The organism is Chitinophaga silvatica (assembly GCF_003419895.1).
GTDB lineage: Bacteria > Bacteroidota > Bacteroidia > Chitinophagales > Chitinophagaceae > Chitinophaga > Chitinophaga silvatica.
The window spans coordinates 115,344-173,014 of sequence record NZ_QPMM01000010.1; the positions used below are offsets into that span (position 1 = coordinate 115,344).

Below are 57,671 nucleotides of genomic sequence, written 5' to 3' on the forward strand. Positions count from 1 at the left end.
CGATAACAGGACAAGGGGTAGACGATTGGAGGATGGGTATCAATGCCCGCTCCCAATGGTGGGGGGAGGCAATTAAACCTTATTATACACTTACCACCTCTCTTGAAAAAAGTATTGTTGTTGGCAACAATAATCTTGGGCTGGGGGGCAGTGTACTAAGCGATCAATCGAATGGAGGTATTTTAAAGAACAACTATTTTTCCTTCTCTACCGCTTATCATCTAAAGCTCGATAATTTAGACCGACATACTCTGAGTGCCGGTCTGATGGGTACTTATGCCAATCGTATCTTAGATGCAACCAAATTCCTATATCAATCACAGCTGGGCAGTATGGGGTTTCAACGCGACCTGCCCCCAAACGATGCAGTTAATATCCAGAAGAACAGATACCTGGATGTGAGTGGAGGACTATACTATAATTATAACCGCGACAATTACGGAATATCTGCCGGAGCTGCCATATTTCATGCTGCCAGGCCCAGTGAAGGAGCTTACAATAACAGTGAATACAAGATCCCACGTAAACTAAGTCTGCAAGCCGGTGGATGGATTAACTCCGGTACCGCTAATTCCTTCCACTTAAGTACGATTGCAGATTTTCAGGGAGGTAATAGTATTTACACGGTAGGTGGTATTTATAAAATCGGGATGGATGATGGCTTGTTACACAGCATCAATGTGGGTCTTTGGGAACGCTTTGGAGATGCCTTATACCCTTACTTTGGTGTAGAAACAAGCCGCTGGATTGCTGGTCTCACATATGATTATGTACAATCCGACTTAAAAAACTTTCAATCAGTACAAAGTATGGAGTTATCATTTGTCTGGCAGTTTGGAAAGAAACGTTCTTCCCCGACGGCCGGTTCCAGTGTATTTAAATACTAGCCCAATAAAAAGATTTCATTCCTATCATAGCGATAATCAATCAGATGAAAAAATATTTACTCTCAATAATACTTTCCTGCATCACACTACTCCAGGCATTTGCACAATCACCAGATCCAAATGGAATAGTATATGTTAAAAAAGGTAGTACAGGAAACGGTAATAGTTGGGCTACTGCCACAGGTGAACTGGCAGACGCATTAAAGGCAGCAGCCACCAATCCAACCATCAAACAAATCTGGGTTGCTGGCGGCACGTATAAACCCAAATATGATCCTGTTTACTTCACAGATGGAGGTACCAACAATACTTTTAGATTGGTATATAATGTAAGAATCTTTGGAGGCTTTGCTGGTACGGAAAACTCACTGGCGCAAAGAGACTTGCAGAAAAGATATAACAAAAGTATTTTAAGTGGTGACATCGGGGTGCTAAACACCGCTACAGATAATGCAGCGCATGTGGTACTTGGCGCCGGAAATTTAGGAACAGCATTACTGGATGGTTTTACGATTTCAGATGGCTATAATAATAATTCGGCAAGTATCAACGTAAATAGCACGCAAATACCTTTCAACTTTGGCGCAGGAATTTATATAGCAGGAGGTTCTCCCCAACTATCTAACCTGACTATTATTAACAATATTGGTATTAATGGTGGTGGAGGGATGTATATTGAAAACAGTTCAGCTGTAATGTTCAGTCTTATAGTTAGTGGTAATTCAACAACCGGAGCGTTTGGAAAAGGAGGAGGAATATACTTTGGTGCAAACGCAAATGTAACCCTCACCACAGCACTTATTTCTGGTAATAGAACAATATACGGTGGTGCAGGTATTAATAATACAGCGTTTCCAACTATATCCAATGCTACAATTAGTGCCAATTATTCCAATAGTACCGGTAGTGGAATTGATTTAGCTGCCGGAACTTTAACTCTCTTTAATAGTATTGTAACCGGCAATTCGAATTCTGGTACGGAAATATCTGGTTCTGGTATCCTATCTACCAATAATATAGTTTCAGGTTCAGCCTCTTTTGTGAATTTACCTTCTTTTGCCATTGCTCCTACTATTGCAGGTAATTTCCGGTTATTACCCTATAGTCAGGCAATCGATGTTGGTGAGAGTATGGATTACCCTGGTTTCAATTTCAATACAAAAGACCTGGCAGGAAATCCACGCGAAAATGGGATACTCGATTTGGGGGCGTATGAATATTACTCACGAACCAATCAGACTATCAATGGAGTTGGTAACTTATCAAAAACATACGGAGATGCCCCATTTGAACCCGGATGTACTACAAACTCTGGTTTAACTGTCAGCTATGTAAGCAGCGATAGTGAAATAGCAGAAGCATTTCAGGATGCAACTGATGGCAATAAATGGAAAATAAGGATTAAAGGTGCTGGCAAAGTAACAATCACTGCCATGCAGGAAGGAAATGCAACATATAATGCAGCAGAAGATGTCAATTTTACCTTAACAATTGCAAAAGCTTCTTTAAACATTAAAGTTAATGATCAGGTAAAAGTTTATGACGGGATTTCTTATTCAGGAAATAACGGTTATACCTATACGGGTTTTTTGTATGGGGATAATGAATCTGGTTTATCTGGAAATGTAATTTATTCTGGTACTTCAACTGGTGCCATTAACCCGGGATATTATGTAATGTCGGCATATGGACATACCTCCACAAATTATAACATTTCATACACCTCTGGAAAACTAACAATCCTACCACCGGAAACACCAGACATCAACGGAATTTTATATGTAAAAAAAGGAAGTACCGGCAAAGGTAATAGTTGGGCTAATGCAGCAGGAGAGGTTTCGGATGCTCTAAGAGCCGCCGACATGATCAATGCAATTACGCCTGGTACCATTAAACAAATATGGGTAAGCGGTGGAAAATACACCCCTAAATATCTACCGGGAACAACTACTTCCTCAGGAGCCACTTCCCGGGATTTCGCATTTCCAATAATCAAAGATGTAAAAGTATATGGAGGCTTTGCAGGAAATGAAACTTCATTATCTCAAAGAGATCTTCGTATAACCAGCAATTCCAGTATACTCAGTGGAGATTTAGGCGTAATTGGTGATTACAGCGATAATGCCTATCACGTTGTTACATCTTTGGGAGATGTTGGATCGGCAACCCTGGATGGATTTGCAATTGTAGGAGGAAATGCTAACGCCGCAGCTTCATTTAATCTTGCAAATAATAATCCCTTTAGCGGAAGTACTTCAAAAAATACCGGGGCCGGATTTCTTTGCATGAGCTCTTCCCCATTATTACAAAATCTTAATATCAGGAGTAATCAGGCAACCAATTATGGAACAGCGATCTACAATAATGCCTCCAGCCCTACTCTTGTGAATGTAGTAATAAGTGGTAATTCAGGAACACTTGACGGGGTTGGAATATTTAATTTCGCCAATTCCGGTTCAACCAGTACACCAACTCTGATAAATACTACCATATGCAACAATTTTTCATCAAGTTCAGGATTTACCATTGCCGTTACCAGTAATTGTAATATTATTATTCGTAACAGTATTATCTATGGTAACTTGTATGGAACTACCAAAAACGCCATTAAAAACACTTCCGGCAATACACTAGATATCAGGTCGAGTTTAATACAAACAATGGCCGCAGATGCGTCAAGAAATATCCTGGATGGGAATTTAGACCCCCAATTTGTTGGAACTATTACCCCTAGCATTATTTCTACTCTTAGTACTGGTGGTATATACTATCTGAAATCTAATAGTCCGGCTATCAACGCTGGTGAAAATGTTGCCTTTCCAGGCCTGGGTGCATCAGCTACCGATCTGGGTGGTAATACCCGGTTGGCTGAAGGCACAATAGATCTTGGAGCATATGAATATCAGCCTGCCGTAGCACCAAGAGTGCTGTATGTTAAAAAGAATGGAATAGGAGATGGCAGTAGCTGGAATAATGCAATGGGCGAAGTTGCGACAGCCTTGCGTGCCGCCAATATTAACCAGCAAACAGAGGAAATTTGGGTAGCTGGTGGTACATATTCCCCTCAGTATGGCGCCACTGACCTTGAAAGTTTTTCAATTGATCCACGCGATCGTGCATTCTCGGTATTGAGAAATATTAAAATCTATGGTGGCTTTGCAGGATATGAAACTTCATTGGCAGCACGTGATTTAAAAATAACAGCCAACAATAGTATACTGGAAGGTGATCTCGGCAGTAATAATAAGGTATTTCATGTATTAACCATATTAAATGCCGGAAATACAGAAATTGATGGTTTCACTGTAACTAATGGTAACGCTAGCCTTAATACGAATACCAATTTAAATGGCTTCACCTTACCAAGATATTTTGGAGCGGGCATCTGTCATTTTTCCGGACAGTTGACTTTATCCAATATGGATATAAACCAGAACCAAACACTTACTGTTTTTACGGCGCGTGGTGGCGGAATTTATAGTGAAGCAACTAATTTGACTGTTAACAATTCAAGAATTTATAACAATACCGGAGGTACTGGTGGAGGTATATTTGCCCTTGGCAGTACCCTTTTACTTTCCAATGTTAGCTTGCAAGGAAATACTGCAACAAATGGAGGAGGCGTGATGCAAACAAATGGTATTGCTACCTTCAACAATGTACTTAGTACAGGAAATACTGTTACAGGACTTGGCAGTGCAATACAAACAAGCAATGCAACAATTACAATCAATAATAATACAGTCAGTGGTAATAAAGGAACAGGAGCCGCAGTTTATATAGATGGCACTTCTTCGAATAATACCCAAATAAACAATAGTATCATCTATAATAACGCTGTTGAATTATTTACAGGTAATACTACCTTAAACATGAAAAACAACCTGGTGAAAGGTCGTGCAGCCGATGCTAATAATAGTCTTGACGGTACAACTGTTATTCCCGATTTTGTTTCACCTCTTGCAACTACAGATGCTCCTTCTATTGGAGGAGATTATCAGCTAAAAGCCGGAAGTGCTGCCATTGATGCAGGAGATAATACATTGTTTCCTAACCTTGATGCCAACACAAAAGACCTGGCAGGAAATTTAAGAGTAACTAATTTCTCAAATGGTGGTAAAATAGATCTGGGTGTTTATGAATTTACACCTAATTCTCAATCTATCAGTACTATCAACCCTGTAACTAAAGTATATGGTGATATTCCTTTTGAACCAGGAGCCACCGCTACTTCCAATCTGACAGTGGAATATGCCTCTTCAGATGACGACATTGCTACTGCTATTCAGGATGCGAACGATGGCAACAAGTGGAAAATTAAAGTGCTGAAAGTAGGAACTGTAACTATTACTGCCACACAACCAGGTAACGCCGCTTATGCTGCTGCAACACCTGTAGACTTCTCATTGACAATTTCCAAGGCTCCACTAACCATTACTGCCAATGATGCAAGTAAGACCTATAATGGCTTAGCTTATTCCGGTGGTAATGGTGTTTCTTATTCAGGATTTGTGAATAATGAAACATCTTCAGTTGTTACAGGAACTGTTTCTTATAACGGGAACTCTCAATCTGCCATTAACACTGGTACTTTCGCAATCACACCAGCCGGATTAACAGCATCTAATTATGATATCACCTACGCAGACGGTACGTTAACTATCAATCCGGCTACCCTAACTGCTACAGCTAATGCAGCCAGCAAGACTTATGACGGTAATACTTACAGTGGTAGTTATGGAGTTACTATAACTGGTTTTGTGAATAATGAAACCAATGCTATCGTTACTGGTACTCCTAATTATAGTGGTAGTGCTTTATCCGCTACATTAGCTGGTACATATACAATCACACCAGCAGGATTAACAGCACCAAACTATACAATCATATATACAGATGGTACATTAACAATTAATCCAGCTACGTTGACAGCTACAGCCAATGCAGCAAGTAAGACTTATGATGGGCTCACCTACAGTGGTAGTAATAGCTATACTATTACTGGTTTCGTAAATAATGAAACTGATGCTATTGTTACCGGCACCGCTACTTATAGTGGCAATTATCAATCTGCCACTAACGTTGGTACATACACGATCACACCGGCCGGATTAACTGCACCTAACTATACAATCAATTATGCTGATGGTACGTTAACTATCAATTCTGCTACGCTGACTGCTACAGCTAATGCCGCCAGCAAGACCTATGATGGTATTACTTACAACGGCGGTAACGGGGTTACGGTAACTGGATTCGTAAATAACGAAACTTCTGCTATTGTTACTGGAACCGTTACTTATAGTGGTAATTCTCAAACTGCCAAAAACGTTGGTACTTATACCATCACACCAGCAGGGTTAACCGCTCCAAACTATACAATCAATTATACAGATGGTACGTTAACTATCAACCCAGCTTCTCTAACTGCTACTGCTAATGCTGCCAGCAAGACCTATGATGGGCTCACCTACAGTGGTGGTAACGGGGTTACGGTAACTGGATTCGTAAATAACGAAACAGATGCTATTGTTACTGGTACCGCAACTTACAGTGGTAATTCTCAAACTGCCAAAAACGTTGGTACATACACTATCACACCAGTAGGGTTAACTGCTCCAAACTATAACATCACCTATACAGATGGAACGTTAACAATAAACCCAGCTACATTGACGGCTACAGCGAATGCTGCCAACAAGACTTATGATGGGCTCACCTACAGTGGTGGTAACGGGGTTACAGTAACAGGATTCCTGAATAACGAAACTTCTGCTATTGTTACCGGTACCGCTACTTATAGTGGTAATTCTCAAACTGCGAAAAACGTTGGTACATATACCATCACACCAGCAGGATTATCTGCACCTAACTATACAATCAATTATGCTGACGGTACATTAACTATCAATTCTGCAACGCTAACTGCTAATGCTAATGCTGCCAGCAAGACTTATGATGGTATTACTTACAACGGCGGTAACGGGGTTACGGTAACTGGATTCGTAAATAACGAAACAGATGCTATTGTTACTGGAACCGTTACTTATAGTGGTAATTCACAAACTGCCAAAAACGTTGGTACATATATTATCACACCTACTGGGTTAACTGCTCCGAACTACACTATCAACTATATAGACGGTGCGTTAACTATCAACCCAGCTTCTCTAACTGCTACAGCTAATGCTGCCAGCAAGACTTACGATGGTATTGTTTACAACGGTGGTAACGGGGTTACAGTAACAGGATTCGTGAATAACGAAACTGAGGTTCTTGTTACAGGAACTGCTACTTATAGTGGTAATTCTCAATCGGCCAAAAACGTTGGTACATACACTATCACACCGGCCGGGTTAACTGCTCCGAACTATACAATCAACTATACAGATGGTACATTAACTATCAACCCTGCTTCTCTAACTGCTACTGCTAATGCCGCCAGCAAGACTTATGATGGTGTTGCTTACAACGGTGGTAACGGGGTTACAGTAACAGGATTCGTGAATAACGAGACTGACGCTATTGTTACTGGAACCGCTACTTATAGTGGTAATTCTCAAACTGCCAAAAACGTTGGTGCATACACGATCACACCGGCCGGGTTAACGGCTCCAAACTATACAATCAACTATGCAGATGGTACGTTAACAATCAATCCAGCTACGCTGACTGCTACAGCTAATGCTGCTAGCAAGACTTATGATGGTGTTGCTTACAACGGTGGTAACGGGGTTACAGTAACAGGATTTGTAAATAACGAATCTTCTGCAATTGTTACAGGTACCGCAACTTATAGTGGCAATTCTCAATCTGCCACTAACGTTGGTACATACACTATCACACCAGTAGGGTTAACTGCTCCAAACTATAACATCACCTATACAGATGGAACGTTAACGATAAACCCAGCTACATTGACGGCTACAGCTAATGCTGCCAGCAAAACTTATGACGGGCTCACCTACAGTGGTGGTAACGGGGTTACGGTAACAGGATTCGTGAATAACGAAACTAACGCTATTGTTACGGGTACCGCTACTTACAGTGGTAATTCTCAATTGGCTACTAACGTTGGTACATATACGATCACACCGGCCGGGTTAACTGCTCCGAACTATACAATCAACTATACAGATGGTACGTTAACTATCAATCCTGCCACGCTAACTGCTACAGCTAATGCAGTCAGCAAGACTTATGATGGTGTTGCTTACAACGGTGGTAACGGGGTTACAGTAACAGGATTCGTGAATAATGAGACTGAAGCTATTGTTACAGGAACCGTTACTTATAGTGGTAATTCTCAAACTGCCAAAAACGTTGGTACATATACCATCACACCTACTGGGTTAACTGCTCCGAACTATACAATCAACTATGCAGATGGTGCTTTAACAATCAATCCGGCTACCTTAACCGCTAAAGCAAATGCTGCCAGCAAGACCTATGATGGTATTACTTATAACGGCGGTAACGGGGTTACAGTAACTGGATTCGTAAATAACGAAACTTCTACTATTGTTACGGGTACCGCTACTTATAGTGGTAATTCTCAAACTGCCAAAAACGTTGGTACATATACCATCACACCTGCAGGATTAACTGCTCCGAACTATACGATCAATTATACAGACGGGGCGTTAACAATTAATCCGGCTACGTTGACTGCAAAAGCCAATGCTGCCAGCAAGACCTATGATGGTATTACTTACAACGGTGGTAACGGGATTATGGTAACAGGATTCGTGAATAACGAAAATGACGCTATTGTTACGGGTACTGCTACTTATAGTGGTAATTCTCAATCTGCCAAAAACGTTGGTACATATACCATCACACCAGCAGGATTAACAGCTCCGAACTATACAATCAACTATACAGATGGTACGTTAACTATCAACCCAGCTTCTCTAACTGCTACTGCTAATGCCGCCAGCAAGACTTATGATGGTGTTGCTTACAACGGTGGTAACGGGGTTACTTACACTGGATTCGTGAATAACGAAACTTCTGCTATTGTTGCTGGTACTATTACATATAGTGGCAATTCTCAATCGGCTAAAAACGTTGGTACATACACCATCACACCAGCAGGATTAATTGCACCAAACTATACGATCACGTATACAGACGGTGTATTAACTATCAATCCGGCTACCTTAACAGTAAAGGCTAATACAGCTGGTAAGACCTACGATGGTATTATATACAACGGTGGTAACGGTGTTACTTACACTGGATTCGTAAATAACGAAACTTCTACTGTTGTTACCGGTACTATTACGTATAGCGGTACTTCTCAAACCGCGAAAAACGTTGGTACATATGTTATCACACCAGCCGGAGTAACCGCGCCAAACTATACTATTAATTATACCGATGGTACCCTGACTATCAATCCGGCTACTCTCACTATTACTGCTAATGACCAGAACTATTGCTTTGGAGGAACTAAACCTTCATTTACAACCAGCTATCTCGGTTGGGTAAATGGTGAAACTGTTGTTGCACTTAGTCAGCAACCTGTTGTTCAAAGTACCGCTAATACTCAGTCTCCGGCTGGTATATATGATCTTATACCAACTGGCGCTTCCGCATTAAACTATACATTCAACTATGTAAACGGAACATTAAAGATTAATGCACTGCCGGTAAGTGACATCACTACTCCACAAGGAAGTATCCTTTGCGGAAGTGGTGCTTCTCTCAACCTGCAAGCTACTGGTAACTATTATTTCAGGTGGAAACTGAATAACAATGATATCCCAGGTGCCAATTTGAATACACTCTCTGCTACTACAACCGGAAGCTATTCTGCGATAGCTACTGATGCAAACGGATGTTCTGCGCCTGCCACCGGAAATGTGGTTATTACACAGCTCTCTGCTCCTTCTGCCGCCTTTACGTATGATCTGTATTGCGTTGATAAAAAAATAACTTTTACCAACCAATCTGATGTTCGCAATAGTGGAAATGTAAATTACAGCTGGAACAATGGAGATGGAACAACCAGTAATACTGTTTCTCCTCAATTTATTTATAAAGCTGCCGGAGATTACAATGTTACATTAACGGCTACTTCGGTTGCCTGCCCTACTTTAACTGCCACAATTAGCAAAACCATTAAAGTAGAAGCAGCGCTTGCGGATATGGAATTAACCCCGGTTACCATAGATGCAGGTATGCCTGCAGTATTAACAGGCAGAAACCTTAATGAAGCAACCTACAGATGGTCTGCGGCAAATGGATTGTCGAACCCTGGTGTGTACAATCCAGTCGCTACGCTTGATCAAAGTCAACGCTTTAATATTGAGATGACTTTCCCTTCAGGATGTACTACTACTGATCATTTGCAGGTAACAGTAAATCAAGGGAATGCAATACTTATTCCGAATGTATTCAGCCCGAATGGCGACGGACAAAATGATATTTTGTATCCTAACCTGAAAGGAATAAAGAAGTTACATTACTTCAAGATTTTTAATCGCTGGGGCAAATTGATGTTTGAAACCAGTGACGAGAAGAAAGGATGGAATGGATACTATAACGGAGAACTTCAACCTTTGGCTACATATGTTTGGACTGTAGAAGGTGTTGATATCAATGGTGCAATTTATCGTTCACAAGGAACTGTAACTTTGCTGAGATAAACAGTATTAACATCAACATAAAAAACACCGCCATCTGTATAATTCAGATGGCGGTGTTTTTTTATGTTGATAAGAAATATACTCCTTCCTATCTTTTATGAGCAATTACCGTTTTAATATAATCTACAAATTCTGCTTTCTGGCTTGCATTTATTTTAAACCCTGATTTAGGTGCCCCTTTAATGTACAATTGAACAATCTTGTCAACTTCCATCTTTTCTTCAAAATACAACCTGGTTATTTCTTCAATAAAATTATCCATAGTCTCTGCAAACATCTCCCCTCTTTTAATCGCATCAAGATCACCGTTTATTAATTTTTTTCTCTCAATTGAAGATATAGTAGTTGTCAGGTATGCTTCGTCTACAGCGACTTTATCTAACATTTCTGCTTCAACTTTACCTGTTCCTGTACAGTAGGCACAACGACCTGGGCGCCATCTTAGCTCATTGCCAAGTCTTTTTATATCATCCTGATCTACCTGGCCTTTTCCCAGGCATCTGGGGCATTCGATCAGGTTTTTGCTTTCACTATCAAATAGGTTTTTAAAGAAACTCATGGTATAGGATGGGATTTTATCTCAAGGTGGGGATTTTTATATTGAAATGCAATAGGAGATTTTTTTTCTATATAACGTGAAGTACTAAACGTTCATAGGTATCTTGTAGGATTTCATTACACCAGATGGTAAAAAGTGAAGGCATAAAAAAAGCCTGCATCACTGCAAGCTTTTTCTAGTGTCCCGGATTGGATTCGAACCAATGACCTACTGCTTAGAAGGCAGTTGCTCTATCCAGCTGAGCTACCGAGACTTATGTATCTTTGTTTCCCGCTATTCTGAAATAAATCGTTATATTTATCTCGTTTTGGGAGTGCAAATGTATGCAATTTCTTCTCAATAAATCAAATTTAATTTTATTTTTCTTTAAATATTTTTAGAACACCATGAATGTACAAATTGAATCGAGCTGGAAGGACGTGTTAAATGACGAGTTTAAGAAATCGTATTTCGAACAGGTGGCCATGTTTCTTAAACATGAAAAAGCATTGAATAAAGTGATATACCCCGCAGGAAACCTTATTTTCAATGCTTTTGATAAAACCCCATTCGATAAAGTAAAAGTGGTGATCCTGGGGCAGGATCCTTATCATGGCCCGGGGCAGGCTCATGGTTTAAGCTTTTCCGTACCTGATGGCGTAAAACCGCCCCCATCTCTGGTAAATATTTATAAGGAAATGAAAAATGATCTCGGCCTGGAAATACCTACAAGTGGAAATCTTTCTAAGTGGGCAGAACATGGTGTGCTGCTACTAAACGCTTTCCTAACTGTTAGAGCTAATGAACCCGCTTCCCATAGTAAAATCGGATGGGGCGACTTTACAGATGCCGTTATCAAAAAAATCTCTGATAACAAGGAGAATGTAGTTTTCCTGCTTTGGGGCCGCTTTGCTCAGGACAAACAATATCTGATAGACGCGACCAAACATCATATACTACAAGCTGCCCACCCATCGCCGTTTAGTGCAGATAAAGGTTTTTTTGGGTGCAAGCATTTTTCCAGAACCAATGAAATTCTTAGTAAAGCCGGCATAGAACCTGTGGATTGGCGATTATAAAAGATTAATAAAATGTTGAAGAAATTTTTAGGAAAATTATTCGCATTGTACGCCTTGCTATTGTTTGTACTTACAATGCTGATCGTTTTTATCCCGATCTGGATTCTATCCTTCTTCCCGGACCCCACTAAATCTGCCGGGTTCCTGGCAATTGGGAGATGGTGGATGAAAGTATATCTACCCCTTATCGGATGCCCTGCTTCCAGAAAAGGACTGAATAATTTTGCGCCGGGTGAAACCTATGTGATCGTATGTAATCACAATTCACTCATTGATGTTCCGGTAACTACTTCAGGGATTCCCGGACTCAATAAAACCCTGGCTAAAGCCAGCATGGGCAAAATTCCTTTGTTTGGGGTCATGTATAAAATAGGTGGAATAATGGTAGATAGAAAGAACGAAGCAAGCAGAAAGCAAAGCGTGGTAGAAATGAAAAATGCTTTAAACATGCATTTTAATATGCTGCTCTACCCGGAAGGAACACGGAACAGAACTCCCGATCCGCTAAAATCATTCTATGATGGTGCCTTTGCTTTAGCTATCGATGCTCAGAAACCTTTAATGCCTTCTATATTGTTAAATACAAAAAAAATATTTCCACCAGATAAAGGCTTCTTTGCATGGCCTCATAAAATCGAATATCATTTCCTGGAGCCTATACCAACTGTAGGTATGACCAAAGATGATATTCCGGCTCTAAAAGAAAAAGTATTTAAAATAATGTGGGATTATTATGTGACCCACGAATAAAAAAAGCGAGTGTTTTACAACACTCGCTTTTTTGTTATTTATGCTAAGCTAGAAATCCATGAACTGCCGCGATCGATTTATTCGCAGATCCCGCAGAATTCCTGCCTTAGGATTAATAGTAATACTAAACTGTCTGAATGTTCCAAATGGTATCAGGTTGATCGACATCTGCCAGCAATGCAAATCCCTTGAAATATACATATTCGTATAAGCTATCTGCATATTCGTAAAATCAAAACCACTGTTCATCCCTATCTTCCACTTAGGTGTCAGACTGAAATCTCCGTTGAAACTAACGTATTGGGTTATACGTTTTACATATCCTCCCGAATCCGGTAATATAGTATTGGTATATGAAAGGCTATAGGAAAGATCCAAACGCCATGGAATATCGAAATCCACATACTCTCCGGGATTGTTACGCACCATTTGCAGTTGCCGTTGCTGCGCCTGATAAGCCGCATCGGTTGTTTGCGCGTTTTCAATCGAATCTATACGCTGTTCTTTAGCCTTGGCCTTCTTATCTTTTGATTGGAAGGAAGTACTTAATGAAAGACTGGCATTCGTTAATCTACCTAAACTGATCTTACCCTGCTGCCATACAAATTTATCGATACGACGACCACGGCTATCAACCTGGTAAGGATCAATATTACCACTGGCCGAAATATTTACTTTTTCAAACAAATTGGTTCTGGCATACCAGCTGAATGGAGATAACTTAAATGAATCTGCCAACAGGTTGTAGTTGGTATTTAACCCGAAACCATCCAATAACTTTATCTTCTTCTCATGGTTACCTGAGGTATCCTTGGATGAAAACACCTTCATCTCCAGGTTATTATCCAAACCAAAACTAATACCGCCAAATGCTCCAGGGGCAGGCGGACTAATAATAGCTCCATCAAAATCTGAGAACAAGGCCTTATCTCCGGCCGAATTATATTGCACTAAATGATAATATCCGCCAGAAAGGTCAGGGCTAAAGCTCGCACTCACAGTTGGTCTCATTACATGCCTGATAGCCTTTACCTTTGAATTCTTATTGAATCCATACATCCCGTATAAAGCTGTAGACAACGACATACCCGTGCTTACACTACGTGCTGCATAAAAACCAGGTACATAGCTGGTATCAAGCGCTCCATTCGTTTGAGTGAAGGTATTATACTTCTTAGGATTATAGCTTCTGATAAACTTCTTGGTAAACCACGACTCAGTATAGTTGATACTTGGCGATAATGTCATGGTTTTCAGGACTGGGATAGAGAAGGAAATCGGAATGTTGTGCTGCATACCCGATTGCATTGCATCCCACATTTGTTGTTTCCCAAACAGAGAATCCTTAAAGTTTGTCTGGTTTCTCAGCACTGTATTGTAGGAAATTCCTATTTTCTGGTACCATTTCGGCACTCCAACCAGTTCTTTAGGCTGGAACGGGAAAATGGTGTTTACTGTAAATGTCGCATCCGGGAAAGAGATAGAAACATCTCTGGTACTTAAGTTCTGGGAGTGGTTTAAGCCAACACTCAGGTTATAAGGTTTTCCCTGCCAGCTTTTCGAGAAAGTGATGGAGGAACCGATGTTATTATTGACACGTGTACTGTAATCATATACATTATATCGGTTATAACTGGAGGTTCCAAAGTTAACCGCTGCCCCAAAATTGACCCCGGGACGGGCTTTACTATCCATACTATGGTTCCAGGTTACCCTAAAGTCTTTAGAGGTACTAAATTCAGATTTAACGGCAGGATCTCCGAATCTGGTATTGGCAAAACTGAGGTTTAACCCTCCGCTGTACCGATATCTCTTACGATAGGTAGGACTGGCCGTCAAACTCCAGCTACCATAAGAGTATACATCTCCGCGCATGGTAAGGTCAAAATGCTCCCCCAGCCCAATATAATATCCTCCATTCTCGAGTCCCATACCTTTTTGCTGGTTTACGACATATTGGGGAGGTAAAATACCGGAACGCTGGCCCTGTGTAATAGGGAAAATGGCAAATGGAATAAATAAAGGGGTAGGAATACCTTCAATTTCCAGGTTTGCGGGGCCTGAGATTACCAATTTATCAGGAATTACCTTAATTTTCTTGGCACGGAAGCTAAAGTGCGGAGTATCCAGATTACAGGTAGTATAACCGTTTCTGAACCCAAAAATGGTATTATCAGCCGCTTTTTTGGTTTGTTCACTGTGAATGTAGCCTTCTCCGTACTGGGAGCGGGTATGATAAATTTTCGCTTTTTGAGAGCTGAAATTATATTTGAGGGTATCAGATTCGAAACTCTGGCCTCCATCATTCATCACAGGTCCTCCAAACAGCTTCCCGGCAGTATCTTTGGCATTAGTAGCTTCGAGAACACCGGTTTCCTGGTCGAAATTCATTTTTTCGGCCGACAAATCAATTGTCTTATATTTGGTAGTAGCCGCACCATATAGATAAAAGCGTTTATCTGGCACCATTAAGACTATTGAATCCTTTGCCTTGTAAGTTACAGGAGCATCGAGGGTATCTTTTGACAATTTAGGGATATAGAGTGTATCTACCCCTGAAGAATCAGTACTTGCAATAAGCTGTGTACTGTCGTTTAGCTTAGTTGTATCGTGTTTGACAGAGCGAATTGTATCCTTTTTAGCTATAGGCGTAGTCGTATCTGCCAAACTTTTGTTAAAAAGTATTTTTCCCTGTGGCCTGGAGGCTGCAACTGCATCTATAATAAATGGGAAAGCAAAGAACATACCTGCAAAAACCAGGTATGTCTGTCTTAGAAACTTTTTATAATTATTTTTGTAGCTAGCGTTCATGTGTTATGGCGGCCACAAACCTACAAGATTTTGTACAATTTATTACAAAAGGTAAATTGTATTCTAAAAATATCTGCAGGAAATGAGGTACTGGAAACGTACATGGAGCAAGCAGATTATCAGTTTAAGAGAAAAACTTAATTTTTTTATTATTTGTGAAAAACAGCACCCATTAAAATGAGAATCATGCGCTGGAACCGATTTTGGATTTTAGGACTGGGGACTTTATTTACCTGTACCTTTTTTATTCAGGCCAAAAACAATCCCGATTCGCCTAAACAGGATAGACCTATTAAAACTATTGTAATTGATGCCGGACATGGGGGCGAAGATCCCGGTGCCAGGGGAAGCTACTCAACTGAGAAACAGGTTACCCTGGATGTTGCACTCAAACTTGGCAAAATACTCGAAGAGAATATGCCGGATGTAAAGGTAGTGTATACACGAAAGTCCGACAGATTTGATGATGTTCGTAGAAAAGCTCAGATAGCTAACGATAATAAAGGCGAGCTATTTGTTTCAATCCACTGTAATTCTACCAGTAAAATCCGTAAAGTAACCGGATATAAAACCGTATACCACAAAAAAGGTAAAAAGAAGGTGGCTGTAAAACAACCTATCTACGCTTATTATCCAAGTAATGCAAAAGGTACCGAAACTTATATCTGGGCTACCAGTAAGAATAATGCAAAGATGGAATCACTGAAACAAAACTCCGTGATCGTACTCGATGCCAATTCAGAAGAAACAAAGCAACTGATGGATGATACTGATCCTGAAACCTTTATCTTACTGAATACGCTGAGAAATGCTTATTTTGATCAAAGCCTCCGCCTTTCTACCCTCATCGAAGATGAATTTACCAAAGTAGGAAGAATCAGCCGGGGTGCCAGACAAAGAAATGAAAAAGGTATATGGGTATTATCCGCTACCGCTATGCCAAGTGTACTGGTGGAATTAGGATTTATCAGCAACCCGGAAGAAGAAGATTATCTCAACTCCGATAACGGTCAACAGGAACTCGCCAATTGTATCTATAAAGCTATTAAACGCTATAGAGAAGAACTGGATAGGTTTACCAACAACCGCAATACTCCTCCTTCTACCACAAAAATCAGTACATCAAAACAACATAAAAACACCACTGCAATTGCGAAAACTACCAAAACCCGCGATGGCAAATCAGGTACTCCGCAAAATGATACCTATTGCGTGCAATTATTGATTTCTGACAAATTATATAAACCAGGAGCTCCCATTTTCAGGGAGCTCCATGGGGCTATTAACCGAACACCAATTGTCATGAACAAAAAAAAGTTACATAAATATATATGGGGCCACTTTAAAACCGATGAACAAGCCTCTTCTGCCCTCCGAAAAGCCCGAAAGCTTGGATTTAAAGATGCCTTCGTTACCGCCTGCTAATTTCCCCCTCCCCCCAATTCACTCCTTTTCTCCCCCAATTTTATCCTTTTATTTATCAAGTTTTTCCCCCGACTACTTCCCGTGCATGCTTTTTGATTATTTTTGCGTGAACGTATACGAATCACATGCTCAAATTATCTAATGAAACCAAAGTAGGGATATTGACAGTTGTGGGTATTACCCTCCTGGTGCTGGGTTTTAATCTATTGAAAGGAAAAAGCCTGTTCTCACATAATAGGACTATTTACGCAGTTTATAAAAATGTAAACGGCTTAATGCCTGCGAATGCTGTACAGGTGAATGGTTTGGCTGTAGGTAACGTAGCTAACCTGGAAGTAATGGATAATGATGCTACCAGAATTCTGGTAACCCTTACCATCACCAAAAAAATTGAAATCCCTCGTAACTCTGTAGCACGCATCAGCAGCGACTTACTTGGTACCAAAACCGTACAATTAGACCTTGGCAACGCAGCCGAATATCTGAAAAGCGGCGATACCGTTTATGCAGCCACAGATGGTAGCATGACAGACGCTCTCAAGGAACAATTAAACCCTTTGGTTAAAAAACTGCAAGGCACGCTCTCAAATATCGATTCTGTGCTCTTGTCTGTTAATGCCATTCTTGATACCACTGCTAAAGGTAATTTGCAGGATGCTATCCGCAACCTCAACTATACCATGCATAACTTTACCAATACTTCGGCCTCTCTGAACAGAATGCTGGACCCTCAGTCAGGAAATATCCAGCAAACCTTCGATAACCTGGCCGCTGTAACTGGTAACCTGAAAGATAATAACTCAAAAATCACCGGGATACTCGACAATGCAGAAAAAGCAACTGGAGCCCTGGCTAATGGAAATATTGACAAAACTTTGCAGCAATTACAACAAACTGCCAATAACCTGAGCCAGACAATTGCTAAACTCAATACTACCGATGGTACTGCCGGTATGCTGCTGAACGATAAAAAGGTTTATAACAACCTCCAATATTCACTGGGCAATCTGAACAAACTCCTGGAAGACCTTCGCGTCAATCCAAAAAGATATGTTCACTTCTCCCTGTTCGGCAAAAAAGAGAAAACAAAACCATTACCTTCAGATACAGCAGCAGTACAATAATAAAAATCAATGCATCGATACATAAAATCAGGGATATTCCTGGCCGTTATATGCCTCTTCGCTGTTTCGGCCAGTGCCCAGTTTCCAACTCAGCCTCGTCCTAAATCAGGTTCCGTTATTGAAATTATTCATGCGGACTCTCTGATCATGTTCGAACGCGACTCCATTAGTTTAACCCGATTCATTGGTAATGCCGTCTTTAAACAAGGTACCACTCTCTTTAATTGCGATAGCGCAGTTAAAAACAATAAATCCAATGTTATTGATGCATACGGTAATATTCATATAAACCAGGCAGATAGTATCCATATTTATGGCAATTTCCTCAACTACGATGCTAATACCAGAATCGCCATCCTTAGAGAAAATGCCAAATTAACCGATGGTAAAGTAACTATTACAGCCCCTGAACTCCAGTATGATATGAATGCCAAAATTGGCTCCTATCAGAACGGCGGCCGGTTGGTAAATGGTAAAAGCGTGCTCACAAGCCAGGAAGGATACTACTATACCGAAACCAAGGAAATGCACTTCATCCAGAACGTATTGCTGGTAGATCCTGAATACACCCTCAGTACTTCTGAATTACTCTATAACACCGGTACCAAAATGGCCACCATCGTTGCTCCCACCACTATCAACAACAATGATAAAAGTGTGATGTATACCACCAGCGGCTATTACGATACTGATAAAGGATATGGTAACTTTGGTAACAGACCTACCATAGAAGATAGTACCAGCAGCATCACCGCCGATAATATCGAAATGGATAGAGTTAGCGGAATGGCCTATGCTACCGGCAATATGGTATATCGCGATACCACCAGAAAAATGTCGCTCCTCGCCAATAAAGGTATTGTAAACCAATTCCAGAAAACAGTACTGGCCACTCAAAAGCCCTTGCTAATCATGGAAAAAAGTAAAGATACCCTGTACATGGCTGCCGATACCCTGTTTTCCGGTGTAATCAGAGGCAACGACAGTATTTCTATCCCATCCGTAGCCGGACTGAAAAAGGTTCCTGAATCCCCTACCAAAAACCTGAAAAGTGTTAAAAACATCAGGCCTCCGGAAAAATTCACTGCTCCCATTAAAATTCCTGTTATAAGAAAAGATTCCTTATCCAATAAGGAATTGGACGACCTACATGGTAAAACAATAATGGTGGTTCCGGATTCGGCTCTTAATCTGACCAAACAAAAACTGGATCCAAACTTATTTAAAAACATAAAAATCGCTCCTGAAACAAAAATAGAACCGCCTCTCGACTCCGCTGCTGCAGCACTTAGTAAAAAAACTAAAGTGCAGCCAGTAGAAGACACTACAGAATATCGTTATATTTTGGCATACCATAATGTCAGGATGTTCTCCGACTCGTTACAGGGGGTAGCAGACAGCGTTTACTACAGCTCCAGGGATTCTATTTTCCGCTTCTTCAAAAACCCTGTATTATGGTCTAACAACACCACTCAGCTAAGCGGTGATACAATTCTGTTGTTTACCAAAAATCAAACTGCAGATAAAATGTTGCTCAAAAGCAATGGCCTCATTGTGAATGAAGCAGCACCTGGAATGTATAACCAAATTAAAGGAATTACCATTACAGGATTTGTTAATAACGAAGCCCTTGATTGGATGCGTGTGGAAGGGAACTCAGAAACTATCAACTTTATAAAGGATAAGGAAAATGCCTTTATGAGCGTTAATAAAACACAATCAGCGATTATTGATATCTACTTTAAAAATAGTGAAGTCTATAAAATAGTATTCATCAAGGATGGAGAAGGAACGATGTATCCTTTTACCCAACGTCCGTTAGATCAGTTAAAGCTGGAAAACTTCAAATGGGAAATAAAACGAAAACCCAAAAGCAAGTTTGAATTAATGCAATAATTTATTCTTAATAAAGTGCCGCGTTATTTCAGCTTAAACCCCTGGAATAACGCGTTTCTTTTAAAACTAAAAACCCGGGCTATGATACCTAATGCAGTAAAAATAATCAACAAAACAATCTGGTCACCTATTTATAACTTTTTAAAAGATAGCAGAGCTGTTGGTATTATCCTGTTATTATGCACTATCATATCTATGGTTTTAGCAAACACCGGGTGGAAAGAAGAATACATTACATTCTGGAACAGATTATTTGATCCGGCTGGCGGTCATCATTATCACTATTATTCACTGATCCTTCCCAATTCATGGCTCTTATGGATCAATGATGGATTAATGGTTTTGTTTTTCTTTCTGGTGGGGATGGAAATAAAAAGAGAGCTCACTATTGGAGAACTCTCCTCTGTTCGCAAAGCTATTTTACCGGTATTCGGTGCATTAGGTGGTATGATCTTTCCGGCACTGATATTTTCCATTATCAATAAAGGTTCCGTATATGCTCATGGATGGGGAATTCCAATGGCTACCGACATTGCATTTTCTTTAGGAATCCTTTCTTTGCTTACCAAACGTGTTCCTGTAGCCCTAAAGATCTTCCTGATGGCCTTAGCTATTATCGACGACCTGGGAGCCATTCTTACCATTGCAATCTTCTATACTCCACATCTCGATGTAAAATTTTTACTGATTGGAGGAATCGTATATCTGATACCGTTATTACTTAACTTTTTGAAAGTTAAACGCCTCATTCTTTACCTTATACCCGGAGTAGTACTGTGGTACTGCCTTTTTAATTCAGGCATTCATGCTACTATCTCAGGAGTTTTATTAGCATTCTGCATTCCACAGGATAAGATTAGCGAATTGGTTCATGGGCTTCATGATCCTGTAAACTTTATTATCATGCCTGTTTTTGCACTTGCCAACACTGCGATTCTGTTACCGGCAGACATTATTGGCTCACTGCAGAATACAATCAGTTATGGTATCATGGCGGGATTGGTGATAGGCAAACCTTTAGGAATTTTCATTTTCTCATACCTGGCAGTAAAATTTAAGCTGGCTAACCTTCCATCAAAAAGCTCATGGCTACAGCTTTTAGGGATTGGGATGATTGCCGGAATTGGCTTTACCATGTCTATTTTCATTTCTTCATTAGCCTATGAAGAAAGAGATTTTCAAATCATTGCGATTATCTCAGTTATAGCTGCTTCTCTGATTGCCGGCTTAGCAGGATTTATATTTCTTCGTATACTCCGTCCAGTTGGCACTGTTATTGTAAAGCAACCGTGAATTAAGATTTATCGGCAAATAATACTTTATAGAAAAGCCAATTTTAAGTTTTCTCAAATTTTAATCTATGAAAAAAGTCGCGTTACTTTTTAGCCTGGTAGCTATAGTCGCAATTCAAGCCAACGCTCAAAAAAAGAGTTCTCGCAACAGTGGCTCTGAAGCTTCAAATTACAATTCTGCTGTTGGTGTTCGCCTGAACCCATGGGTAGTAGGTTTTACCATTAAACATTTTATTACCGGACCTCATGCTGTTGAAGGATTAGTTACTACTAACCACTCACACAAAAACAATGTAACTTTTACTGCTTTATATGAATACAACTGGGGAATTGGTGTTCCAAACCTCAATATGTATGCAGGTGGTGGTGCTCACGTAGGAATTTATGATCGCCGTGATTACGATTGGGATCGTTATATCGATAAAGGAAAAGGTTCTTATGTAACTCCGGGTTTGGATGGTATTATCGGTGTCGAATATACGTTTAAGAAGATACCTTTAAATGTGAGCGCAGACTTGAAACCTTACTTCCAGTTTGTTGGACCTACCAATTATTTAGGTGAAGAAATTGGTGGTGTTTCTGCCAGATTTACTTTCTAAGGTTGGCAAACCACTTTATTCAATCGGGTCATGAGGCAAGCCGTGACCCGTTTTTTATTTTATAAAGCCTCATTTTAAGATCGAAATTGCTGATTTTGAAGTATTTTTATTCTCCAATACCCCTGAGAATATGAAAATCTTCTCCGCAGAACAGATCAGGGAGGCTGATCAATTTACCATTCAACATACCCCTATAAGCAGCTCCGACCTGATGGAAAGGGCAGCCGGGAAATGTGTGTCGTGGTATGAAGATCATTTTACTCCAGATCACCCCGTTTATATTTTTTGTGGAAAAGGAAATAATGGCGGAGATGGACTGGTAATGGCCAGATTGCTTCAACAACATGGTTATACCGTGAATACCTTTATCCTCCAGCATTCCAATAACCCCAGTAAAGACCATACTTTAAAGCTTCAACAACTCACAGATCATTATCCTTCATCGATACATTCAATAGGCGATTTATCAGATTTTCCTGAATTACCTGCAAATGCAGTTATTATTGATGCAATTTTTGGTACAGGTATGAGTCGTCCGGTTGAAGGTTGGCTGGCTGGTATCATTCATCGGATTAATGATCATCGCCTGCAACATACTATTGTGTCTGTTGATCTTCCTTCCGGAATGATTGCTGATGAAAGCTCCGTACATTTCCCTGTAATTCAGGCGCATTATACACTTAGCTTTGAGTTTTATAAGTTAGCATTTCTGCTACCTGAAAATGCGATGTTGACAGGCGAAGTACACATATTACCCATTGGATTATCACCGGAATATATTTCCAATACCCCTACACGTTATCATTTAACCGACAGCACAATTATCAAAACTATTTACAGACCCCGTACTCCATTTGCCAATAAAGGTACTTACGGGCATGCGTTACTGATAGCCGGAAGTTATGGTAAAATAGGAGCTGCTGTATTAAGTGCCAAATCCTGTCTCCGTTCGGGAGTAGGCCTTCTATCCTGCTACGTACCCCAATGCGGATATGATATAATGCAGATCAGTGAGCCTTGTGCAATGTGTATCGTAGATGAAAACACACATTATAACACACATTTTCACCAGGGGATGGAAAGTGCGCGGTATAAAGCAATTGGAATAGGCCCCGGATTGGATACACAAACAGCTACTGCCAAGTCGCTGGAACGACTGCTTGCTGTCTGGAAATCTCCTATGGTAATTGATGCAGATGCGTTGAATTTATTATCGATTTATCCATCCTTATTGCAGGAAGTTCCAAAAAACTCTATCTTAACCCCTCATCCCAAAGAATTTGAGCGGTTGTTTGGTTCATCGCAAAATGACATAGACCGGTTAGAACTATTATCAAGAGAAGCGGTATCCAGACATTTATATATTTTGTTGAAAGGGAGGTATACTGCGATGGCATGTCCTGACGGCAGTATTTATTTTAATCCCACTGGCAATCCAGGTATGGCAACAGGAGGAAGCGGAGATGTACTTACGGGTATTCTCACAGGATTGTTGGCGCAGGGATATTCATCGAAAGAAGCATTATTATTTGGCGTTTGGATTCACGGGTATGCGGGAGATCTGGCAGCAGCCGAGCATTCCCAGGAAGCTATGACGGCGGCCGACATTATAAATGGGTTAGGTAAAGCCTTTCAGGAAGGTATCTGATCTTTTTTTTGATGGAAATGCCGACTACTGGCCTATGTGTACATTATTTTTCCGATTAATCTGCGCAATTAATAATTTATGTTTTATATTCATTTGAATATTTAGTTTGAATCCTATTTCTTAATAAAACTTTTTGTCAACCACGGATTTATAAATTTCACATACATGAATATCGTTTACCTCGTTCCATGTTTTGGATTATTGGCTTTGTTATTTACCGCCGTCAAGAGTGCCTGGGTTACTAAACAGGATGCCGGCAATGAGAAAATGAAAGAGATAGCTCAGCACATTGCTGAAGGCGCTATGGCTTTTCTGAAATCAGAATATAAAGTCCTTATTTACTTCGTAATTATTGCAGCCCTGTTACTAGGTTACATGGGTGCTACACATGACAATTCACACTGGACTATTGCACTGGCCTTTGTAATTGGAGCCGTGTTTTCTGCAACAGCAGGATTCATTGGAATGAAAATAGCCACTAAAGCCAATGTACGTACTGCTCAGGCAGCGCGCACCAGCCTTGCCAAAGCCTTACAGGTGTCATTCACCGGAGGTTCTGTAATGGGTATGGGTGTTGCCGGTCTTGCAGTATTAGGATTAGGTGCATTATTCATCATACTGAAATCATGCTTCGTAGCGGAAGCAAATACAGCCGAAATGATTAAAACAATTGAAGTACTTACAGGCTTCTCGTTAGGAGCAGAAAGTATTGCATTGTTTGCCCGTGTTGGTGGTGGTATCTACACAAAAGCTGCCGATGTGGGTGCCGACCTGGTTGGTAAAGTAGAAGCAGGTATTCCTGAAGATGATCCTCGTAACCCTGCCACCATTGCAGATAACGTAGGTGATAACGTGGGAGACGTAGCCGGTATGGGAGCCGACTTATTCGGATCTTATGTAGCAACCGTACTTGCAACCATGGTATTAGGTTCAGAAACAGTATCGCACGACTTGTTTGGAGGTATTGCTCCGATTCTTTTACCAATGATGATTGCTGCTGTAGGTATTTTACTTTCTATAATCGCAACTTTCTTTGTAAAAATCAGTGATTCGGCTGGCCTGAACACCAGTGTGGTACAAAGGGCACTGAATATGGGTAACTGGGGATCTATTATCTTAACAGCTGCAGCGTCCTGGTTCCTGGTATACTGGATTCTTCCTGATTCAGAAATGACATTACGTGGTCATTCCTTTAACCGCGATCAGGTGTTTGGAGCGATTATAGTAGGTTTATTGGTTGGAACCCTGATCAGTATTATTACTGAGTATTATACTGCAATGGGTAAACGTCCTGTAAAATCTATTATCAAACAATCCGCTACTGGTGCTGCAACTAATATTATTGGTGGTTTATCTGTAGGAATGGAATCTACTATGCTTCCAATTCTTGTATTGGCGGCGGGTATTGCCGGCTCCTTTACGTTAGCAGGGTTATATGGTGTGGCAATTGCTGCCGCTGGCATGATGGCAACAACTGCGATGCAATTGGCTATCGATGCATTTGGTCCTATCGCCGATAATGCCGGAGGTATCGCTGAAATGAGTGAATTACCTAAAGATGTAAGAGAAAAAACTGATATCCTGGATGCTGTCGGTAATACAACAGCAGCAACGGGGAAGGGATTTGCAATTGCTTCTGCAGCATTAACTGCTTTAGCATTGTTTGCAGCCTTTGTTGGAGTTGCTGGTATTCAGGGTATTGATATTTATAAAGCGAATGTATTAGCCGGTTTATTCATTGGCGGTATGATTCCATTCATCTTCTCGTCACTGGCTATTGCTGCTGTGGGCCGCGCTGCTATGGCGATGGTGCAGGAAGTTCGTCGTCAGTTCCGTGAGATTCCTGGTATCATGGATGGTACAGGAAAGCCAGAATACGATAAATGTGTTGCTATCTCTACTCAGGCTTCTATCCGTGAAATGATGCTGCCAGGTGCTATTGCGCTGATTTCTCCATTACTGGTAGGATTCCTTGCGGGTCCTGAAGTTTTGGGCGGTTTCCTTGCCGGAGCTACAGTAAGTGGTGTATTGATGGGGATCTTCCAGAATAATGCCGGTGGTGCCTGGGATAACGCCAAGAAATCATTCGAAAAAGGTGTTGAGATCAATGGAGAAATGTATTACAAGAAATCAGAGCCACATAAAGCATCTGTAACTGGTGATACCGTTGGAGATCCATTTAAAGATACTTCTGGTCCGTCTATGAACATCCTCATTAAATTAATGTCGATCGTTTCACTGGTAATTGCACCTACATTAGGAGAATTATATCATACTAAACCTACTCCGGAAACTGTAAAAACAGCTCCTGTTCCTGCTCCTAAGGCAACTCAACATAAAACTGTTGCTTTGCTGGATCAGCATAAATAATTATTGTATTCTTCTTTATGGGCAGGGGTATTCTCCTGCCCTATTTTTTTTCTCGTCGTCGACCTCTGTTTTTTAACTTACTTTCTTACATGAAAATGCTTCATTTCTATCTAAATCATTGATTACTAATGGTCGTCGATCTCCCGGTAAAAACCGGTTATTAGACATCGACGACTTTTTGTGTTTATTTTGATGATTGAGGTGGTTGATGGGAGTGGGTTTGAAGGAGGAGAAATGACGGGGTTTAATCGGACTATGATGGTATTGAAAGGATATTGAAGATGTAGAAGAAAACGCCTTCATACATTGGTTTAATCGGACTATGATGGTATTGAAAGCTAATCTAAAACAGCCTGCCTATGATGGTAGGTTGTTGGTTTAATCGGACTATGATGGTATTGAAAGTTCTGCAACCGGGAATTATTCATCCAGGACCAAGGCGGTTTAATCGGACTATGATGGTATTGAAAGTGATTTTGTAGCTAACAAAACCAGTAACATGGAACAGGGTTTAATCGGACTATGATGGTATTGAAAGGTGTAGCGGCTGTTACGGGTTTTGCGGGAAGTAGTGGGTTTAATCGGACTATGATGGTATTGAAAGGTTTATTTGTAAACGTTCAGGGAATATAAAAAAATGGGTTTAATCGGACTATGATGGTATTGAAAGAGTTATTACTATTCATCAATTTCAGTCACTATAAAAAGTTTAATCGGACTATGATGGTATTGAAAGAGAGGAAAGCTGAAGCAAAGCTACGTGCTGTTAATGGGTTTAATCGGACTATGATGGTATTGAAAGATAACATCCGAGCATCGACTTACCTCCCCCGCTCCGGTTTAATCGGACTATGATGGTATTGAAAGTCAGCTGTTGCTTCAATGATAGATCAGGTATTAGAGGGTTTAATCGGACTATGATGGTATTGAAAGATATTCTCAACGCACTATCACGAACAGCAGGGTGAGGTTTAATCGGACTATGATGGTATTGAAAGGAAAGTGTAATTATATTTCCGTTGATTGCTGTGACGAGGTTTAATCGGACTATGATGGTATTGAAAGACGATACCTACAGCTGCATTAATTATGTCCGCATCGGGTTTAATCGGACTATGATGGTATTGAAAGAAATATACCAGGCCCGAAACCTATATGCCCAAAGGGTTTAATCGGACTATGGTGGTATTGAAAGGATGATATGCAGAGGGAAGTATCATTTTGTAAGGTTAGTTTAATCGGACCAAGAGTGGGATTGAAATCTTTGCAAAGAACTTGTAGATGTAGGTCGCGGAATCGTATTAATCGGACCAAGAGTGGGATTGAAACGACCCTGAACAGATTAACATGAATCTGAGAAAAGCAGTATTAATCGGACCAAAAGTGGGATTGAAACGGTTCTAATGCAGAAAAGTGGACCAAGTTAATAGCAAGTATTAATCGGACCAGAAGTGGGAATGAAATGTAATCTAAAAAAGGTTACAAGCATATATAATAATTGGTATTAATCGGACCCGGAAGGAATTGAAACATGAATCGCTTAGGTATCTGGATAGATTCGGATTGGCGTTAATCGGACTAGAAGTGGAATTGAAATATGATAGTCAGAGCGTCTTTTCAAAACTGCGACTAAGATTTTATCAGAAAACAGATCAAAATAATCTTTCTCAAACCATTTTTCTTCCCTCCCCCACCACGAACTCCCCTAAAAATTTTTTTCTTGGATAATTCCCAAACTTCTTTACTTTTGTACTGTAATAAATTTAATTACAGTTTTGTTTTAAACTGTAACAATTTTTATAACAATTAAAACAATCGGCCATGCAGGCCTGTATTTAAATAACATTTAAAAGGTAAAATCATGAAAGTAGCCATTATCGGAGCATCAGGTTTCATCGGCTCAGCTTTGCTGGATGAAGCACTCAACAGAGGGCATGAAGTAACTGCTATAGTGCGTCATCCTGAAAAAATCAAGCTCGATAACCCGAATCTTACTGTAAAAAAGGGTGATATTACTAATGAAGCTGAGCTTGCTGAAGTGCTGAAAGGCAACGATGCTGTAATCTGCTCCTATAAAACAGATAATAAGGTAGACGCTGCCAAATCTACTTACGCATTAATCAATGCCTGTAAGAAAGATGGCATAAAAAGATTATTACTGGTAAATGGTGCCGCCAGCCTGGAAGTTGCGCCTGGCAAGCTGCTGATTGATACGCCGGAATTCCCGGATGCCTGGAAAAATCTAGCTCTTGCTACCAAAGAAGCCTTAGATATCCTCAGAGGCGTAAATGACCTGGATTGGACTGCCTTAAGCCCTGCTGCAATGATTGAACCGGGCCCTCGCACCGGCAAATTCCGCTTAGGTAAAGAACAACTCGTAATTAACGACAAAGGAGAAAGCAAAATTACAAATGCCGATTATGCCGTTGCTATGATCGATGAATTAGAAAACCCTCAACATATTAAGCAACGTTTCACATTGGCTTATTAAGTATAAATCCAATCCGGATAAGGATTTACTTCCTTATCTGGATTGGACTAACTCCATATTTCTTCTTAAATGCAGTACTGAAGTGCTGGGGAGATGAATATCCGGCTGTTTCTGCTATTTCTGACATATTATATTTACCTACCAAAATCATTTCTCTGGCAGTTTCCAACCTATGATCATTCAAATAACCATAAACTGTATTATTGAAAACAGCTTTGAAGCCCGATTTCAACTTAAATTCATTTAATCCCACCTTACGTGATAGCTGAGCAAGGGTAAATGGCTCCTGCATATTCATAATCATCAGATCGCGGGCATGATACAATTTTTCGAGATCCTGAGCCGAAAGCTTGCCAACAGGCACTTCTTCCATCAAAACATTATTCTCCAGCTGATCACATTGTAGTGCCAAAAGCTCCAGAGCTTTGGATTGCAGGAAAAGCTTCTTGATAGGTCCTTTGAATGGACACCTCTTTATATCTGCAATTACCCGCTGCATTTGAATAGTCATCGGCAGATTGAACTTCTCGTTTAAGCTCACAGGCTTATTTCCCGCTACCCTATTAGCCAATTTATCCAGTACCCTCCCGTTATTGTCTGCCAACTCCAGAAAACGGTCGGTAGAAAAACTCAATCCAAAAAAATTAATATCCCTTTGCTTCTTTACCGCTGCAGATTCAAATTCGTGTGGACTAAAGAGCAGATTATGCTCCAATGAAGAAAAAGAGTGTTTCTTGCAAACACCTTCAACGGAAGTAACTATATGGCCTTGTTCCATAAATAACATGCCTACCCTGGGCTCAATCTGGTCGGCAAGGATATGTATATTCTCGTATGTATCGGCGTTACAGCAAACAAGACTGATTCCATCAAAATGATATACCTGCATCCTGGCTACTCCAAATGCATTTTCATATGCATGCGATTCTTCCACAATGGTGGGCGAATGCATCATCTTCTTGTAGTAGTCGGCCGATAAATCTTCGGTTAACAGTACGTCTCTATCATCGTTCGTAATCACAACACCCATAGAAAATCCGTTTAGTATAAAAGTTTATCCTTTTTGTGTAACAGTTATATGGGATAACGGTAGCAAATTTGCATAAAAATATTCCGATTAATCAAATTTTTCAATACATGTTGGGAATATTCAAGACCAATATTAATACAAATCAGGATAAGAACACTGTTATTAATGCCATTTCAACCCAAATTCAGGTTAAAGCCTGCACAATTGATCTGGAAGACTGCGACAAGGTCCTGCGCATCGATAGCCCTATGCCTTTTACTACTCAATCTATTATTAATGTTGTAACTCGCTTAGGATTCAATTGCGAAATTTTAAAATAATCATTTTCTACATTTTCACTATTATCAAAAAAATTAATTTAATACGTAGGGGTATGATATTTTTGCCACGTCTTATCTACATGCAATAAATATTTGCACCTAGATCAAAAATATCAAACGGACCTACATATTATGAATAACAAGATTAGTCTCTTGTTGCTATTGGCGCTGTTTTTGGTAACAGGAAACATAGCAATTGCCCAGCAACAACGGTATACCATCAGTGGTTATATCAAAGACAAACAAAATGGAGAAAGTCTCCCTGGTATTTCTATCGGAAAACCAGGAACCACTCTTGGCACTATTAGTAATCAGTACGGATTTTATTCCCTTACATTACCAGCCGGAGAACATGAATTACTTTTCTCCTTCCTGGGATACACAACATTCAAAACTGTTGTTACCCTCAACAAAAACATTACCCTGGATGTAAACCTCGAATCCAGCAGCAGTCAACTGAATGAAGTAGTGGTAAATGGCCAGAAACAGGAAAAAATGGTCAATACCATCAACACCAGCATCAACAAACTCGATATTCAACAAATGAAGAAAATGCCCACTTTCATGGGTGAAGTGGATGTTTTAAAAGCAATTCAGACACTTCCAGGAGTGAATACAGTTGGTGAAGGTGCCTCAGGATTTAATGTAAGAGGCGGAAACAGCGATGAAAACCTTATCCTGCTAGATGAAGCCCCTGTATATAATTCTACCCACATGCTTGGCTTTTTCTCTGTATTCAACCCTGATGCTGTGAAAAGTCTAAATCTGATCAAGGGCGGATTTCCTGCCGAATACGGTGGTAGAACCTCCTCTGTATTAGATATCAGAATGAAAGACGGAAACAACCAGAGTTTTAACGTAAACGGTGGTATCGGAAATATTTTCAGCAGACTATCTGTGGAAGGTCCATTAGTAAAAGATAAATCATCTTTTATTGTTGCTGCCAGAAGATCGTATATCGACCTACTAATGAAACCTTTCGTATCAGGAGATATGAAGGATACCAAACTAAATTTCTACGACATTACAGCAAAAGCCAATTATAAATTCGATAAAAACAACTCCTTGTTTGTAAGTGGCTATTTTGGTAGAGATGTCTTTGGTTTTGGTAAAGATGTAAATATGAACTGGGGTAACCAAACGGCCACCATCCGCTGGAATCACGTATTTACAAACCGCTTGTTCCTGAATCTCACAACCTACTACAGTAAGTACGACTACAGTCTTCATTTCAGTAACGATTCAAAGAAAAAAGAAAATGAAGCATCACAAGGATATGACTGGACATCCAACATTATCAACTATGGTCTGAAACCTTCATTTACTTACTACATCAATTCCTCCAATAGCCTTCATTTCGGTGTACAGGGCGTATATTATACCTTCAAGCCGGGAACTGGTGTAGGGGTGGAAGGAGATGACGTAAGAGTAAAAGAGCTGGCAGATAAACATGCATTGGAATCTGCCGTATACCTGGATCACGAATACAAACCTTCCAAACATTTTGGAATCCAGTACGGAGCACGCTTCTCTGCCTACCAATTATTAGGGAGAGGTATTGCTTACTACTACAATGATACAACTCCGGGAATCCGTAAAACATTGGTAAGCTCTAAAGAATATGGTGCTAATGAATTAATTAAGGGATATTACTATTTCGAACCACGATTAAGTGCAAGATATGCCTTTACTGATCAGCATGCCGTAAAAGTTGCCTATAGCAGAACTACCCAGTTTATGCACCAGCTTTCTAATACAGCTTCCCCTACTCCATTGGATATCTGGACGCCTAGCTCCAATAACATCGAACCAATGTTGTCGGATCAGTATACCGTCGGATACTTCTATAATGCCCCTAATGATTCATATGAATTATCAGCAGAAGTATTCTATAAAACAACCGATCACCAATTAGATTATATCGATAACGCAAACCTACAACTGAATCCATTAATTGAGGCTGATTTGTTACCGTCACAAACCAGGGCTTATGGCTTGGAATTATATGCAAAGAAAGACATAGGAAAAACAACAGGTTGGGTAAGCTATACACTATCACGCAGTGAAAGAAAAACACCTGGTATCAGCCTCAATGAATGGTTTTTGAATCGATATGACCGTACGCATAACCTGAACATCGTTGTATCACATACACTGAATAAGAAAACATCCTTTTCTGCCAACTGGGTGTTTGCATCAGGTACACCTGCTACATTTGCTGATAACAGATTAGAATTCCAGGATTGGGATATTCCATATAACAGCACAGAGAAACGTAATAATTATCGTTTACCGGCTTATCACCGCTTAGATCTTTCCTGCACCTTAAAAGGCAGACAAGACAGACGTTGGAAAGGTGAATGGGTGTTCTCCCTGTATAATGTTTATGCTCGTAGAAATGCCTATACGATCTATTTCAAACAGAATGATGATGATCCTACCAAACGTGAATCCGTTCGGTTATCGATCATCGGATCAATCATTCCGGGTATCACCTACAACTTTAAATTCTAAATCAACAGAAGATGAAAAGATTGCATTATATAATACTGCTGGTTGCTGGCATCAGCTTAGCTTCCTGTGAAGATAAAATCAACCTTGATATCGCCAAAGGTACCTCGTATCCTGTACTGGATGCCTGGATCACAAACGAACAAGGCCCACAAACTATCAAATTTACAATGTCGGTGCCGTATACCGATGAGAATCCGGCTCCAATAATTAATGATGCCAAGATTACATTATTAGACCTGACTTCAGGTAATAGTTATCCATTTACTTTTGGAGATGGAAAATATACATACGATGCTTCTCAAAAGCCTATTGGGATTATAAATCATGCTTATAAGCTGCATATCGAGTATAAAGGAGAGATCTTTGAAGCTTTTGACAGTATTAAGAGAGTTCCACCTATCGACTCTGTTACCTATGAGTTTAAAACCAAGGAGCAATCCATAAGTGGGAAAGAAGGATTTTATGCAAAATTTCATGCAAAGGATATCGCCGGAGATGTAGATTACTACTGGATCAGATCTTACCGTAATGATACGCTACATCGGGTGGAGGATAATTTTTCTGTAGATGGTAGCTATGATGAGGGTATCTCAGACGGAGCAGTATTTATACTTCCGATTGCAGAAGGGATTACAAATTATAGCAAGCCATTCCTGGCAAATGAAAAAGTAATAGTTAAGCTCTTCTCTGTTACTCATCCGAGCCACGATTTCCTAACCCAGGTGTACAACCAGGTGAATGCAGGTGGATTGTTTGCTAAAGTGCTGGAAAACGTTAAAAGTAATGTGCAAAACACAACAACCAACGGAAAAATAAAAATATTAGGAAGATTTGGAACCTCTGCGGTCAGCCGGGCTGAGAAAAGTTTCAAATAAGAAGATTTTCAATGATAAGAAAAAGGCCGAAGCATTAAATGCTTCGGCCTTTTTCTTATCAAGTACTTTGCGGGAAACTTCGTAACTTAAGGAAAGATAACTTACCTTATGCCGCCAGATATTATTACATATGCGATTCCAGGATTTGTGTTGTTGATGTTGTTGGAGATCATAGTCACTATTTATGAGAAAAAAGATCTCTACGAACCAAAAGACGCAGTCAGTAGTATTTCAATGGGCCTGGGAAATGTATTCATTGGCCTGTTCACCAAAACGATTATCCTTGGCATCTATTACGCTGTTTATCAATTCAGGTTATTCACATTAGGTTATGCATGGTGGGTTTGGGTATTATGCCTGTTTGCAGATGATTTCACATATTATTGGTTTCATCGCAGCAGCCATACAATCCGGTTTTTCTGGGCTTCCCATGTTATTCATCATTCCTCCGAAAAATATAATCTGGCAACCGCCCTCCGCCAGAACTGGACCGGAAACCTAACCGGAACCTTCCTCTTCTGGTTGTGGATGCCTCTTATGGGTTTCCACCCAATAATGGTGATGAGCATGCAGGCTATCAGCCTGTTATACCAGTTTTGGATTCATACAGAATTAATACATCGTTTACCGGCTCCTATCGAATTCATTTTCAACACCCCTTCTCATCATAGGGTACATCATGGATCTGATATTGATTATTTAGATAGAAATCATGGTGGAATCCTGATAATCTGGGATAGGTTGTTTGGAACCTTCACACAGGAGAAATACCGGCCGGTATACGGACTTACCACCAATATTAAGACTTTTAATCCCTTACGAATAGCATCTCACGAATGGATAGCCATCTGGAATGATGTAAGGACAGCAGGCTCTATACGCAATGCCTTACATTATATCTTTGACTCACCTGGCTGGAGCAGCGATGGAAGTCGTAAAACCACGCGCCAGTTAAGGAAAGAGCAACTATTGAATACTTCCGGAGAAAAATAATTTAAAAAATATTTGGCATTTACGAAAACTGTCGTACATTCGTTTACGAAGATATTCGTAGAACAATAATCACCCTAAAAAATATCGTGTTTTGAAAACTATACGTCCGACAGACAGCGAATTAGAAATCTTAAGTGTGCTCTGGGAAAAAGGGCCTAGTACAGTTCGTGAGGTACATGACGTCTTATCTCAGACGAAGGATGCTGGCTATACCACCACACTTAAATTAATGCAGATAATGCATGAAAAATCGCTGCTGCAAAGGGATGCCAGTAGTAAAACACATATTTACACAGCTGCGGTTTCACAGGAAAAAACGCAGCAGCAGTTGTTGGAAAAAATGATAGATACTGTTTTTGGAGGTTCTGCATCTCAATTGGTAATGCAGGCATTAGGACAGCATTCATCAGATAAAGAAGAATTAAATAAGATTAAAGCTTACCTGGCTGATATAGAAAAACAAGAAAAAAACAACCGGAAGTAAGTAGCTTAAAGGCTCTTGCTGGAAAATCTGATATTATATGAACACATTGATCCTTTCAAGTGATATTGTTCGTGCTTTAGGATGGGCTATCCTGCATTCATTATGGCAAGCATTTCTGATTTATACATGCCTACGGGTAGTATTGAAGTTATGGCCGGAAGCAGGTGCCAGAATCAGGCATAATTTATCATTGCTTTCCCTTACTGGTATATTTATATGGTTTCTTGCCACCTTTTACATTCAGTTAGATCGCATAATAGAAGCGAGAAGCCTGCTCTTAATAAGTAGTGCAACAGTTCCGCTTCAAAACTTTGATATCATAACGCCAGTAGTATATCCCAGTCAACATTCCCTACTCTATTTAATTCCTAACCTGGAGCATTTTTTTCCATATCTGGTAGGGGTTTATATACTTGGAATGGGGATGATGATTATAAAACTAGGCTCTGATCTGTTTCAGTTACAGCGTATTCGAACACTGAATACTGAACCTATTGGAGATGCCTGGCAGAAATATGTTCAAAAACTGGCAGCACAGCTGCAAATACCAAAGAAAGTTTCTTTACTCATCTCTCATCAGGTAACAGTTCCTGTAATGCTAGGCTTTTTTAAGCCTTTAATTCTGGTACCAATAGCGATGGTAAACAATCTTACTGAAGTACAGCTGGAAGCAGTACTGCTCCATGAACTGGCGCACATCAAACGAAATGATTATCTGTTGAATATCTTCCAATCCATTGTAGAAACCATTCTTTTCTTCAATCCTTTTATCTGGATGATTTCAAAAGTTATCCGGATCGAAAGAGAGCATTGCTGCGATGATCTGGTTATCGCAAATACCGCTCAGCCAATCCAATATGCACATGCACTTGTAGCATTAGCTGAGCATAAGTTAAATGCAAACCGGCTTACCATGGCAGCTGCAAACAGCAAACAACACCTGTTTCACCGCATTAAACGAATCATGGAAATGAAAACAAGACATCTTAATTATACACAGAAGTTTTTAGCAGTTCTAATCATCGCATCCAGTTTGGTTTCTATAGCCTGGCTAAACCCAGCCAAAGGGAAAAATAGTGAATCAAATCAACCTAAAAACAAGCAACAGCATTCTGATTCAGATACCACCAAAGTATCAAACAAGCAATTTACCTATCAAACAATAGTAACAGCAGTAGATACCTTAAACCCGGGCGATCAATCTGGTTCAATCGCTCCAAAATCAACGGCCAAATCCACTGTTATTTACCAGGTTGTTGATACTTCCGGTGATCATATACGTTTTCCTCCGCCACCACCAGCAGCTCCATCTGCACCTAAAAAACCTTCTACACCACCATCACAAAATGGAGTAAGGTTCCCTCCACCACCGCCACCTGCTGCGCCTCCAACACCACCGACACCTCCTAAATATTCAGCTTCAAATGTCGCTGTAAGTTCAAACAGAAACGGCGGTCATTATTATAGCTATAATACAAACTATGTGTACACAGACACATTGATTGATAAAGAAGATATTAAAAGGCAAATTCAGCTTGCACAAAAAAATGTGCAAGTAGCAATGCAGCAGTTGAAGCAGGTAGATATGAAAAAACTACAAGCAGATGTTCAGGCTGCTACTGCAAATATCAATACTACAGAACTCTCTGAAAATGTAAAGAAAGCCTATGCAGAAAGCCTGGCAGCACTGAAAAATATAAATTGGGATGAAATAAGTAATGCGCAGAAAGAAGCCGCACTGGCTCTTAAAAACATAAACTTAGACTCCCTGAATACCACTATCTCATTAGCCATGAATTCTCTCAACCTTTCTAACCTGAAAGTGGAACTCGATAATGCAATGGCTAGTGCAAATTTAGCAGCCAGAGATATGGCGCACAGAAATAGTGAAGGAGCAGAATCGGCCAGGAAAAAGGCAGAATCAGCCAGAGAAAGAGCAGAAATCATCAGAGATAAGGCAGAATCAGCCAGGCATGAAGCGATGTATAAAGCTGATGAAGCCAAACGAGAAGCTAAAGCCGCTAATGCAAATAGTCAACAATTAAAAAATCTGGTTAAAAAACTGGAAGCAGATAACCTTTTGGATACTAAAAGTAACTACTCCATTGAAAGAAAAGGGGAAGACTTACTTATCAATGGTGTAAAACAATCCAACAATGTATTAGATAAATATCGTTCTTATTTTCCCTCTAAAAATGTAACCATTAAAGGAGGAAACGATACCTTCAATATTTATATCCAGAACTAATCAAATTACTTTTTTTTAAAAGCCATTACCGTTCATAACAGTAATGGCTTTTTTTCTTGATAACTTCATTTAACTTAGCCTGTATAATAGAATTGTATGAAGTATGGAATAATGCTGGCAATGTTGACAGCAACCACTGTTGCACTACAGGCACAGGATAAAAACGTTACAATAAATAACCTGACCAAAGAGAAAATAAACGCCGCAACCCCTGTCAAAAATCAAGGCCATACAGGAACCTGTTGGTCATTTTCCACTACTTCGCTGGTAGAATCGGAAAGCCTGAAAAAGGGTACTCCTGAATTAGACCTCTCTGAAATGTTCACCGCCCGCAATATCTATATCGAAAAGGCAAAAAACTACGTGCGCAGACAAGGGGCAGCCAAGTTTGATGAAGGTGGCCTCGGCCATGATGCCATCCGAGCAATGGCTACCTATGGAATTATTCCTGAGAGTCAATATAGTGGCCTGGTAAATGGACAAACAAGCTACGATCACCAAGAAATGATCAAGGAACTGAAAAGTTATCTTGATACCCTAATTGCACATACCCCAATTGCTGAAAACTGGATAGCCGGGTTTACAGCAATTCTTGATAAATTCATGGGGCAACCTCCGGCAACTTTCCAATACAATGGAAAAACATATACTCCGCAATCTTACGCTAAGGAAGTAGTTAAATTTGATCCTAATGACTATGTATATCTAACATCTTTTACTCATCATCCTTTCAACAAAGCATTTATTGTTGAAGTGCCTGATAACTTCTCAAACGGAGCATATTACAATGTTCCATTAGAAGAGCTAACATCCATCACCACCAATGCCCTCCAAAAAGGATATACTATACTTTGGGATGCAGATGTAAGTAATAAGGGATTCTCCAGAAAAAAAGGACTGGGAATATTTCCACAAGACACTTCATTAAAAAAAGATAACATAGATTTACAAACGAAAGAAGCTCCTTATTCGCAGGATTTACGTCAACGCCTTTACGAGGAACTTATTACACAGGACGATCATCTGATGCATATTACCGGAGTTGAAACAACAACAGATGGCAGAACCTTTTATCGCGTTAAAAACAGCTGGGGTGAAGCTGCTGGTCCATATGCCGGATACTGGCAAGTTTCACAGGCATATTTCGCAATAAACACCATCACGATTATTGTACCTAAAGCAGCATTAGATAAAGCATTTGAGAAGAAGTATAATCTATATCTAAACTAAGATATTTGCCAATTCACATACAAACCGCGTAATTTGAATAAAAGTCGCCTTCCTGGCGACTTTTATCGTTTATGATATATGGTAGTAGACCCCAATAAATTGAAAGTCAATAAGTTTACCTGGCTAAATTTATAGTATAAACCGCGAGGTAAACGTGAGTAATCTTAGCACCAAACTTAGTATTAATCGGATTTAAGGTGAGATTGAAAGTAAATGGTAATTAGGCCAAATTCAACGATCTACGGTATTAATCGGAATAGGAATAGAATTCTAACTTGAATTTCACACGAACAGGGTCACAGGTATTTTTAGTTTTAATCAGACCAGAGGGGAATTGAAAGTAAATTTGCGTTTTCTCAGGATTATTAGCTCAAACGGTTTTAATCGGCCTAGAAGTAGAATTGAAGTCTTAAAGCAGAAAGCTACGAAACTCTATAAGGTATTAATCATTATTGTAATGAGAAATACAATTATTAAACAGAGATTGAAATGCATCAATTTTCAGAATTGCATATTCATCGTGCAAAAGCAAGTTTAACAACCTTCTCTTCGAACTGGAACGACCATGCGCAAAGAAATTCTAGTGGCTTTGTGTATTACTTTGTTACCACTTAATTTCTTTGCGCACCTGGTGAGGCCTGGGTTTACTCTCTCCTGGCATAGGAAATAAGCACCTGCGATCCGGGACCTACTTTATGAATAAAGGATAGTAAAGCCTTGTATATGCTGTACTTCCCCATCTGTTATGTCAACTTCTTTAACTACGGCCATTGCAGGACCAGACTTACACCAGGATACAAAATCTTCCATGATGTCTGGGGTTGCTTCTGCCATAATCCATACATTGCCGTCCAGCAAGTTTTTGACTTGCCCCTGTACATGCATCGAATCTGCCACTCGTTTGGCATTGATCCTAAACCCAACACCCTGTACACGGCCTTTAATTACGATTTCTTTGTGAATGATTGATTGAGCGGTCATAAAATAACTATTAACACATAAATGCTCACGCACCTTCTATGAAAAGATTCGACTACATATTTTTACCCGAAATCCTTTCATCGAAAATTAACCGCAAAGATACAAACAACCTTCGTTCCATTCACAACAGAACGATAATTAAATCCTTAAGTATAATAAAATAGTAACAATGGAGAATACTGTATCAGAAGTATTAGGTAACAAGCTAAGCCAATGCCATTCAATTAATCTTGACCCTTTAGGGATGGGCAACAAATCCGAGAGAAATTGATATACCAACTAAAAACCGCAGCCTTTTGCCACTATTTTAAGTAGTAATAATTCAAACAATGTATTAAATAATAAAGTCCATTTCTCCACAAATTCTAAATACGCTAAAATTCAATCCTATTCTTATAAACCAATAAGTCTAATTCTACAATCTACTTTCACTCCTGTGACCTAGGTACATTAGTACATAATAATACCTGCACACTTTGTCTGATATTAATAAACCCACATTATATAGTAATAAACAGATCTTTCCTCCATTTAAAACTATCATCAACTCAAATTCATTCAACTTTAATATCAACAAAACTTCTAAAAACTAACCTGAACCAGGATTACCAGATGAATACCCGCAACATCGCATGATTAACTGGCATGCAAAACGACTATAACTACTATTTGTAATCAACAGCTCCCAATACATGCTAAATGAAAACACTGATTACAACAACAATAGTATGAAAGGATGGTTAACAGAGGGAAACAAACATCGGCGAAAATTGATACAAGGGGATAACAAAGCATTCATAATCGTTCAATTTTCATCGATCTTGCAAATCTACCATCCGGTAATTCCCGAATCAAGAAGCTAAATGCAGCTAAGCTGCATAGTTATTTATAAATAATGAACCCGGTAAATGTTCAACATCTCCAAATCCAAAATCCTTCACTCTCTCATATTTTCCCCCTTCCGCTGGCCTTCTCATTAATGTGAAACAATGACAATTAAAACTCCGAACAAACATCTGCTGTGATAAAGTAGCCATCAATTGCTCCGATACCTCATTCCCCAACCCTCTCGCCAGCAAAATATGTGGCTTAAACTGTTGCGGCTTCAATTCAAAAGTTTGTAAAATTGCCCGATGCAAATCAATTAGTGGTTTGGGATTCGCAATATTCACAAATACACTGTTATGCCCTTCAGCATGCCTATGTGCATCCATCTTTGCAGTATAAACCACAAAACCCGATTGTTGCTTCGCCGTCTCCTCCAACATCAACTCAAAATCTGATTGAAAACGCTCCGGAAATGCAGACCTGAACAAGGCAATATGTACCGGTGCAGATACCAAAGCAGTATCTCCCGTCATTGCTGCTACGTACTCTCGTATATGCGACACATCCTGTGCAACTAATACATCCGGATTAATGACTATTAAATAATCATAAATAGTATCTGACATTTCAAAATTCGTATTCATAACCGATAATTTAATTCGTTCTGTTAGAATGACACTACAAATATACGAACACTTTTCAGAAATACTAATTTTTTTAGCATTTTTTACTAAAAAAAATAGGCATCAAATACTAAAAAGCGCGGCATCAGTGATTTACACCAATGCCGCGCTAAAAATTATTATATAATTATGCTAACTTCTGGATAATTGACACAAAATCTGCCGCTACCAATGATGCACCTCCAATCAATCCACCATCCACATCCGGGCAGGCAAACAATTCAGCCGCATTTCCTGGTTTTGCACTTCCACCATATAAAATACTAGTATGCAGCGCAATTTCATTACCATACTTTGCCGCTACCTGTGAGCGGATAAATGCATGCATATCCTGCGCCTGAGCCGAACTTGCTGTTAAGCCTGTTCCAATTGCCCAAATTGGCTCATATGCAATTACTATCTTCTTAAATTCCTCTGCACTCAAGTGAAAAATGCTCTCTTCCAATTGCTTTGCTACATATTCATTTTGTGTACCCGCTTCTCTGATTGCCAAAGGCTCTCCGCAGCAGAAAATTGGCTTTACGCCAAATGCTAATGCCTGGTCTACTTTCTTTGCCAGAATTGCATTGGTTTCATTGAAATACTCTCTTCTTTCCGAATGGCCCAGAATTACATAGTCAACACCAATTGACTGCAACATTTCTGCAGAAACTTCACCGGTATAAGCACCCGACTTCTCACTGGCTGAGTTTTGTGCTGCTACATAAAAACCAGGATAGTTTTTCAACATAGCCTTAGCTTTTGTCAGATATGGAAAAGGGGTGGCTACTACTACTTCTTGTCCTTCTGCCAACTTAAGCCCGGCCTGCAGTATATCATTGATCAACTGCTCGCCTTGCGCCAGCGTAAGATTCATTTTCCAGTTGCCCGCAACAATTTTCTTTCTCATAGTTTTCTTTGATATTAAGTTTTAAGGTCTTTGCGCTATTGTATTCTCAAACAGCTCTGTCAATATCTGTTTATCCGCCTCCGTTAGATGCCTGCCTTTCAGCCGCATCCAATTATCTGCGTCTCTTATTGCTTCCGCTAACCTATACCCCTGCTGATCTCCCCAACTAAACGAAGGCAAGTATTTTGGTGGTAAATGAGCCCCGTATACATTGCAGGAAACCCCCACCACTGTGCCTGTATTCAACATTGTATTAATGCCACAGCGACTGTAATCACCCATTAATACTCCACACTTCAAACCTGCAATCATCCATTCGTTCTGCCCTTCCATCCATATTTTTACCGGCGATACGTTATTCTTCAGGTTAGAGCAGGTTGTATTTGCTCCGAGATTACACCATTCTCCTATAACTGCATCCCCCAGGTATCCGTCATGTGCCTTGTTGGAATAGCCGAACAACACACTGTTCTTTATCTCTCCTCCTCCTACACAATGTGGGCCTAATGTAGTTGCCCCATATATTTTAGTTCCCAGTTTCATTACTGCCTTTTCCCCCATTGCAAATGCTCCACGAATCAGGCAACCTTCCATTATTACGGCGTCCTTTCCTACATAAATTGGCCCTGTACTGGCATTAAGCACACTACACTCTACTGAAGCTCCAGGCTCCAAAAATATATCCGCAGGATTGATAAGTTGATTGGTGGATGATATCGTTGCTGATGTTCTACCAGCTGTTATTAACTGAAAATCTGTTTTCAGTGCTGCTTCATTGACCGCAAAGATATCCCAAGGCTTATAAATTCCTAGTACCTCGTTCTGATAATTTTTCCGATCCCCTCCTGTTAATTCAGGAACCCCTGAACTGGTAAGAGATTTAGCCAACAGAAGGTTATCCTTATATAACTCTTCTTCCGGGCCCAGGGCCAGAATAGCTGCTACTAACGATGCATCTGGTAAAAGATGCCCGTTGATCATGATATTAATACAGTCGGCCGACTGATGTAAAGGAAATTTAGCTTGTAAAGGAGGAACAGTAAAGTGGCTGACTGGCTTATTCAACCATCGTTCCCATTTTTCCTGTATGGTAAGTATGCCCACTCTGCAAGCCGCAACGGGCCTGGTATGTGTGAAGGGGTACAACTGCTCACGTAAGGGCGTGTCAAATAATATATAATTACGCTCCATAGCGCTAAAAATAAAAAATCCCATCGACAAGCCGATGGGATTTCCCTAAAAAATATTTTACCAGCAAACTAAGCTTTCTTAGCGTAACGTTTGTTGAATTTGTCAATACGTCCTGCAGTATCCACCAATACATTCTTACCAGTATAGAAAGGGTGAGAGGTATTGGAAATTTCCAACTTGATCAAAGGGTACTCGTTACCGTCTTCCCATTTAATAGTTTCTTTGGAAGGAGCAGTAGAGCGGCTTAAAAAGCTAATACCGTTTGACATATCTTTAAATACCACAAATCTGTAACTTTCTGGATGGATTCCCTGTTTCATATCAAAATTATTGTAATAGAGGTGCAAAATTAATCAAATTAATTGAACCCCCAAAGATTATTATTAAAAAATTAGGATTTCATATTGATATACTGTAAAGGAATACCCAAATTAGCTTCCTTCATCACTTGTATAACTTCCTGTAAATCATCGATTTTCTTGCCTGTTACCCTAACGATATCATCCATAATAGCAGCCTGAACCTTTAATCCCGAATCTTTAATAAGTTTTACTACTTTCTTCGCATCTTCCTGCTTAATTCCATTTCTAACCGGCACTTCTTTCTTATAAACCTTACCGCTCTGGTATGGTTCCTTACTTAAATCATAAATTGTCGCATCCAAACCCTGACGCATTGATCTGCTCACTAATACATCAAGTAATTGAGTCAACTTCATATCGCTCTCAACCTCAATATTTAATACAAACTCCTTCTTATTAAGCTCAATCTCTACATGCGAACCTTTAAAATCATACCTGTTGGTGATCTCTTTCTTTACCGTATTAACGGCATTATCCAATGTTTGTAAATCTACCTTGCTAACAATATCAAAGGACGGCATATCTATATCATTTTAAATGAACGACAAAGATAAAACTTTCATACAAAGGCACAAAGATGCGCCAAATACAAAAGCAGGTAGAGAACTACCTGCTATCATATTATACTCTAAATCTAACTTGTATTATATTTTTTTGATACTTCCAGCTCCGGATACTGAAGGATTTACTGTTGCATCTCCTTTGTATCTTACATGACCGGCTCCGGAAACACCTGCTTTCAGACGTTTGTTCACACTCAAATTCACCTGTCCGCTTCCGCTTACTCCTACTTCTGCTTCTTCAATAGCCAGGTCCAGCGCTCTGATTTCTCCCGCTCCTGACACCCCAAAATTCGCGGTAGTGGCACTTCCACTTAATTGAATATGTGCGGCTCCGGATAATCCTACTTTTAGTTGCTGTACTTTCAAATCAAGGTCTATATTACTTGCTCCGCTAACTCCTATTTTCACGCGATCTGATTTTAAGCTGCCTTTACTGGTAAAAGAACATACTCCACTTCCGGATAATGACTCCAGTTCTTTCATCGTAACATAGACTGTCATAGCTTTGCTAGGGTTTAAATCATACCCCTTTCTGCTTGAGATTTCGAGCGTATTATTCTGAAAAGTAGTTTCTACATAGGGCAGAAGGTTTGCATCTGTTTCAACTCTTACAGAAAATTTATCACCCTGCTCAATCACTACTTTATAAATTCCTGAGGTAGCAATACTGGTAAATGGACTAGCCGTTCTGCTCTCTTCTTTTATTTCTCCGTTTCCTCTTACTTTTTCATTGAACCAATTAAAAGACATGAGGCTGGCTGTTACTGCAACTAATGCTGCAGCAAAACAAATTGATAAAACCTTTTTCATAGCGGTGATTAGTTTTTTAGTTAAGGATTTAGAATGGCGTTCTAATATTAGTAGGATGATAATTTTAAATCTGAATTCACTCCACGGACTTTCAACAATGGTGAATTATCGTTCCCCCCGGCTGCAAATCCTGTATAGTTTAGTGATGTAGCTTTTTTCTCATAGTAAACATTTTTCATTTCCAGATCTCCCAGGCTTAAATCTCCGTAAGTAAGATTTGCCTGTATTTTTAATGGCTGTCTGCGGGATAAAGAGAGTTTCACATCAGAATAACTTAAAGATAAATCTGCTCCTTTGAAAGAGGTGCTTACTTTCTGTACTTTAAGATCGCTATAGGTGAGTTTTAAATTTACATCTACCTGTAATTCCTGCAATTTCAAATCCGAATAGGTGGCAGTTCCATCAATACGGTCGGCCGATTGAATCTTATAATCTGAATAGGTTGTAACCAGTTTTAAGTTTTTAACTTTATCCATATAATAGTTGCTGTAGTTGCTGCTGGCATCTAGCTGCTCTATATTTTCAGCATTAATAGTCGAATAATTTGCTACAATTCTGGCATCTTTAACACTTCCCAATTTTCCTTTATCACAGTAGTTCAGTGTCATTGTTAAACTCTCTGCATCTCTGATATCGAAGGTGCAGTAGCTCAACTGCAAGTTTGCCGGATAGGTGAATTTGTCGGCAATTACATCTCCAAACTGATTTTCTACAGTTACTTTTCCTAAACTTTGTGGAACATAAATATCATAATCGATATTTACATAACCTTTAGAATCGCTGTTACCGCCCCACGAAAACCATCCTTTGCCCCCTCCTTTAGCTCCACCATTAACGGTACGGAGTACAACGGCAGAACTGGAACTTTTCTCGGTATTAACATCAACAGATTCAGCGTTTGCCTGAGCCTGTGAGTCGCTTTTTCCAAAACCGGTTACAGTAATAGTGGCTTTGATCTCGTTTTTATTCCAGGTATGGAAAACAATTTTCCCATATTTGTTGGCAACACTGAAATTGGCGTTATTATCTACAGTAAAATTTTTTGAGATAATTTTCTTGTATGCTGTTCTAGGCTCCGATGCTAACGCACAAAGTGGCAACAAGAGGAATAGGAGACATTTAAATTTCAGCTTCATAATGCTTTTTGGTTTGATCAGGAGTGACTTTTTTGCTCTGCAACTCTTCTAAAATTCTGTCGAGAAGATCTAGCTTTAACTGGTAGTAGCGAATGAGGGCCGCTTTGATTCTTTCATTACCCGGATTGTTTTGTAATTCACGCTCCAGTGTTTTGTAAGTATCATTACGTAATTCCAGTTCTTTACGTGCAGCACTGTCTAGCCCCAGTTCTTCAACCGGATAAGCATTAATTATCTTAAGCTTTTCGTTGATCTTTGAACTGTAGTACATATTTGCTTCCTGCACTTCAGGAGCAAATGAAGCTGTTCTCGTCTGTTTTCTGGATGTCAGATAAAATAATGCGCCTGCATTAACTACCAACAAGAGGATCACAGCGGCTCTAAACCAGTTTCTACGTAGTAGAGGTACAATCTTAGCGCCTTCCTGCTTCGCTGTCAGTTCCTTTTCCAGCGCATCCCAGATGCGAGGCGATGGACCTGGCATTTCGAATTCTGATCGATGCTGCTGAATAAATCTTTCTAAATCTTCAGGCATTAACGAGTTGCGTTTTGTTGTTTTACAATTTGTCTTACTTTCTCCTTCGCACGCATGTATTGTGTTTTGGTGGTAGACTCAGAAATACCAAGCATTTCGGAAATCTCTCTATGTGAATATTCTTCAAATAAGTAGAGATTAAGAACTGTGCGGTAACCATGAGGCAAAGTATCAATTGCTGATCTTACCGCAGCTACCGTCCAGCTGAAATGCTCTTCATCCAAACCTTGTTCTACCTCCACTTCAACCACTTCAGGATCTTCAAAATACACTTTTTTCTTGCGAAGGGTGTTTAAACAATGATTCACCACTATTCTTTTAATCCACGCACTTACACTTCCTGCATTTTCCAGCTTGTGTATATTCCTGTGCACCTGAATAAAAGCTTCCTGCAGTGTATCCTCTGCATCGCTAACATTATTGGTCATACGCAAACAGATGTTGTACATAGCCCCTGAATAGGCATTATACAATTCGCGAAATGCGCGAACATCCCCGTTTCTACAACTATCGATTAGAGTATCTGTTATTTGCGTCTGATTCAAGTTATTGGCTGATGCTTTCATACTAAAGACAATGACTGTAAAAAAAGTTGCACGCTAATGACAAGAATTTTTGATCTTTTTTACCATAATGCCGAGCTGAAACAACTAAATTATTAATTACTAATTTTTTATATAGATCGATTAAATTGATATATTGATAAAATTTCTTTTCAAAACTAAGGGTCACTCCTCTTTTCTTTGCTTCAAATCTTTTAAAACCCCTTTTTCCTGTGATAAACCTGAAATTATCTGCTTTAAAAAGGAGAACGTAAACTCTTGCGAGCGTACGTTGCTCCCTTACCTTATCTAAAAAACCATCTTAATTATTCTTTAAGCGATCCTGCTCTGCTTCCAAACCTGTCTGACGATTACGAGCTGCTTTCACATTATTATTACCGAAACGATAGCTGAAGTTGATTCTAACCTGTCTGTTATCGTTGTTATTTCTAACCGAGGTAAACTGACCCGCATTTTCAAACGTTCCTCTGAAATAGTTGGTATTTAATACGTCTAGCACATTCAGCTTCAGTGTACCTTTATTTTTCAGGACTTTTATTTGCACACCCAGATCCAGGCTTCCTAAACTTTTCATATTCCATAACCCTTGCTCAGTTACCTGTGGCGATAAATAGAAGTAGGTAGCTTCTGCGCTTACTTTCTTAGTAAGAGTAAATGTATGTTGGGTACGGCCGAAGAAACCAAAAGAGTTCAGACTAACTTTTTCATTATTTAATACTGATTCAAACATATTGTAGTTAGCTGTGAACATAGTAAAGCTCATCCACCATTTTGTTATTGGCATCGGTACTGAAACGTTCAGACTAATTCTGTCTGCCTTGGCTACGTTCATAAACTTATGCTTTAGGATAATGGTATCGCCACTATGCGGGTCAACTCCTGCTTCCAACACTTTGGTAACCATATCCTTAGTATGAGAATACCCCAGTGATGTTATTAAGAAATCTTTGAAGGTATGTGTTAATTCAACACTGTTGGTATATGAAGGTCTGAGGTATGGATTACCACTTTCGCTGGTATATCTGTCGATATAAAACTCAAATGGATTCATATCATCATAGCTGGGGCGTTGAATACGACGGCTATAAGAGAGCCCCAAGCTGTTTTGAGCATTCACCTTATATGTCATAGCCATACTAGGGAAAAGATTCACATAACTCGAATCATTATTTATAATATTATCCTGTTGGTTTTTGAAAGAGGTAGATTTACTGTTCATATGCGTATACTCTGCTCTCAAACCAGCCTGGAAAAACAGTTTGTCAAATTGCTTACTGAAATTCATGTAAGCGGCATTGATGTTTTCTTTATAGATAAAGTTATTAGAGCGATTTGTATCAAAGATCCAGTTTGCACCTCTTAAGCTATCAAATTTCACATCATTATCAGTGGTCACAAAGCTGACTTTAAGACCTGCCTCTAATTTGGCTTTATTTTGTAATGGGTGGACGTAATCAATTTTTGCGGTTTTAATATCAACGACAGAAGGTTGTTTGCTTCTGGTGGTATCGCCGGCTAATGGTTTTCCCAGCACATTATAACTATTGGTAAACAGATCTGTATTTTGTTTATCACTGTTTCTGGCGTAGTCCAGATCTATATTTAATTCTTTCCCGGTAGAATCAAGAATTCCTCTATAGTTCAGATTATATGCACCTCTTTTCCATTTGCTATCGTAATAGGTATTACTTCTCAGGATAGAATCAATACCTTTTCTGGTACCCATTTCAGTTGTACCATTGGTAGGAAACTGTGGGTTGCCCATTGCAAGATCCATCATTACTCCTATGGTATTGTTCTTATTTATGAAGTAATCGGCACCGATCTTACCTCCCTGGTAATTAGACTTCTGTTTCATTTCGTTATACTGTTTGAAGACACGGTCATCGTTCTTCCAGATACGATCTACAAACAGTTCGTTTTTTTGCTGTCTGTAGCTATAGTTATATGAACCGAAGACGTTAAACTTTGCGTTTCTGTGGTTCAGGTTAATACCTCCGTTATAACGTGGGAAGTAGCCATGAGCGGCTCCTAATGAAAGGCTACCGTTGGTACCATAGTTAGTGTTCTTTTTCAACTTCAGATTAATAATACCTGCACTACCAGCTGCATCATATTTGGCGGAAGGATTGGCGATCAATTCTATTTGATCCACACTGGTTGCAGGCATATTTTTCAGCATTTCAGTCAGATCGGCGCTCGACATATTTGTCTGTTTACCGTCCAGCATTACTACAACACCACTTTTACCTTTCATAGAGATATTACCATCTTTATCTACGGTAACGGTTGGAGATTTTTCGAGGGCTTCCAGCGCAGTACCTCCAGAAGCAGAGATGCTGCTTTCTACATTTACTACCAGTTTGTCGGCTTTCTGTTCAATGAAGGCTTTTTTGGCTGAAACTTCTACTCCTTTTAATGTTTTTGAAGCAGCAGTAAGTTCCAGTTCCGGAACTTGAAGGTTTGTTCCATTTACTGTAAATGCATTGGTATAGGCTCTGTTCATTCCCATGGCAACTGCAGAAATGAGGTAGCTTCCAGGTTTAACCTGTTCGAAGTCATATTTTCCATTAATGTCTGCAACAGCTCCTTTAACTAAGGAAGAATCTTTTGCTTTTAATAATGTAACGGTAGCAAATTCTACCGGTTTGTTTCCACCCTGGGATATTTTACCATTTACTATCGGAGAATTTTGGGCAAACAGACTTAAAGCTGAAAACAATGTGCTCATTGTCAAGATACTAGCTTTAAAATTTGATTTCATATAAATTGCGATTTAGAGGATTTTTAGAACTTTGGTTTAACTACTACAGTGGTTTAACTACTACATTAGCTTAACTACTACAGTAGATTAACTACTACGATGTAAAAGTAGGTATTATGCATTACATAGTACATAACGATACATAAACGGTTTATAAATGGTGATGAACGGTAAAAATTTAACTTTTTGAAAAATGAGACAATCTGAGAGGGCCCGGAGAGGCATTGGTATCAGATGGTAAAATGTATTTCAATAAGGAGACGATTCGAAAAGGGAAAGGTTGCAGTATTTAGCGATTTTTTTTGAAATTTGATATTATTATATTGATAATCAATTAATTAATTATTTTTTAGGTTGAAATTGATACAGATATAGAATATTTTAAATATAAATTTTGATTTTTTGTGTAATGCACTTTTTCACGGCAGGTTTCAATATCCCTGGATGATGAGGCAAACTATGGCTATTAAGTAAAGGAATAATATTGGATTTCTAATTTATTGGGTAACATTCATTAGCGTAGGCTTGTCCAATCATATTAAGAAGGGGATTGATTGAATATTGAATTCAATTTAATGGACTGGGTTCCTTTACCGTAGGTTGGGCAGGGGTAAACCCTGCCCCTACAGGATTTCATCGAAACTATATTTTCATCTGGTAGATATATTTCATATTAAACGTCAATCCAATAATTTCATTTTTGTAAAGAAACAATTCTACAATATAGAAACTGTGATTCGCTGAAGCCCTGTTGGGCAGGGGTTACCCCCTGCCCAACCTACGGTTAACGAAATTTATCAATCATTTAAAGACTATAAAATCGGAGCCCATCCCTCTTGATTTAATAGCCCCTGCCCTGCCAAAGGCCGCGGAAAGTAAGGCATACAATTAGAGATCAAATATTCATGAAATCTATTTCCTTAGCTTAATTACATTGGTGCAAGCCCCCGTTCAACCTACGGTCAGAGAAGGCTGTTAGTCATTTTAGATCTGTCAACCAGTAATACTATTAGACTTCCCAACAATCCTTATTTATATCTCAAGAAAAATCAACAAAAACCTCTCTTCTATAAAACTAAAAAACCGGGGATGCATCACGAATGATACATCCCCGGTCTATTAATTATATAATTAGATCAATTCAATTGTTCATCGATCCTGACATCAAAATTTATTTTAATATCTTTTCTACTTTGTTTACGCTGATGAAATACATGCATAATGAATACAAATTTGGTCATTACAAGCAGAATAAGCGTAAGTATCAAAGTACTTTTCAACCCTAACATCAATTTCTCTTTACTAAACAAAACTGGTGCAAAAAAAGATGATTCCTGTCCCCAATTCGATGTAAAATCTGAACCTGGTAAATAATCAGTATATCGGTTACCTGGAGTGAATTGTGCAAGATAGCTGATAGAAACAAGTTGATTTCGTAGCTTTTGAAGATCTGTTGATTTACCTATGGCGGTAAAACATAATGCTCCGTTTCTACCCAACAACCTGATTTCATAATTTATAAGCGAAGAGGAACCTTTGGATTCAAACTTGAAAATCTTCGCCAGATGCAGACTATGATTAAATTTATTGAAATAAGGAGGGAAAGCCCAATCGATTGTTTTTATTGTGCCAATTGATCTGCGATTGCGAAGTGCATTATCTTCCTGGATTTCTTCTTTCATGTTACGCATCAATCTATTATAGTTAATGCGCTGTGCACCTTCTTCGCTCAAGTAACCAGTTGGTTCAAAAGAAATAATGATACCAGTCAAATCCTTATCCATCGGACTAGTACGATCAGGAATTAAAACTCCGATGGTATTGGTATTTTCATTATTCCCCCAGAGTTGTTCAACCAATACTCTACTTTGTTGACCATCCAGTAAACGGTAACCATCTGGAATCTTTAAGGTGGCCACCTGACCAAGTGGTTGTTCTCCTACCTTATAAGAAAAGGATGCGACAATGAGGTCAGACGAATCCAACTTCTCATATCTGCTTAAACTATCTTCCCTTGAAAGCCCGAAAACCTGGACGCCCGAAACCAGGAAGCATAGGAATGCACAAAAGCTGTAGTACAATTTACACATAACTTTAATAGCTATAAGTTTATATACCAGCTCAACAAACATGGATAAAGACAATAAATAAAGGAAATGGTCAGAAGAACAGTATCAATATTACACTCAAACGGTGCTACTATAACTCTGTGTACAAATTAAACCTAATCTTTCATGTACTGCAATAACACATTTAGTACATTTATTCGTTTTCCAACTGAAGGGAAGCTAACATTTCCGGGAGTTCACGTTGCACTAATTCAAAGAATTCCCGCTCCTCTTTTCTGATGTGGGCTTCCAGGTTTCGTGCTAATGTATCCATTGCTGCATCCATATTTCCAGACTCAGAAAGTGCGCTATACATTCTCGAAATTAACAAGTGCTCTTCCTGCAATTCATGGATCATCTTATCAACCGCCGGATTCTGGCCCAACGATTTTTCAAACAGGTATTCCTCTTTTTGAATGTGAGGAACCATAACTTCCTGAAATAAGTTTACAATATATTCTAACCTGGCTTGTGTCTCTAATGGAAAACCTTCATATGGCGCAGCATCTTTCTTTAAATACTGGCATGCAAAAAGTAAGCGCTTGTGATCGTGCGACAGCGTAATGAGGGAAGAGTGGCGTTTCATAAATTAGGATAAACTCGCAGTATTCTTTTTTCGGCAATAAATAATGAAAATGATTCCTCCAATTACCAACAGAGTAGATATAATTTCTGCCTGAGTAGGATGAAATCCAAAAATATCGTAGCGCGTATCTACTCTGATCTTTTCTATGAAGAATCTTTCAATTCCATTCAGGATCAGGTATATACCAAATAGTACACCTGGTACTTTAATTTTCTTTCTGATTGCCCATAATACAAGAAATAGACCAAGGCATGTTATAATTTCATATAACGGAGTTGGAAAAACAGCTATAGGCAATACTCTGCAGTATTGTCCTTCACAACCGGTCAACTTCACTCCGTCATTTACAACGTTGTGTGGATAACCATATGCAAAAAACCAATCTGGCAAAAAGCCTAAGCCTGAAGGTTTCTCAAAGGAAGCATGAGGAATATTCTCAATTCCTCCGTATTTAGATTGGAAATAATTACTGTTTTTTTGTACAACTTCTTCAAAAGTCATTGGAGCCATCTTGGTAGTACTTCCGGTTTGAACATCTACCGTGTATGCACTATTATATATACCCCAATCACCATCGCCGGCAAACTGACAACCCATTCTACCAATTCCATAAGCGAGCATTAATGCCGGTGCAACGCTATCTACCAACAAACGAAGATTAATATTTTTCTTTCTGGCATACCATAAAATAATAGCCGCAGCTACTATTAATCCGCCGTAAAAAGTTAACCCACTAAATGATAATAATGCACCGATTGGGTCCTGAACAAAATCACCCCAGTTCTCCAGGTTATGAAAAATTTTCGCTCCCAATAACCCTCCAATAGCAGCCATCACAGTAATGTCTGGCACTCTCTGGTGTGGCATTACCAATATATCTTTCTCAACAGGTTTTGGTAAGGCTTTCTTCTTTTTTGAAGCGTACTCACGGTAAGCCATAATCGCTGCTACCGCAATACCACCAATCCAGCTACCCTGCCCAGAGAACATAAAGGATTGTAAATCTTCGGAGGCAGTACTCCATTGAAATGCAATTCCTAAAAACTTAAACCCTAAAATAAAACCAACAATGGCATAACCAATCAAATCGGCCTGAGATGCGGGTTTACCAATGATAATTTTCTCCAGCTTACCCGACATCAATCCTAATTCTTCCCGCCTCTTCAATTCCTTGGTAAATACATAGGCTGCAGCAATGAATGCTATGGCTACGAAAAAGCCAAACGTATTTAAAATTTTCAGGAAAGGAACACTAATGCCGAACAGTTCTCTAAATGCGTAATATAAATTAGGATACATAGCCGAAAAAAAAATTGGTGATCTGAACTTTCCTATGAACAAAGCCGAATTTATCAAAAGGAAAATCAAACCACCAAAGTACGATGCAATTTCGAATTTCTAACTGTAAAAAATAGAAATGTGAATATTTAGCAATATTGTTCAAATGCGTCAACCAGATTTGCAGCAATCATTTGCGCAGATCTGCCTTCAATCATATGACGCTCTATAATATGCACCAATTCTCCATTCTTAAATAAAGCAATCGCCGGAGAAGATGGAGGATATGGTAATAAATGCTTACGAATTTGTTGTACCGCATCTATATCATAACCTGCAAAACTGGTAGTTAATCTGTCTGGTTTTTTTTCACTGTGGGCAACAGCCATTAAAACACCTGGACGAGCAGTGCCGGCCGAGCAACCACATACAGAGTTGATTACCACTAAAGTTGTTCCCTCTTTTTTCAGTGTATCATCCACACTTTCAGGAGTTAGCATTTCTTCGAAGCCATTATCTGTCAATTCAGCCTTTCTAGGCATTACAAATTCCGCTGGATACATATGTCAAGTATTTTATTCCGTTTAAATTTCTACAAAGTTAATTATCTAATAGGATAATGTAAAAAAATGACGAGCACATTAGACTTTTTGACATTCAAAATACAATCAATATGTCAATTTGGCGTAATCTGTAACATAAAAACTAACAAAATAGCAGTTTTACCCCCCTGGTATCTGATTTGTTCAATAGCGAATACAAACAATTTTTGATTTCACGCTAAAAAGCTAAATAGATTATGACACACATTAAATTTAATCAGAGCCCACTTCCAAGAACTTTTGGTGGATTTGTTGAAGATATCCTGAACGGAAACTTTAATAAAGTTGTAAAAGATGATTTCTTAACCAATGATTACTTTACTACCCACCCACCAGTAAATATTGTTGAAACTCCGGAAGCATTTATACTCGACGTTGTAGCACCAGGATTCAGTAAAGAAGATTTTAAAATCAGCGCTGCAGAAAAAACCATTACCATTAGTGCAGAAAAGAAAGAAGCTGCTAAAAACGAAACAGACAAACAGGTTCGCAGAGAGTTCAACTTTAAATCTTTCAAACGCTCCTTCTCTATCAGTGAAGTAGTAGATGCCAACAAGATTAATGCAAAATATGAAAACGGAATCCTGAAAGTAACTCTTGGTAAAAAAGAGAACAAACAGGATGCCCCTAAAGAAATAGTAGTGGAATAAGGGATAGACTTCCTTTAAGTAGGAAGACTGACATGAGGGTTTAATGTAAGAGCGTCTTTACAGGCGCTCTTTTTTATTGTGTATAATTCACACAAACGTTATATCCCTCATTCTCAGGATTACAATACCTTGCTGCCTCAAGCAAGTACCCATGCCAAAGCTCTTTCATAAGTGCTGGTCGGTTATTAAGAACATTTACCTGAATGCTGAGAAGATGGTGATAGGTAATGTTATACAACGAACAGACAATCTCTACGAACAGGCTAAGATCAAATTGCTTTTTGATTATGCCTTTTTCTATATAATTATATTATCATGCCTGCAGATAGTTAATATCATAGCTCAAAATCTGGTTAATCTCATCGTCATACCTTTTATGATTAGTATGCTAATTGCCGGATTAATGCTGATTCATAAAGGAGTAGCTTCCAACAAAGTAGGGAGTTTTATTTCTCTCGCCACGCTGATTACACCCATGTTTTCCTCCCTTTTCAATGAGCAGGACCTGAGCCCGAAATATACCATGATCTGGGTAATGAGCATTTTACTTTGCTATATCACTGTAAATCTGCGCACTGCCCTTATCTGGAGCGGTATTTTATGCGCCTATCTTGGTGTGGTAGCTTATTTAAAAGTAAATCAGTTACAAATCTTTGTAAGCCCGGGCTATTCACCTGGCTTCCAATACCTGGCCAACCCAATTGTTGCCGGCATGTATTTATTGTTTCTGATCAGGGCTCTGGGGCAATACTACAGGAATGTAATCCGGATGCAGCATTGGAATATGATGGAACAGCAAAAGCAGCAACTAACACTGGTAAATCAACACCTGACCAAACAATTTATCTTAGTAAAGGGATTCTCTAAATCGGGGCGCACTGCTTTCTCGAACGGAGAACTGGAATTACTGGATACCTGCTTTTCTGAGATTGAAAAACAGTGCAAAACGGCTATCGATTATCTGAATGATCCAAAAGTTCGTTTATAGCCCTACACATCTGTGTTATTTAAGTCCACAACGCATAATAACAATATTTATTATATAGATATTTAAATATTAACATTTGCAATATTTTAACATCATTTTGATAAAATATTGCGCCCTTTGGAGGTGAATTCAAGCCAAAATGGTTAAAAAAAATTACAACTTTTATGGGCGATGTACATCTTAATCAGTGCAATATCTTTGCTGTATCAATATTCATCAATCCTATTTTCCTTATGCCGGTGAATATCATCTAACCTATGCCATGATGGGCTTTCAGTGATGAAAGCCTTTTTTAGTCTAACTGAAAGATAAAAAAATGAAAAAAATAAGCCCCCCGAATACTCGGGGGGCTTTTTGTAGGATTACTAACCCATTTTTTTAATAACCCAAAATCTTCAGCATACTTTGTGAAGTTTGCTCTTTGGCATATAACCAATCTTTTAACTGTCCGTTTTTATCGTAGCCCACTATTACGTGTTTTGGAGAAGGTATCAGACAGTGTTTGATACCACCATAGCCACTCAATTGATCCTGGTAAGCTCCAGTATGGAAGAATCCGATATATAATGGTTCTCCGGATGCTTGTTGCTTAGGCAGGAACACGGCATTAATATGTTCTTCCGAAGTATAAAAATCATATCCGTCACAGGTTAGTCCACCTAAATGAACCTCCTGGTATTCCTGATCCCACTTATTAATAGGTAACATCAGGAATTTTTCTCCGATACCCCAGGTATCAGGTAAGGTGGTAATGAAAGAACTATCGATCATGTACCATGACTCACGATCGTTCTGCATTTTTTCACCAATTACACTGTAAATCACAGCGCCACTTTCTCCAACGGTGAAAGAACCGAACTCAGTGAATATGTTGGGAACCGGCACTTTATTCTTCTTGCACATGCTCTTGATATTGGCTACGATCTCGTTTACAATATAATTGTAATCATATTCGAAGCCTAAAGAGTGTTTAATCGGAAAACCACCACCGATATTGATACTATCGAGTTCCGGACAGATTTTCTTTAATTGGCAGTAAAGGTTCAGTACACGGTTGAACTGGCTCCAATAATAGATATCGTCCTTGATTCCTTTATTCATGAAGAAGTGAAGCATTTTCAGCTCAAACTTCTCATTTCCCTTGATCTTATCTACATAATATTCAAGAATATCACGAGGAGGAATTCCTAAACGCGAGGTATAGAAATCAAAGCTAGGCTCTTCTTCTGCAGCTACACGGATACCCAGTTTTACCTTATCTTTCGTACGTACGTTACGTTTGTAATCTTCCAGCTCTTCTTTGTTATCCAACACCGGGAGTACATTACGGAAACCACTGTTGATCAGGCGGGAAATTGCTCTGGTATATGCTTTGGTTTTGAAACCATTGCAAATAACATAAATATCCTTGTTGATTTTCTTGCGTTCGTAAAGCTTGTTAACAATATCTATATCATACGCAAAGGAAGTCTCGATATGGATACCATGTTTTAATGCTTCCTCCATAATGAACGAGAAGTGAGAACTTTTGGTGCAGTAACAGTAATAATACTGCCCTTCATACCGGTTCTTCTTAATCGCCTCATGGAACATCTTCTTTGCCTTGTTGATCTGCATTCCAATCTTTGGCAGATAGGTCAACTTAAAAGGCGTACCATACTTGTCGATAAGAGCTTTAATATTTAACCCGTTAAATTCCAGGTAATTATCGTTTACTTCAAAGCCCTCCTGCGGAAACTCAAACGTCTGCTTGACAAGGTCTGTGTAGGTGTTGTTCATTTAAAACTACAAATGAATTTTAGGAATTAGTATTAGAAAACATCAGGATAACAATCCTTCTTTCCCTCACTGGGAAACTCCTGGTTTACACACCTACGTCAGTTCGAACCCCAGCAAA

The 57,671-nt window shown here is 39.3% G+C and carries 40 protein-coding genes, 1 tRNA gene and 1 CRISPR repeat array (1 of these 42 only partly in view); of the genes, 21 read left to right on the forward strand and 20 right to left on the reverse strand.

Annotation, left to right across the window (positions count from 1 at the left end; genetic code table 11):
- Together DVR12_RS18360 and DVR12_RS18365 are read left to right on the forward strand one after the other, a co-directional pair.
- On the forward strand, positions 1-887 hold the 3' portion of the coding sequence (locus tag DVR12_RS18360) for a PorP/SprF family type IX secretion system membrane protein (protein WP_116977251.1). Its footprint begins 112 nt before the window's first position; 887 of the gene's 999 nt are visible here — the last part of the coding sequence; the start codon falls outside the window, past its left edge; the stop codon is at positions 885-887.
- Between the two features lie 44 nt (positions 888-931).
- Positions 932-10,540, forward strand: coding sequence for an MBG domain-containing protein (locus tag DVR12_RS18365; protein WP_116977252.1), 9,609 nt, complete (start codon positions 932-934; stop codon positions 10,538-10,540).
- An 88-nt stretch (positions 10,541-10,628) separates the two neighbouring features.
- Here the strand turns inward: DVR12_RS18365 and DVR12_RS18370 are convergent, their stop codons facing one another.
- On the reverse strand, positions 10,629-11,099 hold the full coding sequence (locus DVR12_RS18370) for a hypothetical protein (protein WP_116977253.1): 471 nt from the start codon (positions 11,097-11,099) through the stop codon (positions 10,629-10,631).
- A 179-nt stretch (positions 11,100-11,278) separates the two neighbouring features.
- Positions 11,279-11,352 (reverse strand) — tRNA-Arg (locus DVR12_RS18375).
- Positions 11,353-11,485: 133 nt separating this feature from the next.
- Here DVR12_RS18375 and ung point away from each other — a divergent pair.
- Together ung and DVR12_RS18385 are read left to right on the forward strand one after the other, a co-directional pair.
- Positions 11,486-12,157, forward strand: a complete 672-nt coding sequence (ung, locus tag DVR12_RS18380) for a uracil-DNA glycosylase (protein WP_116977254.1) — start codon at positions 11,486-11,488, stop codon at positions 12,155-12,157.
- Positions 12,158-12,169: 12 nt separating this feature from the next.
- Entirely contained in the window at positions 12,170-12,907 is a 738-nt protein-coding gene (locus tag DVR12_RS18385; protein ID WP_116977255.1) for a lysophospholipid acyltransferase family protein, read from the forward strand.
- Between the two features lie 48 nt (positions 12,908-12,955).
- Here DVR12_RS18385 and DVR12_RS18390 read toward each other — a convergent pair whose 3' ends face one another.
- Entirely contained in the window at positions 12,956-15,718 is a 2,763-nt protein-coding gene (locus tag DVR12_RS18390; protein WP_116977256.1) for a putative LPS assembly protein LptD, read from the reverse strand.
- A gap of 186 nt (positions 15,719-15,904) precedes the next feature.
- On the opposite strand from DVR12_RS18390, the gene DVR12_RS18395 reads away from it, so the two are divergent.
- The 8 genes from DVR12_RS18395 (at position 15,905) to DVR12_RS18430 (ending at position 28,563) form a co-directional block, all read left to right on the forward strand.
- Complete coding sequence (locus DVR12_RS18395) at positions 15,905-17,143, forward strand: N-acetylmuramoyl-L-alanine amidase family protein (protein WP_158563302.1); 1,239 nt, start codon at positions 15,905-15,907, stop codon at positions 17,141-17,143.
- Positions 17,144-17,268: 125 nt separating this feature from the next.
- Positions 17,269-18,267 carry an MlaD family protein gene (locus DVR12_RS18400; RefSeq protein ID WP_116977258.1) on the forward strand — a complete coding sequence of 333 codons (999 nt, stop codon included), beginning with the start codon at positions 17,269-17,271 and terminating at the stop codon, positions 18,265-18,267.
- A gap of 9 nt (positions 18,268-18,276) precedes the next feature.
- On the forward strand, positions 18,277-20,163 hold the full coding sequence (locus tag DVR12_RS18405; protein WP_116977259.1) for an OstA-like protein: 1,887 nt from the start codon (positions 18,277-18,279) through the stop codon (positions 20,161-20,163).
- An 81-nt stretch (positions 20,164-20,244) separates the two neighbouring features.
- Complete coding sequence (nhaA, locus tag DVR12_RS18410) at positions 20,245-21,456, forward strand: Na+/H+ antiporter NhaA (protein ID WP_116977260.1); 1,212 nt, start codon at positions 20,245-20,247, stop codon at positions 21,454-21,456.
- Positions 21,457-21,523: 67 nt separating this feature from the next.
- Positions 21,524-22,054, forward strand: coding sequence for a hypothetical protein (locus tag DVR12_RS18415; RefSeq protein ID WP_116977261.1), 531 nt, complete (start codon positions 21,524-21,526; stop codon positions 22,052-22,054).
- 130 nt (positions 22,055-22,184) lie between these two features.
- Entirely contained in the window at positions 22,185-23,702 is a 1,518-nt protein-coding gene (locus DVR12_RS18420) for an NAD(P)H-hydrate dehydratase (protein WP_116977262.1), read from the forward strand.
- Between the two features lie 165 nt (positions 23,703-23,867).
- A complete protein-coding gene (locus tag DVR12_RS18425) occupies positions 23,868-26,072 on the forward strand; it encodes a sodium-translocating pyrophosphatase (protein WP_116977263.1) in 2,205 nt (734 codons plus the stop codon).
- Positions 26,073-26,313: 241 nt separating this feature from the next.
- Positions 26,314-27,267: direct repeats of the CRISPR family, unit length 30 nt; unit sequence GGTTTAATCGGACTATGATGGTATTGAAAG.
- Positions 27,268-27,933: 666 nt separating this feature from the next.
- A complete protein-coding gene (locus tag DVR12_RS18430) occupies positions 27,934-28,563 on the forward strand; it encodes an NAD(P)-dependent oxidoreductase (RefSeq protein ID WP_116977264.1) in 630 nt (209 codons plus the stop codon).
- Positions 28,564-28,588: 25 nt separating this feature from the next.
- Here the strand turns inward: DVR12_RS18430 and DVR12_RS18435 are convergent, their stop codons facing one another.
- On the reverse strand, positions 28,589-29,593 hold the full coding sequence (locus tag DVR12_RS18435; protein WP_116977265.1) for a helix-turn-helix transcriptional regulator: 1,005 nt from the start codon (positions 29,591-29,593) through the stop codon (positions 28,589-28,591).
- A 107-nt stretch (positions 29,594-29,700) separates the two neighbouring features.
- On the opposite strand from DVR12_RS18435, the gene DVR12_RS18440 reads away from it, so the two are divergent.
- The 7 genes from DVR12_RS18440 to DVR12_RS18470 all read left to right on the forward strand — a co-directional run bounded on the left by DVR12_RS18440 (position 29,701) and on the right by DVR12_RS18470 (position 38,257).
- Complete coding sequence (locus DVR12_RS18440; RefSeq protein WP_116977266.1) at positions 29,701-29,913, forward strand: hypothetical protein; 213 nt, start codon at positions 29,701-29,703, stop codon at positions 29,911-29,913.
- A 132-nt stretch (positions 29,914-30,045) separates the two neighbouring features.
- The gene (locus DVR12_RS18445; protein WP_116977267.1) at positions 30,046-32,427 is read left to right on the forward strand and encodes a TonB-dependent receptor; all 2,382 of its coding nucleotides are present in this window, start codon (positions 30,046-30,048) and stop codon (positions 32,425-32,427) included.
- Positions 32,428-32,438: 11 nt separating this feature from the next.
- Positions 32,439-33,302, forward strand: coding sequence for a DUF4249 domain-containing protein (locus DVR12_RS18450; RefSeq protein ID WP_116977268.1), 864 nt, complete (start codon positions 32,439-32,441; stop codon positions 33,300-33,302).
- Positions 33,303-33,410: 108 nt separating this feature from the next.
- Positions 33,411-34,295, forward strand: a complete 885-nt coding sequence (locus tag DVR12_RS18455; protein WP_116977269.1) for a sterol desaturase family protein — start codon at positions 33,411-33,413, stop codon at positions 34,293-34,295.
- A gap of 91 nt (positions 34,296-34,386) precedes the next feature.
- On the forward strand, positions 34,387-34,779 hold the full coding sequence (locus DVR12_RS18460; RefSeq protein ID WP_199417143.1) for a BlaI/MecI/CopY family transcriptional regulator: 393 nt from the start codon (positions 34,387-34,389) through the stop codon (positions 34,777-34,779).
- 37 nt (positions 34,780-34,816) lie between these two features.
- Positions 34,817-37,027 carry a M56 family metallopeptidase gene (locus DVR12_RS18465; RefSeq protein ID WP_116977270.1) on the forward strand — a complete coding sequence of 737 codons (2,211 nt, stop codon included), beginning with the start codon at positions 34,817-34,819 and terminating at the stop codon, positions 37,025-37,027.
- Positions 37,028-37,123: 96 nt separating this feature from the next.
- Complete coding sequence (locus DVR12_RS18470) at positions 37,124-38,257, forward strand: C1 family peptidase (RefSeq protein WP_233522425.1); 1,134 nt, start codon at positions 37,124-37,126, stop codon at positions 38,255-38,257.
- Between the two features lie 693 nt (positions 38,258-38,950).
- On the opposite strand, the gene DVR12_RS18475 is transcribed toward DVR12_RS18470, so the two are convergent.
- The 15 genes from DVR12_RS18475 to DVR12_RS18545 form a co-directional block, all read right to left on the reverse strand.
- Positions 38,951-39,238 carry an acylphosphatase gene (locus DVR12_RS18475; RefSeq protein WP_199417144.1) on the reverse strand — a complete coding sequence of 96 codons (288 nt, stop codon included), beginning with the start codon at positions 39,236-39,238 and terminating at the stop codon, positions 38,951-38,953.
- An 869-nt stretch (positions 39,239-40,107) separates the two neighbouring features.
- The gene (locus DVR12_RS18480; protein WP_116977271.1) at positions 40,108-40,710 is read right to left on the reverse strand and encodes a 2'-5' RNA ligase family protein; all 603 of its coding nucleotides are present in this window, start codon (positions 40,708-40,710) and stop codon (positions 40,108-40,110) included.
- Between the two features lie 166 nt (positions 40,711-40,876).
- Complete coding sequence (tpiA, locus tag DVR12_RS18485) at positions 40,877-41,638, reverse strand: triose-phosphate isomerase (RefSeq protein ID WP_116977272.1); 762 nt, start codon at positions 41,636-41,638, stop codon at positions 40,877-40,879.
- Positions 41,639-41,659: 21 nt separating this feature from the next.
- A complete protein-coding gene (locus DVR12_RS18490) occupies positions 41,660-42,829 on the reverse strand; it encodes a putative sugar nucleotidyl transferase (protein WP_116977486.1) in 1,170 nt (389 codons plus the stop codon).
- Between the two features lie 68 nt (positions 42,830-42,897).
- Positions 42,898-43,149, reverse strand: a complete 252-nt coding sequence (locus DVR12_RS18495; protein WP_116977273.1) for a type B 50S ribosomal protein L31 — start codon at positions 43,147-43,149, stop codon at positions 42,898-42,900.
- A 71-nt stretch (positions 43,150-43,220) separates the two neighbouring features.
- Positions 43,221-43,712 (reverse strand): YajQ family cyclic di-GMP-binding protein, encoded by a 492-nt coding sequence (locus DVR12_RS18500; protein ID WP_116977274.1) that lies wholly within the window; start codon positions 43,710-43,712, stop codon positions 43,221-43,223.
- 123 nt (positions 43,713-43,835) lie between these two features.
- The gene (locus tag DVR12_RS18505) at positions 43,836-44,564 is read right to left on the reverse strand and encodes a head GIN domain-containing protein (RefSeq protein WP_116977275.1); all 729 of its coding nucleotides are present in this window, start codon (positions 44,562-44,564) and stop codon (positions 43,836-43,838) included.
- 47 nt (positions 44,565-44,611) lie between these two features.
- Positions 44,612-45,700 carry a hypothetical protein gene (locus tag DVR12_RS18510; RefSeq protein WP_116977276.1) on the reverse strand — a complete coding sequence of 363 codons (1,089 nt, stop codon included), beginning with the start codon at positions 45,698-45,700 and terminating at the stop codon, positions 44,612-44,614.
- Entirely contained in the window at positions 45,684-46,235 is a 552-nt protein-coding gene (locus DVR12_RS18515) for a hypothetical protein (protein WP_116977277.1), read from the reverse strand. The genes DVR12_RS18510 and DVR12_RS18515 overlap by 17 nt, the downstream gene beginning before the upstream one ends.
- Positions 46,235-46,801 (reverse strand): RNA polymerase sigma factor, encoded by a 567-nt coding sequence (locus tag DVR12_RS18520; RefSeq protein WP_116977278.1) that lies wholly within the window; start codon positions 46,799-46,801, stop codon positions 46,235-46,237. The genes DVR12_RS18515 and DVR12_RS18520 overlap by 1 nt, the downstream gene beginning before the upstream one ends.
- A gap of 298 nt (positions 46,802-47,099) precedes the next feature.
- On the reverse strand, positions 47,100-49,562 hold the full coding sequence (locus DVR12_RS18525; protein ID WP_116977279.1) for an outer membrane beta-barrel family protein: 2,463 nt from the start codon (positions 49,560-49,562) through the stop codon (positions 47,100-47,102).
- Positions 49,563-50,698: 1,136 nt separating this feature from the next.
- Positions 50,699-51,652, reverse strand: coding sequence for a DUF2167 domain-containing protein (locus tag DVR12_RS18530; protein ID WP_158563303.1), 954 nt, complete (start codon positions 51,650-51,652; stop codon positions 50,699-50,701).
- 172 nt (positions 51,653-51,824) lie between these two features.
- Complete coding sequence (locus DVR12_RS18535; RefSeq protein ID WP_116977281.1) at positions 51,825-52,256, reverse strand: hemerythrin domain-containing protein; 432 nt, start codon at positions 52,254-52,256, stop codon at positions 51,825-51,827.
- 3 nt (positions 52,257-52,259) lie between these two features.
- Complete coding sequence (locus DVR12_RS18540; protein WP_116977282.1) at positions 52,260-53,555, reverse strand: prolipoprotein diacylglyceryl transferase; 1,296 nt, start codon at positions 53,553-53,555, stop codon at positions 52,260-52,262.
- A 128-nt stretch (positions 53,556-53,683) separates the two neighbouring features.
- Positions 53,684-54,097: a BrxA/BrxB family bacilliredoxin gene (locus DVR12_RS18545; RefSeq protein ID WP_116977283.1), complete on the reverse strand. Its 414-nt coding sequence runs from the start codon at positions 54,095-54,097 to the stop codon at positions 53,684-53,686.
- A 236-nt stretch (positions 54,098-54,333) separates the two neighbouring features.
- On the opposite strand from DVR12_RS18545, the gene DVR12_RS18550 reads away from it, so the two are divergent.
- Positions 54,334-54,786: an Hsp20/alpha crystallin family protein gene (locus tag DVR12_RS18550; protein WP_116977284.1), complete on the forward strand. Its 453-nt coding sequence runs from the start codon at positions 54,334-54,336 to the stop codon at positions 54,784-54,786.
- A 151-nt stretch (positions 54,787-54,937) separates the two neighbouring features.
- Positions 54,938-55,774, forward strand: coding sequence for a hypothetical protein (locus DVR12_RS18555; protein ID WP_116977285.1), 837 nt, complete (start codon positions 54,938-54,940; stop codon positions 55,772-55,774).
- 378 nt (positions 55,775-56,152) lie between these two features.
- Here DVR12_RS18555 and DVR12_RS18560 read toward each other — a convergent pair whose 3' ends face one another.
- Positions 56,153-57,553 (reverse strand): type III PLP-dependent enzyme domain-containing protein, encoded by a 1,401-nt coding sequence (locus DVR12_RS18560; RefSeq protein WP_116977286.1) that lies wholly within the window; start codon positions 57,551-57,553, stop codon positions 56,153-56,155.
- Positions 57,554-57,671: the final 118 nt, after the last annotated feature.

Bases quoted from the DNA above. Each gene is read 5' to 3' on its own strand.
- DVR12_RS18535 (WP_116977281.1), bottom strand. From the start codon at position 52,256: ATGAAACGCCACTCTTCCCTCATTACGCTGTCGCACGATCACAAGCGC.
- DVR12_RS18515 (WP_116977277.1), bottom strand. From the start codon at position 46,235: ATGCCTGAAGATTTAGAAAGATTTATTCAGCAGCATCGATCAGAATTC.
- DVR12_RS18445 (WP_116977267.1), top strand. From the start codon at position 30,046: ATGAATAACAAGATTAGTCTCTTGTTGCTATTGGCGCTGTTTTTGGTA.
- DVR12_RS18560 (WP_116977286.1), bottom strand. From the start codon at position 57,553: ATGAACAACACCTACACAGACCTTGTCAAGCAGACGTTTGAGTTTCCG.
- DVR12_RS18545 (WP_116977283.1), bottom strand. From the start codon at position 54,097: ATGTATCCAGCGGAATTTGTAATGCCTAGAAAGGCTGAATTGACAGAT.
- DVR12_RS18540 (WP_116977282.1), bottom strand. From the start codon at position 53,555: ATGTATCCTAATTTATATTACGCATTTAGAGAACTGTTCGGCATTAGT.
- DVR12_RS18405 (WP_116977259.1), top strand. From the start codon at position 18,277: ATGCATCGATACATAAAATCAGGGATATTCCTGGCCGTTATATGCCTC.
- DVR12_RS18415 (WP_116977261.1), top strand. From the start codon at position 21,524: ATGAAAAAAGTCGCGTTACTTTTTAGCCTGGTAGCTATAGTCGCAATT.
- DVR12_RS18555 (WP_116977285.1), top strand. From the start codon at position 54,938: ATGCCAAAGCTCTTTCATAAGTGCTGGTCGGTTATTAAGAACATTTAC.
- DVR12_RS18480 (WP_116977271.1), bottom strand. From the start codon at position 40,710: ATGAATACGAATTTTGAAATGTCAGATACTATTTATGATTATTTAATA.
- DVR12_RS18385 (WP_116977255.1), top strand. From the start codon at position 12,170: ATGTTGAAGAAATTTTTAGGAAAATTATTCGCATTGTACGCCTTGCTA.
- DVR12_RS18365 (WP_116977252.1), top strand. From the start codon at position 932: ATGAAAAAATATTTACTCTCAATAATACTTTCCTGCATCACACTACTC.
- DVR12_RS18435 (WP_116977265.1), bottom strand. From the start codon at position 29,593: ATGGGTGTTGTGATTACGAACGATGATAGAGACGTACTGTTAACCGAA.
- DVR12_RS18510 (WP_116977276.1), bottom strand. From the start codon at position 45,700: ATGAAGCTGAAATTTAAATGTCTCCTATTCCTCTTGTTGCCACTTTGT.
- DVR12_RS18400 (WP_116977258.1), top strand. From the start codon at position 17,269: ATGCTCAAATTATCTAATGAAACCAAAGTAGGGATATTGACAGTTGTG.
- tpiA (WP_116977272.1), bottom strand. From the start codon at position 41,638: ATGAGAAAGAAAATTGTTGCGGGCAACTGGAAAATGAATCTTACGCTG.
- DVR12_RS18470 (WP_233522425.1), top strand. From the start codon at position 37,124: ATGAAGTATGGAATAATGCTGGCAATGTTGACAGCAACCACTGTTGCA.
- DVR12_RS18430 (WP_116977264.1), top strand. From the start codon at position 27,934: ATGAAAGTAGCCATTATCGGAGCATCAGGTTTCATCGGCTCAGCTTTG.
- nhaA (WP_116977260.1), top strand. From the start codon at position 20,245: ATGATACCTAATGCAGTAAAAATAATCAACAAAACAATCTGGTCACCT.
- DVR12_RS18425 (WP_116977263.1), top strand. From the start codon at position 23,868: ATGAATATCGTTTACCTCGTTCCATGTTTTGGATTATTGGCTTTGTTA.
- DVR12_RS18495 (WP_116977273.1), bottom strand. From the start codon at position 43,149: ATGAAACAGGGAATCCATCCAGAAAGTTACAGATTTGTGGTATTTAAA.
- DVR12_RS18390 (WP_116977256.1), bottom strand. From the start codon at position 15,718: ATGAACGCTAGCTACAAAAATAATTATAAAAAGTTTCTAAGACAGACA.
- DVR12_RS18465 (WP_116977270.1), top strand. From the start codon at position 34,817: ATGAACACATTGATCCTTTCAAGTGATATTGTTCGTGCTTTAGGATGG.
- DVR12_RS18420 (WP_116977262.1), top strand. From the start codon at position 22,185: ATGAAAATCTTCTCCGCAGAACAGATCAGGGAGGCTGATCAATTTACC.
- DVR12_RS18490 (WP_116977486.1), bottom strand. From the start codon at position 42,829: ATGGAGCGTAATTATATATTATTTGACACGCCCTTACGTGAGCAGTTG.
- DVR12_RS18370 (WP_116977253.1), bottom strand. From the start codon at position 11,099: ATGAGTTTCTTTAAAAACCTATTTGATAGTGAAAGCAAAAACCTGATC.
- DVR12_RS18475 (WP_199417144.1), bottom strand. From the start codon at position 39,238: ATGACCGCTCAATCAATCATTCACAAAGAAATCGTAATTAAAGGCCGT.
- DVR12_RS18450 (WP_116977268.1), top strand. From the start codon at position 32,439: ATGAAAAGATTGCATTATATAATACTGCTGGTTGCTGGCATCAGCTTA.
- DVR12_RS18440 (WP_116977266.1), top strand. From the start codon at position 29,701: ATGTTGGGAATATTCAAGACCAATATTAATACAAATCAGGATAAGAAC.
- DVR12_RS18525 (WP_116977279.1), bottom strand. From the start codon at position 49,562: ATGAAATCAAATTTTAAAGCTAGTATCTTGACAATGAGCACATTGTTT.
- DVR12_RS18505 (WP_116977275.1), bottom strand. From the start codon at position 44,564: ATGAAAAAGGTTTTATCAATTTGTTTTGCTGCAGCATTAGTTGCAGTA.
- ung (WP_116977254.1), top strand. From the start codon at position 11,486: ATGAATGTACAAATTGAATCGAGCTGGAAGGACGTGTTAAATGACGAG.
- DVR12_RS18500 (WP_116977274.1), bottom strand. From the start codon at position 43,712: ATGCCGTCCTTTGATATTGTTAGCAAGGTAGATTTACAAACATTGGAT.
- DVR12_RS18520 (WP_116977278.1), bottom strand. From the start codon at position 46,801: ATGAAAGCATCAGCCAATAACTTGAATCAGACGCAAATAACAGATACT.
- DVR12_RS18550 (WP_116977284.1), top strand. From the start codon at position 54,334: ATGACACACATTAAATTTAATCAGAGCCCACTTCCAAGAACTTTTGGT.
- DVR12_RS18530 (WP_158563303.1), bottom strand. From the start codon at position 51,652: ATGTGTAAATTGTACTACAGCTTTTGTGCATTCCTATGCTTCCTGGTT.
- DVR12_RS18455 (WP_116977269.1), top strand. From the start codon at position 33,411: ATGCCGCCAGATATTATTACATATGCGATTCCAGGATTTGTGTTGTTG.
- DVR12_RS18395 (WP_158563302.1), top strand. From the start codon at position 15,905: ATGCGCTGGAACCGATTTTGGATTTTAGGACTGGGGACTTTATTTACC.